This window comes from Sphingomonas sp. UYEF23 (assembly GCF_040546165.1).
Classification (GTDB): Bacteria; Pseudomonadota; Alphaproteobacteria; order Sphingomonadales; family Sphingomonadaceae; genus Sphingomonas; species Sphingomonas glacialis.
The window spans coordinates 509,377-564,984 of sequence record NZ_JBEPNG010000003.1 but is presented as its reverse complement, the minus strand read 5'-3'; the positions used below and the strand labels follow the sequence as shown (position 1 = coordinate 564,984).

Sequence of the window (55,608 nt, the reverse complement as noted above, 5' to 3'; positions counted from 1 at the left end):
CGGTATTGCAGGCTCTTTGCGTCGGGACATATGGGATCTCCGTTTTACCCGTTATGCCCACCCACACACGGAAATCCTGACAGGCCCATAGCACGCACATGAAAGCCCACCGCTCGGCAGGCGGCGGAAAAGGGGGGCGCTCGTCCAGGCGATCGGGATCAGCCGAGGTGGCCGAAACAGCATGCTCCACGCGCTCACCGACGGCCAAGGTCGCCCGCTCCGCTTCCTGCTGACCGGCGGCAACATCGCCGACTGCCGTGCCGCCGATGTCCTGCTCGATGATCTTGCGCCGCGTACCATCGTGCTGGCCGACAAGGCATATGACACCAACGCGATCCGCGACCTGATCGAATGTCAGGGCGCGGTGCCCAACATCCCATCAAAGGCCAACCGCCGCTGGAAAAGCTGCTTCTCGCGCACGCTCTACAAGGGTCAAAACGCCGTCGAGCGCATGTTCTGCCGCCTCAAGGATTATCGCCGCATCGCCACCCGCTACGACAAACTCGCCACCAACTTCCTCGGCGCGATATACCTCGTAGCCGCCATCACCTAGTGGTTATGAGTCCTGACCCTAAGTTTGGGCGGTTCCGTCGTTCCAGTTTGGATGACCGAAGGTGTAACGATTGTGGAGGCTTGTTGTCGTATATCTGAGAACTAAGTCGTGCGACCCCGGTTCGGTCGCGCGGCTGCGAGGCTTATGGTGCGCGTCGCAGGGGCAGTGTGCTCGCACAAATCTACCACATTGGCCCATCGGGCGTGACAATGCGGCCTTCGTGCCACACGGTGGCGCCGGATAAAGTATCCTCGGATGCGCCGTTGCAATGGGGCCAATATGTCTTTTCTTCAGTATGTATCGATTCTGCTGCCGGCGGCGCTTGCGCCCCTGTTGCTGGAGAGGGTCGGGGGCGAAGCCGTTTCGTGGCATCAAGATCGGGTTGCTCGGGTAGGATGGCACGGTGCGCGCGCTGCCCGAGTGCAGATAAAATCCTCTGGGCACCGTGGCCGCGCCACCCAGCAACGAGCCCGCTGTCAGGCCAGCATTGCGCGTACCGGGTGTGTGGCGAGTGACGCGGCGCCAAAGTCGGGATATGACGCGCTTACCTACGGCGTTCCGTGCGACGGTGTAAGCGATATCTACCCACGACTTGCGACGCTTGTCGGAACCACGATGACGCGCGCTAGGGGCGGCATGGTCGTATTGAACGCCCCGGGGAAGACCTGCGTCTTCAAGGGTTCCAAAACGATTGCAGGAAGTCCTGATATTTCGTTCTCGGTGACGAGCGGTACCAAGATCGAATATACCGGCTCCGGTGTCATATTGCCGCTTCGCAGGACCGATATCATCGCTTTGAGTCCGGCAATCACAAATGCGAAATACAGTAACGCAGCCAGCAATGATGTGACGACATTTTCGTACATGTTTGCTGACGCAAATCACGCGGACAAGATTAATCGCGAAAAAATGGCAACCTATTCGCTGTGTGATACCTCGGACACTTCGACGCCAACAGGCTGGACCCACGATTGTGTCGGAGCGCAACTTGATAGCGACAACCCGTATGGCGCTAGTATGACGCGACAATGGGGAATGACCGCCAATGCCATTCAGTCATTGCCAAAGGGCGACGGGCAGATGACCGGGGGAGAATTCGATATCACGCTCGTCGCCGGGAACATCGAGCAATCCAAGGTCGACCAGCCGAACTCAAAATACGGTCAGCAAGTTGTGTGCATCAGTAGGGGGCCAAATTGCACCACCGGAACGTATTATACAAAGGCCTCGAATAGTGTTGGCAAGTGGCATGATGCAATCACGATAAGTGCCAGCGCCATCGAGCGGAACGCTTTTTGCCTCCTAGAGGTGCATAGCGCAGAAAAATGCCAGGCCAGCATCGATAGCCATGGCGGCGTTCATGCGAAATTGGTACAACTCCAGGCGGTAGCCTACGACGCGCTGCCAAGCTGTGGTCCGAACGCTTCCGGGACGGTCGCCTATATCATAGACGCACCGGTCGCCCCTGACAAATGGCATCAGGCGATAACGGCAGGAGGGGGTACAAATAAAACTCTGGTGCAATGCATGGGGGCAGGTTGGCTAGCGATGTAACGCGTATTTCCCACCAAAAACACGCGTCAGCAACAGTGTGGCTCACGCCTCTTCGGCTTGGCTCGGGAGGGTTCGCTTCGCATGCGATGGGCGGCGCGCCGAGTCGGCACTTGCGTAGTTCGTATCGCCGGCGGAATTTTGCGCGCCGCGGGTGGGGGAGCAGAATCGCACTTTGCGTTCGGGATTATTGCGGCTAACCGGACGGGTATGACTGACAATAGCAATCCCGTTAAATTGGTTGTTCCGCGCCGTCATGGCGATCCGCGTGGGTGGTTCACCGAAGTGTATTCTGAGCCGACGTTCGCCGCTTTGGGAGTGGATTGCCGGTTCGTGCAAGATAACCACTCCCTTTCGCAGCCGCGTTTCACGCTGCGCGGATTGCACTTCCAGGTGCCCCCACGCGGCCAAGACAAATTGGTGCGATGCATTCGCGGTCGTATTTTTGACGTTGCTGTCGATGTTCGGAGAGGATCTCCAACGTATGGGAGTTGGGTCGGCGCGGAACTTTCGGCCGAAAATGGGCACCAGTTGTTTATACCAATTGGTTTTGCGCATGGTTTCGTCACGCTCGATGAAGCCTGCGAAGTCACTTATAAGTGCTCCGATACATATGCGCCGGAGCAAGACGGTGGAATTCGATGGGATGATCCGGCTATTGCCATCGATTGGCCGATACCCGCAAGGGTCACACCTGAATTGTCAGCAAAAGACGTGGTGCAGCCGCTGTTCTCGGAATTTGATAGTCCGTTTGTCTATGACGGTCGTCCGCTACAGCCGTTCGTTTAAGGATTCGGAAACATGCGCGTAATCGTGACTGGTGGAGCTGGCTTCATTGGATCCGCCCTTGTGCGGTACCTGGTGCTGGAAAAGAATTTCGACGTTCTTACGATCGATGCCCTGACATATGCGGGCAACGAGGCCTCTCTTCGCGAAGTCGCGGGGCGGCCCAATCACCGTTTTCTAAAGGGAGATATCCGTGACCGGGCCGCGATGGCCGAAGCGTTTGCTTCATTTCGTCCCGATCGGGTGATGCATCTGGCGGCAGAGAGTCATGTCGATCGTTCGATAACCGGCGCATTGGACTTCATCGAGACCAACATTGTCGGAAGCTTTGTCCTGCTCGAGGCTGCGCGAACATATTGGAATGAGCTTTCGGGCGAGGCCAAGCAGAACTTCCGATTTTTGCAGGTTTCGACCGATGAGGTTTACGGCTCCCTTGGCGCTGAAGGGTTGTTTACGGAAGAAACGCCCTATGATCCCAGCTCGCCTTATTCGGCGTCGAAAGCAGCGTCCGATCATTTGGCGAAAGCCTGGCACAGGACATACGGTCTGCCGGTGGTCGTATCGAACTGTTCGAATAATTACGGCCCCTATCACTTTCCCGAAAAGCTCATTCCTTTGACGATCCTCAATGCGATCGCCGGCCGCCCGCTGCCAGTCTATGGCAAGGGGAATAACGTTCGCGACTGGTTGTTTGTCGAAGACCATGCGCGAGCGCTCGATCTCATTGCCGACCGCGGACGGGTCGGCGAGACGTATAACGTAGGCGGCCGCAACGAACGGCAGAATATCGAAGTGGTGCGCCGCATTTGTACGGTGCTCGACACCCTCGTCCCGACAGATACGCCGCGCGAAACGCTGATCAGCTTCGTGACAGATCGGCCGGGGCATGACGCGAGGTACGCCATCGACGCGAACAAACTCGAGACCGAACTCGGCTGGCGCGCGCAAAACCCGTTTGACTCCGGCATCGAGAAGACCGTCCGCTGGTATCTTGACAATGAATGGTGGTGGCGGCCCCTGAGCAAGAGCTACGCAGGTGAGAGGCTTGGACTGGCGGCGACCGCCGTGTCGGTCGAGCCAGCGGTATGAGAATTGCGGTTACCGGGAAGGTGGGGCAGGTGGTTACCAGCCTGGCCGAACGCGGCGTCCAGGGCGGTCACGAGGTCGTCACGATTGGCCGCCCGGAAGTCGATCTCGCCGATCCTTCTTCGATATACGAACCGTTGCGCGCAGCGGCGCCCGATGTCGTGGTCTCCGCCGCCGCCTATACAGCGGTCGACCGGGCAGAAAGCGAGCGCGATCTCGCATACGCCATCAACGGTGTCGCGGCTGGCGCGATCGCCGACGCTGCATATCGGCTTGGTGTCCCGCTGATCCACATATCCACCGATTATGTTTTCGATGGACGGCTCGACAGGCCCTATACGGAACAAGATCAAACCCGACCGACCGGATTATATGGCGCGTCCAAGCTGGCGGGTGAAGAAGCGGTGTTGGCAGCGTATCCGCGCAACAGTGTAATTCTGCGAACAGCTTGGGTTTATAGCCCGTTTGGCAACAATTTCGTCAAGACAATGTTGAGGCTGGCAACTCAACATGCTGAAGTCTCAGTTGTCGATGATCAGCGCGGCAATCCGACAAGCGCTTTAAGTATTGCCGATGGAATCCTACAAATTGCGGATAACATCTTGTCGGAAGCTGACTACAATCCCGCGTTACGCGGGGTTTTCCATATGACGGCGGATGGTGAGGCGAGTTGGGCTGATTTTGCCCAGGCCATCTTCGAGGTTTCGGCGGCCGCGGGCGGGCCGTCCGCTGTTGTAAAGCGGATCCCTAGCGAAGCCTATCCCACCCCGGCAGCACGTCCTGCGAACTCACGTCTCTGTTGCGACGGACTCAGGGCGGCTCACGGCGTCATACTCCCTACGTGGCGAGGTGCACTGCAGACAGTCGTACTTAGGTTGCTTGCGAATAATTTATCAAGTCGTTCTGAAGGACTGAAAGTTTTATGAAGGGCATCATCTTAGCTGGCGGCAGCGGCACTCGTCTGTATCCAATGACCTTGTCAACATCGAAGCAGTTGATGTCGGTGTATGATAAGCCGATGATCTATTATCCGCTTAGCACATTAATGCTTGCGGGAATTCGCGAGATCCTGATCATCTCAACGCCACGCGACCTCCCAGCCTTTCAGGGATTGCTCGGCGATGGCGCGCAGTGGGGCATGAGTTTCGAATATGCCGAACAACCAAGTCCCGATGGGCTTGCACAGGCCTATATTATCGGCGCGGACTTCGTCGGGAATGAGCAGTCTGCCCTTATCTTGGGCGATAACATCTTTTACGGACATGGTCTTCCCGGATTGTTGGACAATGCAAGCGCGCGTAAAGTCGGCGCGAGTGTTTTTGCCTACCATGTACAAGATCCGGAACGGTACGGCGTCGTCAGCTTCGATAGCAATCGGCAGGCAATAACCATCGAAGAGAAGCCGGAGCATCCCAAATCGAATTGCGCGGTGACCGGGCTTTATTTTTATGATCCTCAGGTGGTCGAGATCGCGGCCAATCTGCAACCCTCTGTACGCGGAGAGTTGGAGATTACGGACGTAAACCGTGTCTATCTAGAGCGTGGTCAATTGTCGGTCGAAACCATGGGACGGGGTTTCGCTTGGTTGGATACCGGCACGCCCGATAGCCTTCTGGATGCGGCCGAATTCGTACGTGTTCTTGAGAAGCGCCAGGGCTTTAAGGTCGCAAGTCCTGAAGAAGTCGCCTTTCGGCAAGGCTTTATCGGCGCGTCAGAACTGGAGATAGCGGCTAATCGCCTCGGGAAGTCCGACTATGGTCAATACCTGCGGCGGATTCTTGCTGAAACGGAAGCGTGAAGGCGGATAGTGGTCACTTGAGTTTTGCTTTAGTCCGGTGAACGCCGGGAATCGGTATGCGGCGTGGCGGGTTGAGATGTGACCGCCAGCGCTGCATGCTCGAACGATCGTCATCTCGCGCCGCGCACCAGTCAGGGGTATGGGGCATGGCAGAATCTGTGCGCTGTGTTCGGCGTCGGGCGGACTTATTGTCCCTCAGGGGCGCGGAGAACAAACACTGTAATTGCTGACGTGCCCCCCGTCTTTTCCTCCAGTTGGAGCTAGAGTCCGACCCAGAAGAAGGGACGGACAGATGAAGCGGAAGCAGTTTTCGGAAGAGCAGATCATCGGCACCCTGAAGGAAGCCGAGGCTGGAGCGGTGGTGACAGACCTGTGCCGGCGGCACGGCATGTCGAGCGCGAGCTATTACGCCTGGAAGGCCAAGTTCGGCGGCCTGGAAGTGTCCGATGCGAAGCGGCTGCGGGCGCTCGAGGAGGAGAACGCGCGGCTCAAGCGGTTGCTGGCGGATACGATGCTGGACAACGCAGGTCTGAAGGACCTGCTGTCAAAAAAATGGTGACGCCTGCCGCAAAGCGGGAAGCGGTCGCGCATCTCCAGACGGCGCTGGGGATGAGCGAGCGGCGGGCGTGTGCTGTCGTCGGGGCGGATCGCAAGAGCATGCGGTATCGCTCGTGCCGAGGGGATGATGGCGACCTGCGGTCGCGATTGCGCGAGTTGGCGCAGCAGCGCCGGCGGTTCGGCTATCGACGGGACTGTCAGGATTTTCGTGTGTGGCCGGGCATAATGGGTAAAATGAGTCCCACTTTGCCTCGACGCAAAGAGCCTACGATCTCCAATGCGCTTCTCGATCAACTGCTGGCTGGCGGCGACGCCAGTGCGGCGTTTGATCAGGGCGGGCTGCTCGACGCCCTTAATGTGGCGCGACAATCTGGGTAAGAAGCGCGTCAATCAGGGTGAGAACTGATTGTCGCGGCGCGACAGGGATGGCGGGTTTTTTCCCGTGGCAAGATTTAAGTGTCGGCCTGATTGTCGCTCGGCGTTGATTGCTCGACCGTCTTGATTGTCGCGTAGGTCGGCGGTCGCCCTGCACCGGTGCGTCGCTGGACGGCGGTGCGACGCCTATAGCTCTCCACGTTCATCTCGAAGATGGTGGCGTGGTGGACGAGGCGATCGACTGCCGCGAGGGTCATGGCGGGATCGGGGAAGATCCGGTTCCATTCGTCGAACGGCTGGTTGTCGGTGATGAGCGTCGATCGTTGCTCGTAGCGCGCGCTGATGAGTTCGAAGAGGACCGATGTCTCGGCCTGGTCCTTGGTGACGTAGGCCATGTCGTCGAGGATCAGCAGATGGTATTTATCGAGCTTGGCGATAGCGGCTTCGAGTGTCAGCTCGCGGCGCGCGACCTGGAGCCGCTGGACGAGATCGGAGGTCCGGGCGAACAGCACGCGCCAGCCATTCTCGATGAGCGCCAGACCGATCGCGGCAGCGAGGTGACTCTTGCCTCCGCCCGGCGGGCCGAACAAGATGAGGTTGGCGCCCTGTTCGAGCCAGCCGTCCCCCGCGCAGATCTCCATGACCTGGGCACGTGAGATCATCGGCACGGCGTCGAACGCGAAGCTGTCGAGCGTCTTGCCCGGTGGGAGCTTGGCCTCGCCGAGATGCCGCTCGATACGGCGTCGATCGCGTTCGGCGATCTCGTGCTCGGCGAGTGCTGCCAGGAAGCGGGCTGCGGGCCAGCCTTCCTTGTCCGAGCGCGCGGCGACCTCGGGCCAGCTGTGTTTGATCGCGGGAAGGCGCAGGTCGTTGAGGATGAGGGTCAGACGCTGCGCGTTGATCGGCTGGGACATGCTGGTCATGCCGCCACGCCGTTCAGCAGGATATCGTACGTGCTGAGCGGTGCCAGCGTGACAACGACCGTGGGGAGTGTCGCGGGATCCGGCGCGAAGCGTCGGCGCAATGCCGCCATGACCGGCAGCCGACCGGCGTCAAGATCGGTCATTAGCACGTCGGCGAGCTCTGCCTCGCAGGCCCGCTCGTGCGCGAGCGCGAGCAGCTCGACCATCGTGCGACAGGCGATACGGTCGGGCAGTTGCTCGAGGAGACGATCGAACATCCGTCGATACGCCTCGCGCGGGAACAGCTGGTCGCGGTAGACGATGCCGATGAGCGCCATCGGCTTGCGCCGCAGCGAGTGGATCACGTGCCGATAATCGACCACATGGCCGTGCTTGCCGTTCCGGGCCGATCGTCCGCGCAGGAGCGTCATCAGCCTGGTTGCGCCAAGGAAGACGTCGAGCCGATCGTCATAGAGCCGAACACGCAGACGGTGGCCGATCAGCCGCGAGGGGACGGTGTAGAACACCTTGCGCAACGTAAAGCCGCTGCTCGACGTGACGGTGACGATCACCTCCTCATAATCGCTCGTCCGCCGGTCGGGTAGCGGCTGGAGATGGGCGCGCTCGGCATCGATGCGTGCTGCCACCCGCCGGTTATTGGCCGCGATCACTTCGTCGATGAAGCAACGATAGGCGGCCAGGTCATCGAACGCGGCGCTGCCGCGCATCAGCAGCGCGTCGCGGATCGTCTTCTTGAGGTGACCGTGCGCGCTCTCGATCGATCCGTTCTCGTGCGCAACGCTGCGGTTGTTGCGGCTCGGCGTCATGCCGTAATGCTCGCACAGCGCATCATAGCGACGGGTCAGACCGCCCCGAGCATCGGCATCGAGGTTGCGGAACGCAGCCGACAAGCTGTCGGTGCGATGATCCAGCGGGCTGCGAGCGCCCACAGCGCGTTCTGCAACCCCTGGGCGAGCGCGACATAGCTCTCGCCGCCCAGGATCACATGAGCATGCTCGAAACCCGACCAGACGAGGCGAAAGTGATAAAGCCGGTGGTCGAGGGGAACGCCGGCGACGGTGACTGCGAGATCGGCCATGTCGGTGAAGTCCGACAGACCCATCCGGCCTGGCTCGTGGGTCTGGCGGAAGATCACCTTCTGCTCCTCGCCGTGGAGAGCTCGCCAGTCGCGGATCCGCCGCTCAAGCGTCCGCCGGACCCCGGCGCCGAGATTAGGAAGGCGGCGCAGCATCTCCTGGAACACCGCGTCCGAACGCAGACCGGGCGCTTCCATCAGCAGCGGCACAACCTCGGCGTCGAAGATATCGGCCAGGGGGTCGGGACGACGCCGGCCCCGAACGCCTGTCTTCTGCGAGGGAAGCCGCAGATCGCTTGCAATGCGATATCCGGTCGCCGAGCTGAACCCGGCCTTGGCAGCCGCTGTCGCGACGCCGTCACTGTGTCGGAACTTCATATAGAGCCTCATCTGATGATCGTTGATGTGGCGACCGGGCATCTGCGGCTTCCCCTGCGAGAGAGGAAGCCGGGAATACCCGACCGACCGTGATCATCAGCGGCACGCCCCCTCCCGATCCTCATCCTGGTTGTCGCGCGTTCTCACCCTGATCGTCGCGCCGCAAACCGGGGCAAGCGCGAGTTTATACAGGTGCTGCGCCCGCTGGAGGCGCTGCCGCTCGACATCGTCACGGGCGCGGTGATCCATGCGATCCAGATCGGTGCGGTCGGGTTCGATGCGATCAAGCTGATCGCGCTGGCGCGCATCGAGCGGCGACCCGCCCGGCTCGACCTGGCGGCCTATCCGCACCTGCCGCGAACGGCGGTGAAGACGACCTCGGCCGCCGACTACGCGGTGCTGGCGGCATGAGCGGCGCACCCGATACGATGCCGGTCGGCACGATGAGCGGCACACCGCAGGTGCTGCTGGCCCATCATCTCAAGCAGCTGAAGCTGCCCACCGTGCTGCGCGAGTATGACAAGGTGGCCCGCGAGTGCGCGCGCGACGGCACGGACCATCCGCGCTACCTGCTGCGGCTCATCGAGCTTGAGCTGATCGATCGCGAACGGCGCACGATCGAGCGGCGTATCCGGGCGGCGCGGTTCCCGGCGGTGAAGAGCTTCGACACGTTCGAGTTTACCGCCATCCCGAGCCTCAACAAGATGCTCGTGCTGGAGCTTGCCCGCTGTGAGTATGTCCTGCGGCGCGAGAACATCATCGCGCTGGGCAACAGCGGCACGGGCAAGACGCATGTCGCGCTAGCCCTCGGTCTGGCCGCCTGCCAGAAGGGCTTTACCGTGATGTTCACGACCGCGGCCGGGCTGGTCAGCCAGCTGCTGGAAGCGCGTGACGAACGCCGCCTGCTGAAGATGCAGCGCGACCTTGTAGCGGTGAAGCTGCTGATCATCGACGAGCTTGGATATGTGCCGCTGTCGCCTACGGGCGCCGAGCTGCTGTTCGAGGTGTTCTCCCAAAGGTACGAGCGTGGCTCCACGATCGTCACCTCCAACCTGCCGTTCGAGGACTGGACCCAGGTGCTGGGCAGCGAGCGGCTCACCGGCGCGCTGCTCGACCGGCTCACCCACCACGTCAGCATCTTGACCATGAACGGCGACAGCTATCGGTTAAAGCAGTCCGCCGGGCGTCGGCGCTCCGCCGCCAGGGCGGAGCAAAACCAGACCACCGAGATCATCGACCCGAAACAGGCGAGGTCACCACCACCTGATCGACGACGACAACGATATGAAGAGGGCCCCGATCGGGGCCCTCTTCATATCGTCAGGCCCGCATCAACAATGGCCTGCTTTTACTCCGCCCCGATGGCTTGGAATCCGACCGGCGTTGACACTTGTGCAGGGGCCGTCCACGCCATGACGTCAGAATGCCTAGCCCGCCGTCTAAACCATCGAATTGAGGGGGCCCTTTTGAACGGCGATTGCCCCGCTAAGTGGGTCGTTTCTTGTTCGCCGATCCACAGGCCCGCTTTAAATTGGCCCCGTTGGCCGCGAATCCACCGGCGTTGACACCTCGCTTCGCATCCTTCTACGATACCATCCGACGGCGTTGCTATCGTGTCTCTGCTTGCACAGGTCCCGGTGCGAACAAGGACCATACCGCGTCCGCGGTGTCTCGCCATTGTGCCAGGGCGGATGGGGCAGCCGGGCTATAGCTGCACCCGAGCGCAGCGTCGATCGCATCAGCAATCTGTTCCGCATTCGCATTGCGATCAAAAAATCGCACGCCTCCATAGGCATGCTCTCGAAAGACGGGAATATCACGCGCCAGGACCGGGCAAGCGTGCGCGACGGCTTCGACCACTGGCAGTCCATAGCCTTCGCCATACGATGCCGCGACAAGCAGATCGGCCCGGCGGTACATCGCAGCAAGGTCCTCGTCGCTCAAACCAACCTTCCACTGGAGCCGTCGCCCGAACTCCGGATGCTTTCGCAAACGTCGCTGCAGGGTCGCGGTCTTCCATCCGGATGTCCCGACGATGGTCAGGGACACGTCGTATCCTCGGCTCCACAGCACGTCGACAGCGCTGAGGATGTCCCCATAGGCTTTTCGAGGTTCAATCGTTCCGACGGCGAGAAGGCAGGGTCGTTCACCTGCCAGCGGTACCGCCGGTGTCGGCGAAGCATGAGGGAGGCTGTCGAACCCAATCGGAATCACGGCCAGCTTAGGGCGGTCTTTAAGGCTCAACCGATCCAGGAACAGCCGCCCCAGATCGTCGGCAGTGCTTTGCGAGATGCAAGCATACCCGTCTGCCACCTTCGCCGTCGCAATAAGCCACCACTTAAAACGCAGGACCACTTTGGACGAGAAAAACTGCGGCAACTCGACCGGCAGCATATCGTAAACGATAAACCAGATACGCACCCCGGAGCGTCGGTCTCGAGCGAACTGACGAGTATACCGCCGAACAGCGTCGAACGACAGGTCGAGCCCCAGGAACACATCACCGCGCCCAGCTTCCATCTCTTCGCCAAATATGTAGTCGCGTTGGGGCCAGCTTGAATACCGAAACGTCCCGTTCTGCCAGCGCACGGCTTGTATTGAGTTGCCTCGCGGCCCAGCGCGCATTTCACGGATGATGGCCCGCACCACGCGCTGGATGCCAGTTTCGGGGTCGTGTCGTGCAATCCTCGTTACATCAACAAACACCCGCCCGGTGGTCGCCTGCACGGCCGACGGGTGCCCTGGGCGACGGGCGGAAGCGATCCGGAGTCGGACCAGCCACCACGGAGAGGCTGTCGCACACAGCAATCGAAGAACCCACCAAAACAAAGCTGTTCTCGCAAGTTGGCCGGCAGATGATCGAATCAAGTTACAGATTTTTGGTAATATTCAAACGCTTCGTCGATCTCATCAAAATTGTGGAGCTTTCCGCGAACCAAGACCGCGGCACGGTTGCAATGTTCGCGGATGTAGCCGGCATCGTGCGATACGATCACCAGAGCTCGATCGGCCCGCTTTTCAAAAAGTTCGATGCGACATTTCTCGTGGAAACGCGAGTCGCCGACCGATACCACCTCATCGATGAGGAAACAGTCGAACTCGATACTCATTGACACAGCAAATCCCAAGCGCGCCCGCATTCCGGCCGAATAGGTGCTGATCGGCTCGTACAGATAGTCTCCAAGGTCGGAAAACTGCTGAACGAATGCAATCCGCTCCTTAACATCAACACCGTAGATACGGCATATGAACCGGAGATTGTCGATGCCAGTCAGAGCAGACTGAAACCCACCCGTATATGCGAGTGGCCAGGACGCGCTCATCGTGCGCGTAATGTGGCCGCTGGTGGGCTGCTCGGCCCCGCTGATGATCCGGATCAGGGTCGATTTACCCGCGCCGTTCCGACCAAGAACACCGATCTTGTCGCCATAACCAATGGAAAGGCCAACGGACTCGAGAATTTGACGCGGTCCCCGACGGGTATGATAAAATTTGTCAACGTTATCGAGCGTAATCATTCTGGGATGACCTCGCGGCTGACCTTCCGCAATTGGGCCAGCGCAAGCAGCGTCAGGCACGCGCTCACGATGATCGGATAGGACATGTCATAATGTGCATGGAACTTCGAGCCGAAATACCCGTCTCTGATATATTCGGTGCAATGGACCATCGGGAGATACAGAACGACGTTCTGTGCCGCCTTGGGCAGGATATCGACCAGATAGGCCGCCCCGGACAACGGGAAAAAAAGATATGACGCTGGATGCCACAGCTTGTCGACGAGTTCAGACTGCTCCGCCCACGCGCTCAACAGCAACGCCAGCGACATGCCGAACCACGTCAGAACGGCCCATCCGCCAATGACCTGCAAAAGATCTTCGGGGGGCTGGATCAGACCAACCGTCACAAAGATCAGCGATAGAATCGCAAACGAGATCGTCGCCCCCGCCCCTTCCAGAATAAGGCGAGCGAGGAGTACATCAAGCACTCTCACCTGGCGATGATATAACAGCGAAAGATTCGGCTTAACCCCCCCGATACAGCGCGATGGCATGTTTCGCCACAGCAAGACCGCCGAATATCCAGTCAAAGCGAAGGCTGCAACCGGCAGATCAATGCCGTGGGAAACATTCGCAATCGACCAAAGTGCCGTCACCCCGAGCGTAAACAGCATCGGTTCCACGAACAGCCATAGGAAACCAATGTTATGTCGACCGTAACGGGTTAAAATTTCTCTCAGAAGCAGCGCGCCGAGCACACGACGCTGAACCGCCAAGGAAGAGCGAAATGAGGTAAAGGCGCCTGTCGCAGGCATGCCTTAATCCTTATGCTCTTTGACGCCCGCGAGCAGCATCGTGACAATTCCCCAAGCGACGGCACCCAGCAAAAGGGTCGACAGGATCCCGCGCCAGCGGCGTGGCTCTGTCGCTTCGTCCGGTCGGCTTGGCTGAACGATACGCTCGAGATAAGCCTGTTTGCGGCGGGCTTCGTTCGAGGCATCCTGCACTGACGACATTGCAGCCCCGAGCTGTTTGTCCGCAAACTGGCTCTCGAGCGCGAGCCGCTGATATTGCGCAGCTGTCGAAGACAAGGATTTCTGGCCGCCTGCAACCATCGAAAGCTGATCCTGCATCTCACGCTCGAGGCCCCGCACCTTTGTCTCCAGCACGCTAATCTGGGGATTCTGGGGTGCAATTGAGCGTAATTGCAATAGCTCGGAACGGCCCGCAATTACCTCATCTTGGAGCTTGGATATCATCCCAAGCTGTACGGTGGCCTGTTTTTCAGGATCTACCACGCCTTGGCGGTTACGGAACGACGACAGCGCCAGGGCGGCCTCGCGCGCTTTGGTCTTCGCTTCTTGCATTTCGACCGACGCAAACTGAATCAAATCCCGACGGCCGCGCTCGTTCAAATCGTTGACGGTTGCTTCGGCCATCTGAAGCAACTGAGAATTGACGCGATACGCCTCCTCCGGGGAATAGGCGCGAACCGACAGCGTCGTGATCGACGCGGTCGTCTCATGTTCGATCTGGATCTTGCTTTTATAATATTTGTAAAGTGCTTCGAAGCTTCCGTTGAAGCCGAAGCCATTGAACCGATCAGCGAACGAAATCTGCGGCGCGGTATAGGCGTTCGCATAGCTGCCTCGGCGGTTGAGCGCCTTCAGCGCGTCGCGCGACTGAATGAAGCTTTCAGCGGCATAGATCTCGTCGCCGCCATTGGTGAAGCCAGTCGACTTCAGCAACACGCCGAGTCCCGTCGTTGCGGGCTTGTCCGGGCTGCGAACAACGAACCGCGACTCAGAGATGTAGACGTCAGAAGCCAGGAACAGAAAGTAAACTATCGCGATAGCCGTGGGGATAATCACGGTAATCAACAATATCCGATCGATCTTAGCGACGCGCCCAAAAACCGTATTTTGCATATCGTTCCGCACTCTATTTCGATCGCGATCTGATCGAATTTGACAATGACACTGCGCATACTGCGCTCGTATGGCGAAAAAGCGGAACTATGCACGCGTTTGCGGCACTGCGGCTCCGCGCGTTTAACCGCTCTTCGCTGCGAGGGCCGTCGAGTGCGGGCAGCGCAGGGATCACGGAACGGCCGTCGCAAGGGTAGCGACCGGGAACACCGTCGATGAAATCACGCTAACAAACTTCTGAATATCCGCCAGCGGAGCGTTCGAGACGTAAAGGACGTCCTTGTCATGGATAGGAAAGCCCTGCGCCACAAAAAACGTCGCAGGATCCTTGAGATTGACCCGATAGATCACCGCAACCTTACCGTCGGGCGTCAGGCGCGCGGTCTGACGGGTAGTTTCATCGAGCGCCGCCGGATCTTCCAGACGGAAGATGAAGACACCCTTCACGTCCGCACGCTGATCCTGAATGCCGGCAACCCGTCCGAGCGCCTGCGCCAAGGTCAAACCGGTGCCCTCGTATGCAAGCTCCTCGTTTCGGCCGGTCGCCCCCAATGCGGTGAAGCTGAACGGCTGAAACAACGCAGTGACGATGTCATCCGGCTGCAGACGGATATTCTGCCGCGGATCGCGGATCACCGCGCCCAACGGCATAGAAGCGTTCCGCTGACCGCGCGTGATTTGGATCGTCATCTTCCCGATCGGCTGACGTACCCCGCCGACCGCAGCCAGCACGTCGAGCAAACGTTCGCCTTTGGCAGTGACCGGGACCCGAGCACTGGTGGTTACATCACCCACGACCGTCACGTTGGAACTCGCATTGCGCACCATACGGACGATAACCTGGGGCAGATGCGCCTTGCCGACAAGCCGACCGGTAATCTCGCGCTCGATCTGTGACGACGTGCGTCCTGCAGCCGTGACCGATCCGACAAAGGGGACATTGATGCGACCATCGGCGTTGACCATCTGCTCAGGCAGCGTGGTGCCGCGAGCGGTAGAAACGGATCCACCCATGCGCGGATCGGCCCCACCCGAGCCGAACAGCGCCGCGGGGGGGGCCTCCCAAATCGCGATATCAAGGACGTCGCCACGGCCTACGATCGAACCCGCGGCATAGCCGTCGCCGAGCGATTCGGAAAAAAGCCGCTGCTGTTGGCTCGCAATGACGCGCCGCGCTACTCCATCGGATACGTCGATGATTTTAATTGAGGCGTTGTTGTCCATCACTACGCCGCCTGCGCGGTTCACGCTACGCGACGATGGGCCCGCTGCGGACATGATCGCACAGCCTGACAACGGCACCATCACCGCACATGCAAGCAACACCGTGCCAAACGCACCGGAAAACCGGTCTAGTCGAAAAGTCGTCATCACGTTCCTTTAACCGACTCTACCACTGCACGCTTGGTATATATCGACAGTTTTACCGACACATCTCGCCCACGTATAATGCGCACCCAGCTTTGTGCCCGCGCATATAGCGTCGTTACGCCAGATGTCATCATCCAAACCCCGTTCGATCGCCCAGCTGAGCGCGTCTATGTCGTCTGGGTCAATCATCATCGCGGCCCCCTGCGTCACTTCGGGCAAGCAAGATCGATCCGAGACGATTGTCGGGACTCCGCAAGCCATCGCTTCGATCGGCGGCAAACCAAAGCCTTCATAGACGGATGGGTATAAAAAGAGGCGCGCGCCGGCATACAGTGCGGGAAGATCTTCTTCTGACACGAAACCGAGCATGAGGAGACGCCCGTGGCGCTGCTCCGCCTCGATCAGTGTATGCAGGCGCGCATTTGCCCAACCTTTCGCGCCAACCAGAACGAGCGGAATGTCACGGCCAGTACGATCGCAAAACACCGCATGCGCGGCAATTGCCGATTCGATTCGCTTTCGTGGTTCGAATGTCGCGACCGAAAGGACATAGTCGCCAACCGGTTTGCCGAACAGGCGTAGCAATGTCGCGCGGATCTCGTCGGACGAGCGCGCCGTGAAGCGGTCCGAGACGCCGAGGTGAACAGTCGACACCTTCTCGGCGGGATAGGAGAGATGATCTATGAGATCCCTCCGCGTCGCCTCGGAATCCGTGATCACATGCGTCGCGCGGGCAAGCGAACTCTCGAAGTGCTTCTCAAAATCCCTGATCCGCTCGATCGGATGAGTCCCAGGGTGGAGATAAATCGATAGATCGTGGACCGTGATGATCCCACTCTCGGCGAGTGGCGGTAAGAAATAGTTGGTGCCGTGGATCAAGCGCCCGTCGAACTGCTGTTTTGCGCGCCAGCGCCGGAGAATTCGCGGCAATCGCGACCGCCGACGGGCTTTGCCGCTTATCAAACCCGCAGGGTCAGAATGCCAATGGTCGCCAAGAAAATAGCTTAGCTCCGTAATCTCGGGGCGCGCGGCGAGCCCCTGACCCAATTCCCAGGTGTAACGGCCGATACCCGTGAGATTTGTGGACAGCGAATCGACTGTTATCCCGATTCGCATTCCTACGACTCGATCATCCACCGCAAGGTCTCTTCGAGCGGGGGCATCGCCAGTGGACCGATCACACGTTGGAGTTTTTCGCGTGAACCCTTGAGCAGCTTCACCTCATTCGCGCGCACGAACGCGGGATTCACTTGGACATCGATCTCACGCCCGGCGATCCGGCACGCCTGCGCAACGACCTCGCGCAGTGACACCGCGGTTCCCGAGCAGACGTTGAACGTCTCCCCGACTGCGGCCGGTGTTTCGATCAACCGGAGATACGCATCGACAACCGCACGAACGTCAGAAAAATCGCGCGCGACATCCAGGTTGCCAAGCTCCATCACGGGCGCCCTGCGCTTGATATAGCCGACGATCTTCGGGATCAGAAACGCATCGCTCTGCCCAACACCGGTGTAATTGAAAGGTCGCGCGACGATCACCGGCAGGCGTGGCGCATAGATTGCCGCCAGATGCTCGACCGCGACCTTGCTGATCGCATAATCGTTGGCGGGACGGACCGGCGCATCTTCGCTCAGCGTCCCCTCGCTCGCGTTGCCATAGACGTTAGCGCTGCTGGCGACGAGCACCGCGCGCGGCGGCGCAGCCGCCGTCGCGCTTGCCTCGAGCAGGGCGCGCGTACCAAGCACGTTGGTGCGGTACATCTCCTCGAGATCACCATGTGCGACGAAGGCGATGCCCGCGAGGTGCACCACATAATCAGGGCGGATGCCGGCGATGACCTGAGACATTCGTGCTCGGTCGAGCAGGTCGCACGTGTGGAGCACGTCGGCCGCATTTTGCGCAGCCTGATCCGCATCGCGCACCAAACCGTGAACCACATGACCCGCGTCGCGTAGGCGATCCGCCATGTAGACGCCGGTAAAGCCGTTGATTCCGGTAACGAGCGTAGTGATCACAGGCGCGCACTCGCGCGACCGTGACCTTTCGTTATCAACCGCCGCAGCCGCCCCATCGCGACGGCAGCACTCACCGTAATCCGCGTCATCAGAAGGACATGCCGTACTGGTTGCGCCGCAGATCGGCATCGACCATCAGACGGCAGAGCTCTTCGAGCGTGGTCTTGGGCTTCCAGCCGAGCACGCGCTCGGCCTTGCTCGCGTCACCGATCAGCAGATCGACCTCGGCCGGGCGATGGAAGCGCGGATTGACGCGAACGACTTCCTTGCCGGTGGCGACATCCACCGCGGTTTCATGATCATCGGCACCGCGGAATTCGAGATCGATATCTGCCGCCTTGAACGCCATCCGCACGAAATCGCGAACGGTCTCGGTGCGGTTGGTCGCGAGCACGAAGGTGTCGGGCTCGTCGGCCTGCAGCATCGCGTACATGCCTTCGACATATTCCTTGGCGAAGCCCCAGTCGCGCTTGGCGTCCATGTTGCCGAGCTCGAGCACTTCGGCCTTGCCGAGCTTGATCTTGGCGACGGTGTCGGTGATCTTGCGCGTGACGAATTCGCGACCGCGCAGCGGGCTCTCATGGTTGAACAGGATGCCGCTGCTGCCGAAGATGCCGTAGCTCTCGCGGTAGTTAATCGTGATCCAATGCGCGTAGAGCTTGGCGACGCCATACGGGCTGCGCGGCCAGAACGGCGTGTCTTCCTTTTGCGGCACAGCCTGAACCTTGCCGAACATTTCGGACGTGCTCGCCTGGTAGAAGCGGATCTTTGGGTTCACACAGCGGATCGCTTCGAGCATGTTGAGCGCGCCGATGCCGGTAATCTCCGCGGTCGTCGCGGGCTGGTCGAACGACACGCCGACGAAGCTCTGCGCTGCAAGGTTATAGACTTCGGTCGCCTCGGATGTCTGCAGCAAGCGGATCGAGGAGGAAAGATCGGTTAGGTCGTGCTCGACCAAATGAAGGTTCGGATCATTGAGAATCCCAAGCTCTTCGATACGCCAGAAGTTGACCGAACTGGTCCGACGATACGTGCCATAGACGCGATAATTCTTCGCCAGAAGCATTTGTGCAAGATACGCGCCATCTTGGCCCGAAATACCTGTTATGACAACGGTTTTCATAAATCGCCTCTCAATCTTTCATTGCGCCGACGAACGCTCAGACGCGATGCCCCCAAACAATTTTAAGGCGCGCACCCTAACCCGCCTTCGGCCACGCGCTCTAAAACTGCCGCTCGGGCATTAGCAGGCTTTTTTTCCCGGTACAGTCTTAAGTTCGGTTTTCAGAACGGCGATTGCTGCGTTGCAGCACCTAGGCAACGATCGCCAAACGGGTGCTATCGCGGATGATGCTGATTGCCGATCTCGGGAGGTTGCCAGACCGCCGTCGCTGGCACGGTCGGCTTGCGTACCTGTGGAATTGCAACCTTCAATGGGCTTGCCGCCTCGAGCCTGGCTACGACCCCTTCAATCACCTTGTCGAGCGCCTCGTCCGAGAAGAAACCGCCGGCCACCAGACAGCGGTCGATCAGCACGCGCCGGAATGCCGCGAAGGTTTCGGCATTGGGCTTGCCCGGGTCGCGCCAGAAATCGTCGAGCCGCCCCTGATAGGTGACGCCCTCGATGTCGTAAACCGCCTGACCCAGCGCGATCACCGGAATATCGAGCGCGATCGCCAGCGTGCCGCTGGTGCTGTTGATCGTCACCATTCCCTTCGAGCGCTGCGTTACGGGAACGATGTCGCCCATCTCGAGATAATCGATCCGGTCCGCTACGCCGTGCAACGCGGCCAGCATCATCGCCTCGTCGCTCCAGTCGCGCACGCCATTGTCGAGCGGATGCTCCTTCACCACTAGCCGCATATCCTTCGGCGCATGGCTGGCGAACGACGTGATCACCATCAGCAACGCATCGGCAACACCCGCGAAAGACGAATGGAAGCGGATCTGCGCATCCGAATCGAGCTGGAGCGGAAACACCATATAGGGTTCGGTCGTCACGGCGAGCCGGGCAAGGACCGCATCGGCGCGTTCGCGCGCTTCCTTGCGGCGCATCAATCGACGGGCCCAGCCGATGCCCTCGACCACCGGATGGAACGGGCGGTGGTTTTCCCAGAACGGATAATGCCAGCGCGTCAGCACGTCGGCGAGATTGTAGAGAATGCCCTCCACCGCGCGGCGGCGAAACGACGAGGGGAAGGGATGCTGTGGCGGCACCGGCGGCAGCGTTGCGGCCTCGGCGCGATACCAGGCGGCATCGCGCGGCAGCGTCGAATGGCCATTCACCCCGCCGAGTTCGAGCGTCACCCAATCGGGCCGGATATAGCCTTCTTCGAAGACATGGACCGGGATGTGGAGATCGCGGCACAGCGCGATCGCGGCGATGTGCAGCGGGCGGCAGTCGCCGAACAGCACGACGTCGGTAATGCCGCGATCGGCGATGATACGCTCGAGCGCACCCGGCCATTCCGCCGGGGTGCCGCGATAGTCGATCCCGTTCGGCAAGCGCCAGAACAACCGGTCGCCGCCGTTAAAATTGACCTTGTAAACGCCGTACCCGTCGCGCCGCAGCGCTTGCCCGACCTTGCGAAAGAGCGGCCCCATCAGCCCCTGCAGCAACAGGATGTTGCGCCGCTCGAGCGCGGCCGGCACGCCCGGCGCCGCGACCTGCGGCATCAGGACCGGCGCGCCGGTAGAGTGTTCGGGCATCTGGTCTTCCTTGTCTTCACCCGGCAATGGCTGTGCCCCATACGCCATCGTTCCCAAACGCGCTCATACAGAGCGTTGCGGAACTTTCCAAGGAGGCCAGCGCACGCGCGCGATCGTGACAGCCTTGTCCACGGACGCTATAGCTCAGCCGCTTCTCCTTGCAGCAAGTGCGCAGGCAAGGTTCGGTCGAGGCAGACGACGCGCCCGTTCGAAGCGCGCATTTGTGGCGGATGATGTGATCGTCTTTATTGCTATGATGATCGCGTCGATCCTGCTTGACGCTAGTGTGAGGCCGCGCGCGATACGCTTTCGCGCGGCGCGCGGATTGGCGCTGCATGCCCTGGCGATGACCGCGCTATTCGGTTTCGGCCTCGCCCTCTCGGGCAATGCGCCGGTCGCGGCGCTGCTGGCGATCGCGCTGCTGGCGTTGTTCGTCGTCGCCTCCAACGCGAAATTCACGATGCTCGGCGAGCCGCTGGTGTTCTCCGACCTCGCCTTGCTCGTCGCCGTCGTGCGTCACCCGCGATTCTATTTCACCGCGATTCCGCAGCGTCAGCGCTGGCTCGGGGCGATCGCGCTGCTCCTCGCCGTTCTGACGCTGATGGCGCTGTTCGAGCCTGCGCCGCTCGCGCACTCGGCGGGCTTGGCGGTGATGATTGGCGCGGGTGGCGCGATGTGTGTGCTGCTGCGCGGACGCTGGTTCGCGGCGGAGGCGCTGCGGCCGGCGCTCGAGGCGGATCTCACGCGCTTTGGGCTGATCGCGACCGCGGCGCTGTATTGGCTACGCTGGCGCGAAACCGCCGACCCGCCGCTGCAACCGCCCTTGCCCGCGCCGCATGCCGCGGCCGGGATCGCCGCGCCGCAAGTGATCGTCATCGTGCAGTGCGAATCGTTTGCCGATCCGGTCGCCTTGACGGGCGACGCGTCACGCGCACTGCCCGGGCTCGACCATGCCCGCGCCGCCGCATGGCAATATGGCGAGCTCGAGGTTAGCGGCTTTGGCGCCTACACGATGCGCACCGAATATGGCGTCCTGTTCGGCCGCAGCGAAGCAGCGCTCGGTTTCCGGCGTTACGATCCGTTTCTCAGCGCGCACGGCGAGGCGAGCTTTGCGCTGTCGGCGCGGCTCGGCGCGATTGGCTATCGCACGACCTTCGTCCATCCGCACGATCTGCGCTTCTATGGCCGCAACCGACTGATGCCGGCGGTCGGGTTCGACAGGTTGATAGGCGCGGAGGGCTTTGCGCCTACGCTGGAAGGCGGCGGGCGGTATGTCGATGACCGGACATTGGGCGACGCGCTCGCCGCGCTGGTCGATGGATCGCCCGAAACGGCGCTGATCTATGCGGTCACGATGGAAAACCACGGCCCGTGGGACAAGGATCGCGAGCCCGGCGCGGCGATCGGGCTCGACGCCTATCTGCGGCATCTGCGCAGCAGCGATGCGATGCTGACCGCGCTGTGCACTCGCCTCGCCGCCGATGAACGCCCGGCGCTGCTCGTGTTTTTCGGCGATCATCGGCCGAGCATTCCCGGCATTCTCGAACCCGGCGGTGCGCGGCACACGCCCTATGTCATGCTGCGCTTCGACGGGACGGGGAACACGATCGCGGGCAACGGCCGGGTCGACCTGACGCCCGCCGACCTGCATCACGCGGTGCTCGACTGCCTCTGGCCGCCCGCGGCGGTGTAATCGTCGCGCTCTCCGTGACGATTCCTGCGATCGGTCACGCGATAGCACGAGACGCGACGCCGTACGCCGCCGGCGGCTGACCGCCAGCGGCCGCACCGCTCATTTCAGGCAGGCGACGATACCCTCGATCACCGCGACGGTTTCCTTGGGATCGCGCACGCGGACAGTGTCGAGCCCGAGTTCCTTCGCCGGATAATCGTTGCCGCCCGGGAAGATCGCGTCGCCGATGAACATCATCTCGTCGAGCGCGATGCCGCTCGCGTCGCGCAGCTTCTTGAGGCCGTACGCCTTGTCGACGCCTTCGCGGGTGATGTCGATCGAGGTCGCGCCGCCCATGTTGATCGACAGCCCCGGCAGACGCTTGCGCAGATCGGCCTGGATGATCTTGCGCTTGGCGAAATCGGGGTCCCAATGCTCCTTGGCGTCGAGCGGCGCCTGCTGGCCGAGGGCCGAGAAGGTGATCTGGCTGCCGCGATCCTCGATTCGCTCGCCCCAGGTCTGCTCAGGGACAAAGCCCGTCTCGACCAGCGCAGCGTCGAATTCGGTCAGGATCTTGGCCTTGGTCGCATCATCGAACAGTTCGGCGAAGACCGCCGACCAGGCGCCGTCCTTGAAAGTATAGAGCTTGGTGCCGGTGGTCGGCATCAGCCACAATTTGCTGCGATCGGCACCTACGGGCAGGCGCGATGCGACCTGCTTTTCGAATTGCGGCCAGTCGCCGCCCGAGATCACCGCGACATGCGCGACGCCGAGCAGATCGGTCAGCGCTTGCTGCATCGGCTCTTGCAGCGGCTGCTTGCTCTCGGCCAGCGTTCCGTCGAGGTCGAAGGCAACCAGTTTTTTCATACGCCGGGTCTCTGAAAACTAGGGCCTGAAGGGCCGATGGACACAATGCCCGAGGCCTTTGCGCAGCGTGCGCATCCTTGGCAAGCCAATTATTGCCCGAGCCGACGAGGCCGCAACGGCGTCAGCCCCCCATAAAATGATCTGCGCTCCGGTTTGCACTGTCTCAAGGTGCTGGCCGTCGGGAGGCAGAGGCTACCCCACGCGCGATTGGCGCGCAATTCGCCCCCGGGTTTGCGGGGACACCCGCTTGATATCGGGCGCATGGGGACTGGTGCCGCCTGCCTCGCAAAACAACCTCGCCGCTCGCCAGTCGCCCCTCGGTCCGCGAGAGCACGATTATGGGGTTCAGTTCCATGGATTATAAGGTGTATGAGGTTACGTTGAATAAGCGCTGAGGAAGGTCATCGTAATTGGTTTCGAAGCCGGAACAAGGTCCCGCGGATCGCGTACGACCTAATAAGCGTCGCCGCAGCGATTCAGCCAATATTAGCCCTACGGATGGCCGGGAGATTGTTCGAGCTAAATTGAATGACCTGACCAATTTAAGGGACATTAATTCGCGTACACTACCGGTTTTTCTGCATTCCAGCTTTCGAACGTCGAGTACATGGCTTTGGACGAGCCTCAGAAGACTCCCGAACGTGCTTGCGTATTACGAAATATTTAACGAAATTATTTCGGATATTAGCGAAAAATCGATAATTAGCACGACATACTCGACGTGGGATTCGCGTCATCCAGCGCAGGCTCCATATTTTCTTGAATATCTCCCCCTTTTAAAGAAAGGCGGTGGCGTGATCGGCTTCGACGTCAGCATGGCGCTCGAACGCTTCATCCCTCAAGGTGGGATGGACGGGGACCTGTCACTCGAAGAGCAATCATATCTCAATATCCTCGTGGAGCACGCGTATCGAAGTCGGAAGGTCCCACTCCTGAGTTGCACGCGCAGCATCGGGCGGATGGCGGCAATCAAGCGCTTCATGCCGGTGCAGAATGTCTTGCTTCATCGCAACATATTCGAACAGTGGTCGTCTTATTCAGGACAATTTTTGCGGGGCAATCGCTTCTTCTTTGACACGATCGATCACACTGCTGCGTCATTTCACAATGACAGGTTTCTGAACGGGCTCAACGAAGCCCTATCGGATCGCGTCTCGTCACCCAAGGACGAGCAGACGTTTCTTCTGTTTATCCTGATGCATATCTATCTTTATGCTCAGTCAATCGAGTCCGCCGATTTGGTGATCGATACCAGCGCGCTGACGACCGATCCCGCGTTGCGACGCTCGGTCGAAGCCCAATTGTCCAGCCTCGTCTGCGCCCCCGTCGATCTGTCTGATGCAAAATCCAACTTCGACACATCGATCGTGCTGGTGCGCGATCGCAAGCAATTCATCGATACCATCGAGCAATTCGTCAAGATTATCGCATCGACTTGCGCGAGCGAGGAAGCGGCGGCTTTCGCGTTCAAACTGAAAGACGAGACGCTTGCACAGTGGGACCTACATGACAGGCTGACGCGCAGCGCAACGATTTGGTATGACGGCCTGACGACAGAGCTTCAGCACAAGAACGACGAGCATGTGCGCGCCCAGGCCGCGACCGAGTCCCAGGTCGCCGCGGCTGGCGGCGAGCGCGACGATGCCGTTGCCACACTAGAAAATATCGAGGCGGTTCGCATCACGGCCGACACGGCATTGGCGACGGTGACGGCTGAACGCGATGCAATCGCAGCCACCCACGCCGAGGCCGCGGCAGCGCGAATCGTGGCGCAAGACGCCGCGGCTGCGTTCGAGGCGGAACGCGATCGGATGGCCGCGGCGCTCGACGCGACGACCGTCGCCCGGGATGCCGCGGACGCAGCGATGGACGCGCTCGGCGCGGAGCGCGATCGCCTTGCGACGTCCCTTGCGTCCATGGCCGCCGCCAAGGCCGCGGCCGACGAAACCACAATCACCATCACCGAGGACCGCGATCGGATCGCCGCAAGGCTCGCGGAAGCCGACGCCGCGAGGATTGCGACCGAAGAGGCTATCGCGACAGCGACTGCCGAGCACGAACGGCTCGCTGCGTCGCTTGTGGAAGCGGCGCAGGCGCGCGCCGATGCCGAGGCCACGCTGAGCGTTGCGGCAGAACGTGACAGCCTTGCCGCTGCGCTAACCGAGGCCTTGGCCTCGCGGTCGCTTGTCGAAAAGGCGAATGAGGCGCTCAGCGCGGACTGCTACTGCATCGCCGCGACCCTCGCCGGGACCACAGCAGCCAAGGACGCTGCCGATCATCGCACCACCGAACTCGAAGCCGAGCGTGATCGCATCACCGCAACGCTCGGCGACACGGCTGCCGCCAAGGACGCCGCCGACCGCCACGTCGCTGAACTCGAAGCCGAGCGCGATCGCATAGCCGGAGCGCTTGCCGAGACTGCCGCCGCCAAGGACGCCGCCGACCACCATGTCGCCGAACTCGAAGCCGAGCGCGGTCGAATCACTGCGACCCTCGCCGAAACCGCAGCCGCCAAGGACGCCGCCGACCGTACCGTGACCGAACTCCAAGCCGAGCGCGATCGTATCGCCGCAACCCTCGCCGAAACCGCGGCCGCCAAGGATGCTGCCAACACTACCGTCGCCGAACTCGACGCAGAGCGCGGCGAGCTCCGCGCGGCCTTGACCGCGGCGGAGGCGGCCAAGGCCGAAGCGGACACCGCCATTACCGCGCTCGAAGCCGAGTGCCATCAAATCTCCGCAGCTTTGTCTGATATTAGCGCCGCGAAGGCGGGCGCGGACGAAAGCGTGGTGACGCTGCAAAACGAACGCGACCGAATCGCGGCCGAACTGACCGAGACCGCGGACGCGCGCGACGCTGCAATCAGCCGCCTCTCGGAAGTGGCGGAGGAGCGGGACAAACTTGCCGCCACGCTCGCCGAACTCGAAGCGGCGCGCTTGGCAGCCGAGAGCGCCCGCGCGGCCCGCGCCTCACCGTTGCGCCGACTTTGGTCGAATTGACGTTGGGCACAGGGTCGTCGCAGGGCCTTGCGATTAGCCCTGCTGCGCTCTGGTTAGCGTCGGCGCGCGACAAACGCGGCTGCTGTGTTGCCCAAAATCAACGCCGGGCCACTCGCTTTTCGAAAGTGTCAGCACGGTATCTGGAATTGCGCTATTGCGAATTGATCACGTCTTTCGCTGCGTGTAACAGTTTCGCTGCACTGCAACTAAGCCCGTTGATCAGTCTGCCGTAGGATGACCATGCCGATCACTGGAACGCGACATAAAGGCGATAGCGGTGAGGATCAGCGTATCCGGCTGTTTCGCAACGACTTTCTCGAGCGCACCACGACGGTATCGCCGATTGCCTTTGGGGTCACCTGGCTCGGCATGCTGGCGCTTGCTGTCTACGCGAGCTGGGGCTTGATGAGCTTCATCGAGTCGGTGGGCCTCGCGCTGCTCGGCCTCTTCCTCTGGTCGCTGTTCGAATATGCGATGCATCGCTTCGTGTTTCACATGAAGCTCACCTCGAATCTCGGCCGCGCCTTCCTCTTCCTGTCGCACGGCAACCACCACACCCAGCCCAACGATTCGTTGCGCAATCTCATGCCGCCGCTCATCAGCATTGCGATCAACGGGACGGTATGGCTGCTCTTGTATCTCGTCGCGGGTCCGATCAGCTCGGTCATCTTCATCGGCTTCGGCATCGGCTATGTGATCTATGACAGCGTGCATTACGCGGTGCATCAATTCCCGCTACGCCACGGCTTGCTCGGCCGTTTGAAGCGGCATCACATTCGCCATCATTATGCGCGCGAGGAAGGCAATTTCTCGATCACCGCGATCTTCTGGGATCGGGTTTTCGGGACCGAAGTCGCGACCAAACGGCGCTAAGCGGCTTAGGCGACCACGCGCCTGCACCAAGCCGGGATGCTGCTCGCCGCAAGCCCGCGGATATTGGTTCGTGACTACTGTCACGTCGACCTCGGCAGACACCGAATTGCGACGGCCGACTCCGACATCCTATCGGCAAGCGCATCGCGGGTGACTGGAATTCGCACGCAGGCGCCTGCAAAACATAGCGGACTCTGCACGATCGCGCTGGATCGGCGCGCGTATGGCTGAAACGTCTCGAAAACGCGACGTTACGATTTTTGACCGGGCGCGGCACGTCGACACGCGTTTGCGGCTGGATTGCGGCGAGCGGGGCATCTGGTGCGACAAGCAGCGCTGAATTCCGGAACATGTGGCGATGGCGCCCAATTTCCTCAGCGATTTCGTGGTACGACTCCTCCACTGTTTCCGAGGGACATGTCGCAAATCGTGCAACACTCAGTACCTACCCTGTCGCGTCGCAGCCTTGGCAAGGCCGGGCTCGCGCTCGTTAGTGCAGCCGCGCTGCCGCGGGTCGCCGCAGCGCAAGTGCCCGCTACCGTCCAACCACTCGCCTCGACGCGCGTCGTTCGCCCCGAACTGCTTCGCCGCGCGATGAGCGCGTTCCATCGCCATGGCGCGCAGATCGCACGCCGCGATCGCATCGCGATCGCCGATTTCTCCCAGCCGTCGTCGCAACCGCGCTTCTACCTCATCGACATGGCGAGCGGGATGACGACGACGCTGCTCGTCGCACATGGCAGCGGGAGCGATCCGGCGCATACCGGATTCCTCCAGCGCTTCTCGAACGCCGAGGGCTCGAACGCGTCGAGCGAAGGCGCCTTCGTTGCCTCGGATTATTATGTCGGCAAGCACGGCCTGTCGCAGCGGCTGATCGGGCTCGATCCGACCAATTCGAATGCGCTGTCGCGCGCGCTCGTCGTCCATGCCGCGTGGTACGCCAATCCCGACATGCTGCGCACGCACGGCCAGCTCGGCCGCAGCCAGGGGTGCTTTGCGGTCAGCGAGGGCGATCTCCAGCAAGTCTTCGCGCGACTCGGCGAAGGCCGGATGATCTATTCCGCCAAAGTGTGACGGCCGGCCCGGCGCTAGAAGGCGCCGCGCCGATGACGCGCCGGCGGCGTGAAGCCGAGCTCGACGAGATTCGCGACGCGCACGTCGCGCGCCTGGACTGATTTTTCCCCAAGCACGACCGCGATGACGCGCACGCCACCGCGCTTGGCCGAGGTCGCGATGTTATACCCCGCGTCGAGCGTATAGCCGGTCTTGATCCCGTCGACCCCGCCGACCTTGCCGAGCAGATGGTCATGATTCGCATAGCGCCGCGATCGCCACGTGATCGAGCGCGTCGCGAACACCGGATATTCGCGCGCGTGATCGCGCAGCAACGCCCGCGCGAGCGTCGCCATGTCGCGTGCCGTCGTCTGGTTGCCCGTGTCGGTCAGCCCGGTCGCGTTGGCAAAGCTGGTCCGCGTCATGCCCAGCTCGCGCGCCTTGGCATTCATCAGGCCAGCGAAATCGCGTTCGCTACCGGCGAGCCGCTCGGCGATCGCGACGCTCACATCATTGGCGGAATGGACCGCCATCGCCTGGATCGCGGTGCGCAGCGGCAATGATGTGCCGGCGCTCAGGCCGAGTCGCGACGCCGGCTGGCGCGCGGCCCGATGCGATACCGGAATCGATTCGCTGATCCGCACCCGCCCCGAATCGAGCGCATCGAACAGCAAGTAGAGCGTCATCATCTTGGTCAACGACGCCGGACGACGCGGCGCGTCGGGCAGATTGGCGAAGATCACCCGGCCGCTCGACGCGGTGACGAGCACCTCCGCAACAGGTCGTCGCGACACACCGCGCGCGTGCGACGGCTGCGCCACCAGGCCCGAAACGAGCGCCAGACTCCCCAGCATGACGCGCATCGACCAGGCGGGTACGCTTACTCTTACAGTTTCCAAAGCCATTCGCAGGTCTTGGAGCGGTGTCACTTAACAAGAGATTGCACACGCGCGCGTTTTGAGACGCACTGCGCACGATGCCGAAAAACCCCGGCGCCCATGACGGGAGCCGGGGTCTTCGCAGGCCGTCCACATAGATCGCCAAGCGAACGACCCGGTCGGCCCCGACACCCTTTATGGGGGGTCGGGCACCAGGGCCGAGGCCGCTTAGCCGAGCAGCTTGAGCACGCCCTGCTGGCTCTGGTTCGCCTGCGCGAGCAGCGCGGTCGATGCCTGGCTGAGGATCTGCGCCTTGGCGAGGCTGGTCGTTTCGGTCGAGAAATCGACGTCTTCGATCCGGCTCTTCGCGTCGGTCAGGTTGGCGACGTTCGAGGTCAGCGTGTTGACCGCCGAGGAGAGTCGGCTCTGGCCAGCACCGATCGAAGCGCGCGTGGTGTTGATCGACTTCAGCGCCGCATCGATGTTGTCGAGCGTGGTGCCCGCATTGGTGACGCTGGTGACGTCGAGTGCCGTCGCGTCGACCTTGGTGCCATCGATCGCCGCGATGTTGAGGTTCACCGTGTTGGCGGTCGCGTCGGATCCGGAGCCTGTCTGGATCTTGATCTTGATGTCGTCGGTCGCAGGGACGGGCGTTGCGGTGGTGACCTTGAACAGGCTGACGCCGTTGAACTTGGCGCCGAGCGTCGTCGAGAGCTGCGAGGTCAATTCGGTAACTTCAGTCTGCATGTTTGCGCGATCGTCTGCGCCATAGGTGCCCGACGCCGACTGGACGGCGAGTTCGCGGACGCGCTGCAGGATGTTGGTCGCTTCGCCGAGCGCGCTGTCGGCGGTCTGCGACAGCGCGATGCCGTCGTTCGCATTGCGGATCGCCTGGTTCTGGCCCTTGATCTGCGAGGTCAGCGACGAGGCGATCGCGAGACCGGCGGCATCGTCCTTGGCCGAGTTGATGCGCTTGCCGGTCGACAGGCGCTCGATGCTGGTGGCGAGCGCCATGCTCGCCGAGTTCGATGCGTTGGTCGCCTTGAGTGCGGCGACGTTGGTTCCGATAACGGTCATGGTGAAAATCTCCATTGGGTCCGGCAATCCCGCCGTCCCCCATCGGAGAGCCGAGCCGCCAACAGTGCTAACGACCGCATCCGCCGCGGATTAAGCACTTTTGCAAACCCGCTGCGCTTTTGCCGATTTTGCCTAAATTTACCGGCAAAAATCGCGGCAAACGGTCAGACTTTGCCGCCCCGGCAACATCCTTAACCATTCATTTACCAGAAATGCAGCATTGCAAGGCTCGTTCAAGGGGGCCCGTCATGCGATCCATCGTTCCGTCAGCCGCGATTCTTCGCCAGCACTATGCGCTGGTGTCCGCACTCCGCGCGCAAGGCTTCGCGATCGGCGCGTTCGAAGACGGCAAGGCGCCGCGCGACGCGCTGTTCCTCATTGCAGAGGGCGAGACCCCGCCCGCCGCCGCACGCACCGTCGTGCTCGCCAGCGAGGGGCGCTACGTCATTCCGTCGCACGACGGTGGTCCGGCACGGGTCGCCTTCGAAAGCGCCGATGCCGCAGTCGGTGTGGGCTTCGTCCGCGCCTTGCTCGCCGAACCCGAAATGCCGACCGCCGCCGACCCCGAGAGCCTCGCGCTCCACGCGCTCGCCGATCGCGTCGCCGCCGCCGACATCACCGTGCTGATCAACGGCCCGACCGGCACCGGCAAGGAAGTGCTCGCGCGCTCGATCCATCTCAAGTCGGCGCGCGCCGCCGGCCCGTTCATCGCGATCAACTGTGCCGCGCTGCCCGAGACGATGCTCGAGGCGCTGCTGTTCGGCCATCAGAAGGGCGCCTTCACCGGTGCCTCGTCGGGCGGCGAAGGCTTCTTCCGTGCAGCACATGGCGGCACGCTGCTGCTCGACGAAGTCGCCGAACTGCCGCTCCAGCTCCAGGCCAAGCTGCTCCGCGCGCTCCAGGAGCGCGAGATCGTTCCGATCGGCGCGACCACGCCGCAGTCGATCGACGTGCGGGTCATCGCCTGCGCCAACCGCGACCTGCAGGACGAGGTCGCCGCGGGCCGCTTCCGCGCCGATCTGTATTACCGCCTCTCGGTCTTCCCGCTGACGACCAAGCTGCTCGCCGAGCGGCCGCAGGATATCCCTGCGCTCGCCGCGACGCTGATCTTGCGCCATGCCGGCAATCGCCAGACCGTTCCCTGGCCCGATATGTCGGCGATCGATCTGCTGCTGCGCCACGACTGGCCGGGCAATGTCCGCGAGCTCGAGAACGTCGTCCAGCGCGCGCTGCTCTTTGCCGGCGGTGACACGATCTCGGCCGAGCACATCGTCTTCGACCGCCCGAGCGCACGCGCCGCCGGCGCAGCGAACGACGAGCCCGCGCAACCCGCGACGCCCCCTGTGACTTTGGGCAACATCGTCCAGATGCACGAATTCCAGGCGATCCGCGAAACGCTCGCCGCGTGCAACGGCAGCCGGATCGAAACCGCGCGGCGGCTCGGCATTTCGGAGCGCACCTTGCGCTACCGTCTCGCCAAGGCTCGTGAACAGGGTGACGACATCGTTTCTGCCGTCGGCCGGGTGGCCCAGTACGCCATGGGTGTCGCATGAGCATCGACGCGATCGGTGGCGGCGCGATGGGCGTCGACCGAGTGATGGCGCTGCGGGCGCAGATCCTCGAACGCAACCAGGCGCTCGCGCGCGCCGGGACGTCGGGCCCCGCTGCTCCGGCGACCGAAGCCAAGCCGACCAGCTTTGCCTCGACGATGGAAGACGCGCTGAAAAGCGTGAACCAGGGTCAAGTCGAGGCGAGCAAGCTCTCCGAAAGCTATGAGCGCGGCGAGACGATCGACATCGCCAAGGTGATGCTGGCGCGCCAGCAGGCTTCGGTCGGCTTCGAGGCGACGCTGCAAGTCCGCAACAAACTCCTGTCCGCTTACAAGGACATTATGAGCATGCCGGTATAATCGATGAGCAACGCTCTCACCCCCGCTCCGCAAGGGTCGTCTGGCTCCGGGCTCGCCGCGATGGTGCCCGAACGCTTCGCCAACCCGCTCAGCCAGCTCCAGGGGCTGTTCGCGCAGCCCGCGGTGCGCCGCAGCCTGCCGATGGCGCTGCTGATCGGCCTGATCGGTGCCGCCGCGCTCGCCTGGATGATGCTCGCCAGCCCCAACCAGAAGGTGCTGTTCGCCGGCCTCGCCGATGCCGACAAGGCCTCGGTCACCGCCGCGCTGCAGGCGGCCAACATCACGTCCAAGATCGACGCGGCGACCGGATCGCTGACCGTCAATGAAGACGATTATTCACGCGCGCGCATCCTGCTCGCCGGCCAGGGGCTGCCCAAGGCGGCACCCGGCGGCTACGCGATCCTCGACAACCTCCCGATGGGCGTATCGCGCGCGGTCGAGGGCGAACGCCTGCGCCAGGCGCGCGAGACCGAACTCGCGCGATCGATCCAGGAGATCGACTCGGTCGCCGAAGCGCGCGTCCATCTCGCGACGCCCGAGCAATCGGTGTTCGTGCGCGATTCCGCCGCACCGTCGGCCTCGGTCATCGTCAAATTGCAGCCGGGCCGCTCGCTCGGCGACGCGCAGGTGTCGTCGATCATCAACCTCGTCGCCTCGTCGGTCCCGGGGATGAAGCCCGAGGGCGTGACGATCGTCGACCAGATGGGTGGCTTGCTGACCAAGGGCGCGAACCAGAGCGCGCTGGGGGCGGCAAGCGACGAACGCGTCGCCTTCCAGCGCCGGATCGAGGAGAAATATCGCGCGCAGGTCGTGCAGATGCTCACGCCGCTGATCGGCGCGGGCAATTTCACCACCGAAGTCCAGGCCGATGTCGATCTCAACGAGACGCAGGCGACCAAGGAAAGCTATGACAAGCAAGGCGTGCTGCGCGTCGAGCAGGGCCAGTGGACCGGCAACGGCAAGGACGGGCAAGCCCCCGGCGGGATCCCCGGCGCACTGTCGAACACCCCGCCGCCGGCCTCGACGCTGAGCGCGCCACAGCCGACCCCAGCGCCGACCCCTGCCCCGGGCGCGACTCCCGTCGCATCGACGCCGGGTGCCACCGGCCCGGTCGTCGCGGCGGCGGCCGGTGCGGTCAGCGATGCGCTGAAGGCGAGCGACCAATATTCGCGCGCTTACGATCTCGGCAAGGAAGTCTCGGTCAGCCGCACGGCGCCCGGCACGATCACGCGCCTGTCGGTTGCGGTGCTATTGCGTGACCCGGAAACGGGCAAGCCGCGCAGCCAGCTCGAGATTCAGCAGATCACCCAGCTCGTCCAGACCGCGGTCGGCTACAGCCAGCCGCGCGGTGATCAGGTCACGGTGATCAGCCGCAAGTTCGCCGGCGCCACCGCGCTCGACGACAAGCAGCCATGGTACGAGGCCGGCTGGCTCCCGGTGGTGGCGCGCAACGTGACCGCACTCGTCATTGCGCTGCTCGTGCTGTTCCTCGGTGTCCGTCCGCTCGCGACGGCGCTGCTCAAGAAGCGCGACGACAGCGCCGCGCAGCCGCGCGCCGCGCTCGGCCGCGAGATCGGCGCGCCCGACGGTTATGACGGCGGCCAGATCCCGCCGCCGCGGACCGACCAGCCGGTCAGCATCGATGCGCTCGAGAATGCGCGCAACTATGACGACCGGATCGGCATGGTGCGCGGCTTCACCCGCGACAATCCGGCGCGCGCCGCGCTCGCCGTACGGGACATGATCAAGTCATGAACGCTCCCACCCGCATTTATACCGGCGTCGAACGCGCCGCCGTGCTGATGATGCTCGTCGGCGAGGAGGAAGCCGCCGCGATCCTGCAGAAGCTCGATCCCGAGGAAGTCCGCCAGCTCGGCAAGGCGATGTTCGCGGTCGCCGATGTCAGCGAGATCGAGGTCGAGGGCGTGCTCGACGATTTCGTCGGCAAGGCGCGCGAACGCACCGCGATCGGCTTCGACCCGCGCCCGCGGATCGAGGCGGTGATGACGCGTGCGCTCGGCCAGGAGAAGGCCGACAGCGTGCTCGCCCGCATCGTGCCCGCCCAGGAATCGTGCCAGCTCGACTTGCTCGACTGGCTCGACGCGGGCGAGATCGCCGCGATGATCGAGAAGGAGCATCCGCAGATCGCCGCGGTCCTGATCGCCAATCTCGATCCGACGGTCGGCGCGCAAGTGCTCGAGCTGATGCCCGATGCGGTCCAGCCCGATATCCTCCACCGGCTCGCGCGGCTTGGGCCGATCACGCCCGAAGCGGTCGAGACGCTCAAGACGATGCTTGCGAACCGCACTGGTACATCACAAGCCTCGGCCGGCGTCACGCTCGGCGGGACCAAGGATGCCGCCAAGATCCTGTCGAGCGGGCGCAAGGCGACCGAACTGCGCGTCATGCCCAAATTGTTCAAGATCGACCGCGACGTGGCGAAGGCGATCGAGGAAGCGATGTTCGTGTTCGACAATCTGCTCGAGCTCGACGACAAGAACCTCGGCACGCTGATCCGCAACATCGACAGCGACATCCTCACGCGTGCCTTGAAGGGCGTCGACGAGAGCATCCGCGCGCGCTTCCTCGGCTGCATGTCGAGCCGCGCCGCCGATGGCATTCGCGACGAGATGGAAGCGCGCGGGCCGATGAAGCTCTCCGAAGTGCTCGAGGCGCAGAAGGTGATCATCCAGATCGCGCGCAATCTCGCCAAGGACGGCACGATCCAAATGGGTGCAGGCGAAGACGATTATGTCTGAGTTCACCGCAGGTTTTTCCGCGCGCGGCCAGGGCGTGGCCGAGGCACTCAAGGCAGCGTTCGCGCCGCGCGTCGCGGGCTTTGCGCCCGCCGATCTGCGCGACCGCGTCGCGCGCGGCCCCGTCTCGTTCGCGCCGCAAGCGGCAGGCGAGGCCGGCCCGCGCCACTTCACCCCCGCCGATCCCGACACCAACCCGACCGAGGGGTGGGACCCGTTCGAGGCGGCCGCCGCCGCGACGCCGTTTGTCGATCCGATCGAGGCGGCGCATTCCGCTGGCTATTCGGAGGGCGTCGCCGCCGCGCAGGCGGAGATGGCGGTAACGGGCGAACGTGACCGGACGCTGCTCGCCTCGCTCGCACAAGCGCTCAAGTCGGATGATCGCATCGATCGCGACGCAGTGGCGCAGCGGCTGCGCCAGACGGTCTTGTTTCTCGTCACCCGCCTGGTCGGCGAAATCGGCGTCGAGCCCGACTTGCTCGCGCGCCGCATCGAGGCCGCGGTCGATCTGCTGAGCGATGCCGCCGAATCGGCGATCCTCCATGTCCATCCCGACGATGTCGCGTTGCTCGAGGGCAAATTGCCGCGCCAGATCTTCGCGGTCGGCGATGCGAGCCTGGCGCGCGGATCGTTCCAGCTCGAAAGCGCGTCGACGATCGTCGAGGACGGACCCGAGCTATGGCTCGAACAATTGGCGCACGCGATCGATCGCGTCGCGGTGCCGGCGGCGTGATACCCCCTCTCCCTGCTTCGCATTCGTCACCCCAGCCCTGTGGCGGGGTCCACCGTGCTGCACAGCCATCGGTCGCAGCACGCGCGTCCCGGTGGGCCCCGGCACAAGGCCGGGGTGACGAAGGAGCAAGGCTCCCATGCTGAACCGCTTCACTGACTCGTATCTCGAATCGCTCGGCATCGCCGACTTCGCGCCTGCGCCCAAGGTCGCGGGCCGGCTCGCTTCGTTCGACGGGCTGCTGATGGAAGCGGTCGGGCTCACCGTCCCGGTCGGCACGGTCTGCCAAGTCGGCGATCGCCACTCGGGGGTCGAGGCCGAGGTGATCGGCTTCCGCAACGGCCGCACGCTGCTGATGAACCTCGGCGGCCCCGCCGCTTTGCTCCCGCAAGCCCCGGTCCGCCCGGCCGGCGCCCCCGGCGAGGCCGAAGTCGGCGCAGCCCTGCTCGGCCGCGTCGTCGATGGTGCGGGAAAGCCGATCGACGGGCTCGGCCCGATCCGCGGCGCAGGCCGCTGGCCGCTTGCGGGCAAATTGCAGTCGCCGCTCGATCGCGGCCGCGTACTCGCGCCGCTCGACGTCGGCGTGCGCGCGATCAACGGCTTGCTTACCGTCGGCCAAGGCCAGCGGATCGGCATCATGGCGGGTTCTGGCGTCGGCAAATCGGTGCTGCTCGGCATGATCGTGCGCGCGGCGGAAGCCGACGTGATCGTCATCGGCCTGATCGGCGAGCGCAGCCGCGAAGTCGCCGACTTTCTCGAAACCAAGGTCGCAGGCGACGCCCGCAAGCGCGCCGTCGTCGTGGCTGTGCCCGCCAACCATTCCCCCGTGCTGCGCATCCGCGGCGCGCTGCGCGTCCATGCGATCGCGGAAGCCTTCCGCGCAGAGGGCAAGAAGGTCCTGCTGATCATGGATTCACTCACCCGCGTCGCGCACGCCGGGCGCGAGATCGGCCTGGCGCTCGGCGAACCCGCGAGTGCCCGCGGCTATCCGCCGTCGGCCATCGCGATGCTCCCCAATCTGATCGAACGCGCCGGGACCGACGTCCATTCGGGCGGATCGATCACCGCGATCTACACCGTGCTCGCCGATGGCGACGACGGCAACGACCCCGTCGTCGACTCGGCGCGCTCGATCCTCGACGGGCATATCGTGCTGTCGCGCCAGCTCGCCGAGCGCGGCGTCTATCCCGCGATCGACATCGGCCCGTCGGTCAGCCGCGTGATGACCGATATCGTCGACAAGCCGCACCTGAAAGCCGCGCGCACGCTGCGCCGCCATCTCGCGACGTATGAGGAAAATCGCGATCTCGTGCTGATGGGCGCGTATCGCGCGGGCGCCGATCCGGCGATCGACACCGCGATCGCGTGCCACCCAGCGGTGATGGAATATATCAAGCAGGACCCCGACGAGCAGGTTTCGTTGCCCGATGCGGCGGCGGAACTGATCGGCGTGTTCGGCGCCGACTGAGATGGCCAAGCCGACCAAGCTCGAGCGCATCCTGCGCGTTCGGACGCTCCAGCTGGGCCTCGTCCAGGCCGAGGAAGCGCGCGCGCATGATCGCACCGCGAGCGAAACGGCGCTCAAGGGCCGCATTGCGCAGCTTGTTGCCGGTGTCGCCCCCACACCCGAGCCCGTTGCGGGCTTCTCGCTCGTCGCCGCAGCGCATTTTCGCGAGCGCCTTCATCAATCGGCGCACGCCGCCGAGGGCCGCCTGCGCGCAGCGCAAGCCACCGCCGAGCGCGCAGTCGAGGCAACGCGCGAGGCGCGTCGCGACCAGAGCGCGGTCGAAAAGCTGATCGCGCGCGCCGATGCGCTCGAAGTGCTCCGCGAAATCCGCGCACTCGAAGCCGCGCCGGCCGGCCGCAAGAACCGGCACGATCCTTGCTGATCACCGGGTAACGGCCGTTTGCGGCCTGCCCGGAGTTCCGATGATCGATCCTCTGCCCGCTTTGCCCTCCCCCGTTGCCATCGGCCCGACCGCCAGTGCGGCCAAGGCGGCAGCGCGCGCGCATCCAGCGCGATTCGGGCAAACGCTCGCGTCCTTCCTCGATTCGCGAGCCGCTACGCACGATCGCGGTGCCGGCACACCGCGTGAGGACGACCGGCACGACACTGCCGCCGACGGCAACGCCTTGCCGAGCAAGACCGCTTCAGCCGACGCGACGCCTCCGATCTGGATGGCGCCGCCGGTGCCGCCGTCCCCGCTTTCCGCGCCCGTCGTGATAGCCGAGTTCGCGCCACCTGCTGACGGCCAGCTCGTCGGCGGCATAAGCTCGGCGGCGCCGACGCCCACCCCAGTCCAGCCATCTGCAGCCGCGGGACCAGCTGCGCCGACAATCGCCGACAGCACCGGCGCGATCGTCGCGCTGACGCCGCCAGCCTCCACGCCGCACGCCACTGCTGCGTGGTCGAGCCCGCGGACCGACAGCCAGCCTCGCCCCCTGCCGGCGCTGGCGGATATGCCCGAGCTATCCGGCACGCTCGCGGCAACCGGCGCACCCACCAACCAAGACGCGCGGCTCGTTCTGCCACCGCTCGATCCGGCGATCACCGCCGCGCTCGACACTGCGCTGACGCGCGCGGCGGTGGCGCGACAGGACGCGGCGTCGCCCGCTCCCGCCACCGCCGACGCCCCCCAACCGCTCGCACTCGCTTCGTCGGGGCCGGCCGACGCGGCGGTCATCGCGAGCGCCGTGCCACAACCCGCCGGGCGCGTGTTCGCCGCCGCGCTCGCCACCGCCTGGCGCGATCGCGCCCAGCGCAGTGGCGATCCCGAGGCATCCCCCGGTACGATGACGCCAGGCGTCGGCACGCCGACGCACGCGGGCGACGCGGCGAGCGTACCGGCTGCGGGAAATGCCAGCCAGTCCGGGCTCGATCTCACCCGCGACACCGGGCTGCAGCGCATGATCGAGCATATCGAGACGCTGCGCGACGATGCCGACGCGCGCGACACGCGGATACGGCTCGTGCCCGACGCCCTGGGCAGCGTCGATGTCGCGGTGCGGCAGGTCGGCGACCGCGTCCATGTCCACTTCACTGCCGCGCAGGAGGCGACGCGTGCGCTGATCGCCGATGCGCAGCCGCGACTGAGCGAACTCGCCGCCGCGCGCGGCGTGCGGATCGGCGACACCAGCGTGTCGGCCGATTCGGGCAGCGGCAGCGGCACCGGCGCCGCGCCACAGCCGCGCCCCGCCCCATCCATCACGCCAGCGCCGCGCGCGCTGGCTGAAGAGACCCAAACCCCATCCGACGCTCGCGTCGCATAAGCTTTGAAGGAGTCAGATCATGAGTGAGACCGTCGCAGAAACCCCCAAGAAGAAGAAGGGCGGGATGATGAAGATCATCCTGCTCGTGGTCGGCGCGCTCGTGCTCGTCGGCGGCGGCGTCGGCGGCGCGCTGTACGCGATGAACGCCGGACTGATCGGTGGTGGCAAGGGCGCGGCCGAACCGAGCGGCCCGCGGCTCGTCCCTAAAACCGAGCAGAAGCGTGCCGGATCGGGCGAAGGCGGCGAGGCCAAGGAAGGCGGCCACAAGCCCCCCACGGGCGCCGGCGGCGACAAATATGCCTCCAATTATTACGCGATGGACAAGGAGTTCACCTCGAACCTCCAGGACAGCGTGCACTTCGTCCAGGTCGGCATCGCGGTGTCGACTCCGTACGACGATACCGTCGTCGAAAACATCAAGACCAATGAAATCGCCGTTCGCTCGGCGATCCTGATGGCGCTTGGCGACACCACCGAGGAGCAGGTTTTTTCGAGCACTGGCAAGCAGTTGCTCCAGCGTCGCATCGCCAAGGCGATCAACGACACGCTCAAGCAAAAGGAAGGTTTCGGAGGCGTTGGTAACGTTTACTTTACCAATTTTGTTGTTCAGTGAGGCATGGTTAACGAAGGCCTTCAGCACGCATCAAGCGACCGGCGCGAACGTCCGCGCCGTGAGGCCGCGCATGCGACGCTCGGGGCCGCCAATCTCAACCCGTTCGGCGATCTGCATACGGTGCAACATCTCTCGGCGCGGCTCGCGCGCGGGGTGCGCGCGGTGTTCGAGCCGCTGCTGCGCCGCGAATGTCGCACCTGGGCCGAGCCGCTCGTCGTCCAGCGGCTCGCCGATTACCGCGCGGAACGCCCCGACGGGCTGACCGCATGGCTCCCGCTGACGATGGCGTCGGCGGGCGCGCTGCCCTCGGGCCAGGCGCTCGCGGTGCTCGACGGGCGCTTCGTGCTCGAACTGCTCGATCTGTTCTTCGGCGGCACCGGCGCGGTGTCGAGCGACATCGGCAGCGAGTTCACGCCGGCCGCCGAGGCGATGATGACCCGGCTCGGCGCGATGCTCGCGCTGCCGATGCAGGCGGCGTGGGAACCGCTCGCGCGGATCGAGTTCACCCCCGGCCGCGTCGAGGCGAACCCGTCGCTGATCCCGGAACTCGATGTCGAGGATGCCGTGGTGATCACGCGCTTCGGGATCGCGGTCGGGTCGGCCAAGCCGGTGTTTCTCGACCTGCTCTATCCGGTCGCGGCGTTGAAGCCGCACGGCCCGTCGCTCACCGGCAAGGTCCACAAGACCGCCGAGCCCGATCCCGCGTGGCGCAACAGTCTCACCCGCGCGGTGATGGACGTGCGCTTCGAGGTCCGCTCGGTGCTCGCCGAGCCGATGGTCTCGCTGCAACTGCTGATGGACCTCAAGGCCGGCGACGTGATCCCGATCACCGTCGGCCAGGACGTGCCGGTGATGATCGGCGGCGACCGGCTCGGGGCGGGGACGGTCGGCACGTCGAACGGCAAGGCCGCGATCCGGCTGACGACAATTTCGAACGATTTAGAACGTGATCTCAGGGGTGGACTGCAATGAGCGAGATGAGCGGCGGTTTCCCCGTCGATACCAGCCTGGCGGCCAATTTCCGGCTGCTGCAGGATGTCGACGTCAAATTGACCGTCGAGATCGGCTCGACCTCGCTGACGCTGCGCGAATTGCTCGCTTTGGGCGAGACGAGCGTGATCGAGCTCGACCGTCAGGCCAATGAACTGCTCGACGTGCTCGTCAACGGTACGCTGATCGGGCGCGGCGAAGTGGTGATGGTCGGCGACCATTTCGGTGTTCGCATGACCGAGCTGGTCAGCCCAGAAAAGCGCGGGTGACGCCATGATGTGGTCGTACATTCTCAAGCTCGTCGTGCTGCTGCCGCTCGTCTGCGGGCTGATGATCGGGTGCCTCTATGCGTGGCGCAAACTCGAATCGCGCATGCCCGGCCAGCCGTCCAACCGGATGCTGAAAGTCGTCGAGACGATGATGATCTCGCCGAGCGTGCGCGTCGCGGTGCTCGATTTCGAGGGGCGCAAGCTGCTCGTCTCGGTCAGCCGCACCGGCGTTGCGCTGCTCGATCGCGGCGACGGCAAATGAGCGTGCGCGTCGTCCGCAAGGGCTCGGGCCCGGCGCTGATCCGCACGCCTGCGCCGCGCGTCGCGCCGTGGGGCAAGATCGCGCTCGTCGTGCTCGGCATCCTGTTCGCGCTGATCGTCGCGCATCCTGCCTTCGCGCAGGCCGCACCGCTCGCCACGCCGCCCGCGCCCGGCGCAGGTGATGCGGCGGACCGCGCGCTGAAGGATCTCGGCGGCGGCAATGCGCCGCTCGCGCTGTCGCTGCAGCTGCTCATCGTCATGGGGCTGCTGACGATCCTGCCCGGCATCTTGTTGATGATGACGAGCTTCACGCGGATCATCATCGTGCTGTCGATCGTCCGCCAGGCGATGGGGCTACAGCAGACCCCGCCCAACCAAGTGCTGATCGGGCTCGCGCTGTTCCTGTCGTTCTTCGTGATGGCGCCGACGATCAACCAGATCAACGCGAGCGCGATCCAGCCCTATGCCGCCAACAAGATCGGCGCGACCGACATGATCAAGGCGGCGGGCGTGCCGCTCCACGCCTTCATGACCAAGCAGACGCGCAAGAAGGACATCACGATGTTCGCCGGCATCGCCAAGAGCGGGCCGTATCAGAATGCCGAGCAGATCCCCTTCTCGGTGCTGCTCCCCGCCTTCGTCACGAGCGAGCTCAAGACCGCGTTCCAGATCGGATTTCTCGTCTTCCTGCCGTTCATCGTGATCGATCTCGTCGTCGCGACGGTGCTGATGTCGCTCGGCATGATGATGCTGTCGCCGACGATCATCTCGATGCCGTTCAAGCTGCTCCTGTTCGTGCTGGTCGATGGCTGGGCGCTGACGATGGGGTCGCTTGCCAACAGTTTTGTGAACTAGCGCGATGGACGCGGACTATTTCCTGACGATCGCCAACCAGACGATGTGGGTGCTCGCGCTCGCCTCGGCGCCGATCCTCATTCCCGCTTTGTTCGCTGGGCTGATCACCGGCATGATCCAGGCGGCGACGTCGATCAACGAGCAGACCTTGTCGTTCGTGCCCAAGCTGCTGGTGGTGGCGGTTTCGCTGCTGGTGTTCGGGAGCTTGATCATCGGGCTGCTGTGCGATTTCACGCTCGGGATCTTCGAGCGGATCCCGGACCTGGTGCGATGATCGAGGGCTTGCGCCCTTCTGCTCCCCTCCCGCTTGCGGGAGGGGCTGGGGGAGGGCCTGTCACAAGCGCTTCGCACGCTTCCAGGTCATTCCCTCCCCCAACTCAGTTCGAGGTGAACGATGCCCCGCATCGTTCAGGTCATGCCGGGGGCATGACCGACCTCGAACTCGCAAGCGGGAGGGGGATTTGAGTCCCTTAGGCTTCGGCCTGTCGATCGAACCGCAGCTCTGGGCGTTGATCTTCGTGATGGTCCGCGTCGGTGCTGCCTTCGTCGCCGCGCCCGTGTTCAGCGCCGTCGCGATCCCGCTCGTCGTGCGCGTCACGCTGTCGGGCGCGATCGGCGTGCTCGTGCTGAGCGTTCACCCGATCGCCCCGCCCGAACACGTCTTCGCGCTGGCCACGATCCTCTCGGTCGCCGCCGAAGCACTGGTCGGGCTAGCGCTCGGCTTCGTGCTGCAGATTGCGTTTGCCGCGCCGATGATCGCGAGCGAGCTGATCGGCACGTCGATGGGAATCGGCTTCGCCTCCGCCATCGACCCGCAGAACGGCAAGTCGACCCCGGCGCTCGGCCAGTTCTTCTCGATGATGCTCACGCTGCTGTTCCTCAGCGTCAACGGCCACCTGATTCTCGTCGAGATGATCGTGAAAAGCTATGTCGCGCTCCCGCCGGGCGGTGCCTGGCTGAAACCGCAGCAGCTCGAGAACATCGCCTTTTTCGGCGGCTACACCTTCCTCGCCGGGCTCCTGCTCGCACTCCCGGTCGGCTTCCTGCTGCTCTGCCTCAACCTCGTCGTCGGAATGATCTCGCGTTCAGCCCCCTCGCTCAACCTGTTCGCGGTCGGGCTGCCGGCGAGCCTTGCAGTCGGCGTCGTCGCGCTCGCGCTCGGCTTTCCGGCGATGGGCGATTACCTGCTCGTCATCATCGATGAAGGCCTGGCTGCGACACAATCGCTGGTGCTCGGCTGATGGCAGACGAATTCGGCGAAAAGACAGAAGCACCAACCGCCAAGCGCAAACGCGACGCGGCCGAAAAGGGCGATGTCCTCAAATCCCGCGAACTCGCGACGGCGCTGATGATGCTCGCCGGCTGCGGCTGGCTCGCCTTCATGGGCCCGTCGCTGGTCGGCGCGTGCAAGGACGTGATGACCGCGAGCTTCGCGTTCGATCACCGCGATATCGAGGATTTCTCGCCCTTCCGCCCGCTCGTCCAAAGCGGCTGGAAGCTCGCGCCGTCGCTGATCTCGCTGCTCGCGATGACGATCGTCGCGGCGATCGTCAGCCAGGCGGGGCTCGGGCATCTCAGCTTCAACGGATCGCTGCTCGCCCCCAAGGCGTCGCGGATCAACCCTGGCGCGGGATTGAAACGGATTGTCGGGCCGCAGGGCTGGATCGAGCTCGGCAAGTCGCTGCTCAAGGTCGTGCTGCTCGGCGCGATCGGCTGGCACATGCTCGACCAAGTCGCGCATGCGACGATCGGGCTCGCCTCGACCAATATCGGCACCGCGGTCGGCGTGCTCGGCAGCACCTTTACCGGCGTGCTGTTCGCGATGGCGGGCGGGCTCGTCGTGATCGCCGGGATCGACGTGCCGCTGCAGATCTTCCAGCTGCTGCGCAAGTTGCGGATGTCGAAACAGGATCTGCGCGACGAGCATAAGGAGAGCGAAGGCTCGCCCGAGGCCAAGGGCGCGATGCGCCAGCGCCAGCGCGAGATGTCGAAACGCTCGATGCGCAGCGCGGTGAGCGAAGCGCACGTCATCCTCACCAATCCGACGCATTTCGCGGTCGCGCTGCGCTACAATCGCGAGACCGACCAAGTCCCCGTCGTCGTCGCCAAGGGCCGCGGCGTGATCGCGCTCGCGATCCGCGAGCTCGGTGCCGAGGCGCGCGTGCCCGTGCTCGAATATCCCTCGCTCGCTCGCGCGGTCTATTACACCAGCCGCGAGGGCCAGGAGGTCCGCGACGATCTCTACGTCGCGCTCGCGACGATTCTCGCCTTCGTCTTCGGGCTCAACAGCCAGGCGGGCGCCGCCGCAGTGCCGCCGTCGGTCCAGGTCCCGCCAAGCGCGCGCTTCGACGAGAATGGCGTGAAACAAAGCTAAATTTTCGAGGCGTTTCGTCGTTCTTCCAACTGAGCGCTTTTCCGGGACGATGATATGGTGACGACCACCGCGACCACTCCGACGACCTCGACCGCCACGGTGTCGGGCTCGTCGATCCTGACCTCGCTCGGTGCCGGGTCGGGGGTCGATACGGCGAGTCTGATCAAGTCGCTGGTGAGCGCACAATTCGCCGCGAAGAACGCCTCGCTCAGCGCGCAGGACACCGCGCTCACCGCACAGATTTCCTCGGTCGCCAAGGTACAGAGCGCGATCACCAGCTTCGCCTCGGCGCTGACCTCGCTCGTCACTGGCGGATCGCTCGCATCGCAGCCGACCAGCTCGGACGCGTCGGTGCTGACGGCAACCGCGCTGCCCGGCGCAAAGCTGGCCGGTCTGTCGACGCAGGTGACCGTCAACGCGCTCGCCACCGCCCAGACCGCGATCGCGGGTTTTCCAAGCGGCGCGCCGACCTTCGACGCGGGCACGCTGACGCTCACCTTCGGCACGGCGGCCGACAGCGCGGTCTCCTCGCTCACCACACCGTCCGCTCCGATTCAGATTGCGATCGCTCAGGGCGCCAAGCTCACCGACGTCGCTGCGGCGATCAATACGAGCGGCAAGGGTCTCACCGCGAGCGTGGTGACCGACGTCAACGGCGCGGCGTATCTGTCGATGAAGGGGCCGACCGGAACCGCACAGGCCTTCACGTTGAGCGGCACTGGCAACCTGTCGCAGTTGAACGTCGGCGGTGGCAGCGGCACGGCCGCCGCGAGCATCAACAGCAATGCCGGCAATGCCAATCTGACCGTCGACGGCGTGAGCGTCGACCGCACGAGCAACACGATCAGCGACCTTGTCGCCGGGGTGAAATTGACGCTCACCGGCGTCTCCCCCAGGACCAGCACGACGACGTCCAGCGGCACCACTTCGGTCGCCAAGCCCGTCTCGCTCGGCAGCACGACGCCGCGCGACGGGATCGCGCAAGCGGTCACCGATTTCGTCACGACCTACAACCAAGTGCTCGCCGAGCTGAAGACCGAAACCGACCCGGCGACGGGCCCGTTGCGCAGCGATTATAACGCGACCAACTTGCTGCGCTCGCTGCGGGGCCTCACCGTGACGCCGCTGTCGAGCGGGGGCGCGGCGGGCGATCCGGTCAATCTCGCCTCGATTGGTGTCGCGACCAACAAGGACGGCACGCTCAGCGTCGATTCGACCAAGCTCAACACCGCCTTGCTCAAGACTCCTGCCGCGGTCGAGGCGCTGTTCGCCAACGGCACCGGCGCGACCGGTGGCGGCCTCGCCGCCGCGCTCAACGCGATCACCAGCGCGGCGACCAACAACAAGGTCATCGTCAACGGCCAGGCCCAAAGCACCGGCCTCGTCGGCAGCACTGCGCTCTACACCGCCAAGCTCGCCAAGGTGAACGACGCAGAAGCACAGGTGACGACCGATACCGCCGCGTATCAGGACCGCCTGACCAAGCAATATGCCGCTTCCGACGCGATGGTCGCAGCCTATAAGGCGAGTGCGAAGGCGCTGCAGTCCCAGATCGACCAGTGGAACAAGACCGGCGGATGAGCGTCGCTTATGCCACGGCCTTCGGCCGCAATCCCGAAGCGACGTATCGCCAGATCGAGCTCGCCGGGCAAACCGCCGAGGCCGATGGGCCGGCATTGGTCCAATTGCTCTATGATGAAGCGATCCGGGCCTTGCGCGGCGCCGCCTGGGCGGCCGAGCACGGCAATTACGCGATGAAGAGCGACAAGGTGACGCGCGCCACTGCAATCCTCTTCGCGCTCGAGGCCGGGCTCGATTTTACCGCGGGCGGCACCGTCGCCCCGGCGCTCGCCAAATTGTACGGCGGGGCGCGGCACACCGTCGTCACCGCCGCGATCGGCCAGGATCCGCGGCCGTTCCGCGATGTTGCCGACACGCTCGACGAAATCGGCCAGGCGTGGCGCGCGGTGCGCGCGGCCTGATCCGTCAGCCGAACCAGCGTTTTACCGAGAAATAGCCGATGATGCCGACGGTGATCGCGATGCAGATCCCGCCGATCACATCGAACGCCCAAGGCTCCTTGGCGAAGGGCAGTCCCTCGACATTCATCCCGTACAGGCCGGTGAGGAAGGTCAGCGGGAGGAAGATCAACGCGACGATCGAGATCAACAGCGAGCGCGAATCGATTTGTTCGGCGCGCAAATCGGTCAGCGCCTCGTGCATCAGCGCCGAGCGCTCGCGGATCGATTCGAGTTCCTCGGCCATGCGCGCGGCGCGATCGGCGGCGGAGGCGAGATGCAGCCGGTCGTCATCCTGCAGCCAGTCGCACGGCAGCGATGCCAGCTTCTCGAGCGCGGCGCGCTGCGGCGTGAGGAAGCGGCGATAGCCGATCGCGGCGACGCGCACCTTGGTGACGTTGCGGCGCAGGACGAACACCTTGTCGGCGTCGAGATCGGCCTCGCAATCATCGAGGCTGTCGCCGAGATCGGCGACTTCGGGGTCGAGCTCCTCGGTAATCGCAACAGCAAATTCGGCGATGAGGTCGCCCGGGTCGCGGATCGTGCCGCCTTCGATCTGCTTGGTCACGTCGTCGACGGCAGTCAAAGAGCGCCGCGTCACCGAGATCACCCGCCCCGCCGTCGCCCAGATGCGCAGCGAGGCAAGCGGGTCCGATGTCGTCATCGCCTCGTTCGAGCGGCCGCGCAAATTGAGGATCGCGCCATCGCCGAGTGCCTCGCAGCGCGGCCGCGATTCGCTCGTGGTCAACGCTTCGACGACATAGTCGGGAAGCTTGGCGACGTCGCCCAGCCATGCCTTAGCTTGCTCGTTATTGCTGGTGAGATGCACCCAGACCAGATCGCTCGGCGTCTCGAGCGCGTTCTGGATATCGATGCGTTCGGCCTTGCCGTCGGCCACCCGGTACGCAAACCCGCTCATTCCATCTCCACCCACAGCGTCAGTCCTGGTTCGCGCGTAACGGGCGGCGCGTCCGAAACGATCCGCACGGCGTCGGCGCGCGATCGATCGAGGATCGCCGCGGGCGCGTGGGGCGGCGCGTAAATCCGGTCGGCGAGCGCGAGCGCGCGCGCTTCGCCGAGTGTCAGATCGTCGGGGTCGGCCGAGCGCACCCGCAGCGTGACGAGCCGATCGGTCGGCGCGGCGGGCGCCGTCAGCCACGTCTCGACGGCATCGGGCCCCGCCGCGAGCGGATCGAGCGCACCGCCTTGCGCAAACGCCGCGCCGAGCGCGCGCCGTCGTGTGTCGAGCGCGGGCAACGCCAGCCGGATTGCGGCGCGCAAGGCATAGAGCCGGTCGGCGAGCGGCCCGAGCGTCGCCGGGAGCAGCCCCTCGAGGCGTTGCCGCAGCGCCGCTGCGAGGCCAGCCGATGCACCGCCGGTGCCGATCGCGATCAGCACCGGGCTGCGATCGATGATCGCGGGCAGCGTGAAATCGCATTTATCGGGCCGGTCGACCGCGTTGACGAGCACACCGCGCGCTTGAAGCCGCGCGATCGCCGCCTGCGCTTGCGCTTCGTCCTCGATCGCGACGATCGCCAGGGCGGCGCTCGCTTCCTCGCCGACGATCACCGCACCCGCGCGTTCGAGCAGCCGCCGTTTCGCATCGGCGGGCTCGCCCTCGCCGAGCAGCATCACCGGACGGCCCCCCAGCCGCACGAACAGCGGCAGGCTGTGCAGGCTCACGCCTTCAACCAGTCCGGAATCCGCTCGGCGGCGAGGATCGTCTCGGGCAGGATTCGGTCGGCGACGACCGCGAAGCGATCGCCATCGACGAGCACTTCGGGCACCAGCGCGCGGCTGTTATACGTCGACGCCATCGTCGCGCCGTACGCGCCGGCGGTGCGGAAGATCGCGAGATCGCCGCTCTTCACCGTGTCGATGTCGCGCGCCATCGCGAAGGTGTCGCCGCTTTCGCACACCGGGCCGGCGATATTGGCGGTCATCCGCGCGCCGCTCGGCGACACCGCCTCGAAATCATGCCACGCATCGTACATCGCCGGGCGCGCGAGATCGTTCATCGCGGCGTCGACGATGACATACGGGTTGATCGCGCCGGGCTTGACCCAGATCACCTTGGTCAGCAGCACGCCGGCGTTCCCTGCGATCACGCGGCCGGGCTCGAACATCAGCCGCACGCCCCACCCCTTGGTGACGCGCGCGACCATCGCGCCATATTCGGCCGGGCTCGGGAACACCTCGCCCGCGCGGTATGGCACGCCGAGCCCACCGCCGAGATCGACTCGCTCGATCGGATGGCCCGCCGCGCGCAGCTCGGCGACGAGCGCGCCGATCCGCGCATAGGCCGCCTCGAGCGGGGCGAGCTCGCTCAGCTGGCTGCCGATATGGATCGCCACGCCGCGCAGCGCGAGCCCCGGCAATCCGGCGAGCCGCGCGAAGATCGCCGGCGCCTGGTCGATCGGCACGCCGAACTTGTTCTCGCGCTTGCCCGTCGAGATCTTCGCATGCGTCCCGGCATCGACGTCGGGATTGACGCGCAGCGTCGCATCGGCGCGCATCCCGCGCGCGGCGGCGAGCCCGGCGAGGACGACGCCTTCCTCTTCAAGCTCGAGATTGAACTGGCCGAGCCCGACATCGAGCGCGGTCGACAATTCGCCGACGGTCTTGCCGACGCCCGAAAACACCACGTCCTTCGCCGGGATTCCCGCCGCCAGCGCGCGCGCCAGCTCGCCGCCCGACACGACATCGGCGCCATAGCCTTCGCGCGCGAGCACGCGGAGCACGGCAAGGTTGGGGTTGGCCTTGATCGCGTAGGCGAGGTGGACATCCCCCGCCGGCGCCAGCCCTTCGCGAAACACGCGCGCATGGCGTTCGAACGTCGCGGTCGAATAGACATAGACGGGCGTGCCGACCGCATCGGCGATCGCCGCGAGCGGCACGCCCTCGCAGTGCAGCGCGCCATCGACGAGCGAAAAATGATCCATCGAATGAAGCCTGTCAGTTGGGAGGCGGAAGGCTGAACTCGTCGCTCCGGCGTTCCGCGGAATTGGTGAGCACCTCGTCGCTGCGCATCGGCCGTTCCTGATTGGTCGGTTTGAGCAGCTCGGCGGGGGTCGGCGTCTCTTTCGCGCCATATGGCGCGACGGGGAGCGATCTCCCCTCGGCCGGTTTCAACCCGGACGCAGCGCCACACCCGGCGAGCAACAGCGCCGCGCAGAACCCCAGAGCCAGACCGTGTTTCATGCCGTTTCCCCCGTGCGTGCCGCCGCGATCGCCGCGCGGACGCGGACCGGCGCGGTGCCGCCGAAACTCACGCGGCTGGCGACCGAGGCATCGACCGACAGCACGTCGTAGACGCGCTCGTCGATTCGGCCGTCGATCGCCTGCAATGCGGTCAGCGGCAGCGCATCGAGCTTGAGCCCGAGCGCCTCGGCGCGTGCCACCGCCTGGCCGGTGATGTGATGCGCCTCGCGGAACGGCACGCCCGCTTCGCGCACCAGCCAGTCGGCGAGATCGGTCGCGGTGGCGAAACCGGCCTCCGCCACTTCGCGCATCCGTGGCGTGCGGAAGGTCGCGCTTTCGACCATCCCGGTCATAGCCGCGATCGACAGGCCGAGCAGGTCGTGCGCCTCGAACACCGGCGGCTTGTCGTCCTGCATGTCCTTCGAATAGGCGAGTGGCAGCCCCTTCATCGTCACCATCAGCGACGTCATGCAGCCAAGGATGCGGCCCGCATGGCCGCGCACCAGCTCGGCGGCATCGGGATTGCGCTTCTGCGGCATGATCGAGCTGCCCGTCGACCATTGATCCGACAGCGCGACGAAGCCGAACGGCTGCGACGCCCACAGCACGAACTCCTCGGCGAGCCGCGAAAGGTGGAGCGAGCATTGCGTCGCGCAGGTCAGATATTCGATCGCGAAATCGCGATCGGACACGCCGTCGAGCGAGTTGCGCGTCGGGCCATCGAAGCCGAGCGCCGCCGCAGTCATCTCGCGGTCGATCGGAAAGCCCGTGCCCGCGAGCGCCGCCGAGCCGAGCGGTGACAGGTTCATCCGCTTGCGCGCATCGGCGAAGCGGCTGCGGTCGCGTGCGATCATCTCGTGATACGCCATCAAATGATGGCCGAGCGTTACCGGCTGCGCGCTTTGCAGATGCGTGAAGCCGGGCATCACGCTGTCGGCATGCTCTTCGGCGCGCGTCAGCAGTGCGTCCTGGAACGCGGCGAGCGCTACCTCGACCTCATCGATCGCGTCACGCACCCACAGCTTGAAATCGGTCGCGACCTGATCGTTGCGCGAGCGTGCGGTGTGGAGCCGCCCGGCGACCGGCCCGATCGCCGCGGCGAGCCGCGACTCGCTCTGCATGTGAATATCTTCGAGCGCCATGTCCTCGGCGACGCCGTGCGCCTCGTAATGCGCCGCAACCCCGTCGAGACCCGCGGAAATCGTGGATGCATCGGCAGGCGAAACGATACCCGTGGCACCCAGCATAGCGACATGCGCCTTCGACCCGGCGATGTCCTGCCGCCAGAGCCGCTTGTCGAACGGGATCGAGGCATTTATCGACCGCATGACCGCGGCCGGACCCTCGGCGAAGCGCCCACCCCACATCGCATTGGACGTGCCCATGTTGTTTCGCTCGGTGATCGCTTCGGTCCTGCTGCTCGTGCTAGCCGGGTGCGATAAGCAAGTCTCGTCCAACGGGCAAGCAGAGGTCGCCGCGAACAGCACCGCAACCGCCGCCGCTACGGCCCCCGCCGAGACCAGCAAGATCGACCGCAGCCACAAGGGCGAGGCCGCGCCGACGCTCAGCTTCGAGGATCCGGCGGGCAAGCCGACCACGCTTGCGACGTTCAAGGACAAGCCCGTGCTCGTCAACCTGTGGGCGACGTGGTGCGGCCCGTGCGTCAAGGAAATGCCGACGCTCGACCAGGCCGCCGCGACCATCACGGTCGCTACGATCAGCCAGGACAAGGACCGCCCGACCGTCGCCGCCTTCTTCGCCAAGGAAAAGTTCACCCGGCTCCAGCCGTATCTCGACAAGGAGCTCGGCTTCAGCCTGGCCTATAACGCCAGCCTGCCGATGAGCATCCTGTTCGATTCGACCGGCAAGGAAGTGTGGCGCAGCACCGGCGGGATGGACTGGACCAGCGCTGTCGCCAAGGCGGCGCTCGCCGAGGCGAAATAAGCGGCGCTACGACCCACTGCGCCTCGACGTGATCACCCCACGCCGTTCGGGCTGAGCTCGCAATAGGCAGGGCGCCCCCTGGCGAGAGGAGACATTCGACAGGCCCAGGGCGAACGGGGTGATGTTCGAGCGCGCCTGAAACCCTGTCGTCGCGCCTCAGATGCAGCGCGAATCGCGCTCGGGGGCAGTGGCGCCGCGCGTCTTCCACTGGCCATCAGGACCCTTGTACTTCTCGCCCGGCGCAGTCTGGCCGATCAGATTGCAGCCGCTGGTGAAGGCGAACTGCTCGACCGTCGCGCCCGAGCTCGCGCTCTGCTGCGTGTACGCCGCCTTGCGCTGGATATTGATGCTGTTGACCATCGCGCGCACTTCGGCGCTGACGCTGCCGACCACGCCGAGATAGCCGTCGGGCTGCTCGCCGACCTCACCCGCGGCGCGCGCCGCCTGATAGGCGGGGCTGCGCTGCGCCAGCGCCGCGGTCGCGGTGCCAATCAGGGCGATAGCGGCAAGGCTGGTGAAAATGCGTGTCATCAGAAAATCCCCGGTTGTGCCTGGATCAAACTCTTGGCCTGACCGTCGAGACGGTAGACGACTTCCTGCGTGACGCTGATGTTGAGGTTGATCACGATCGGCTTGTCGGGCGCGCTCACGGTTACGCACGCGCTCTGCGCCAAAGCGGCCACCACTATAGCGGCCATCGTCATCGTCCTCGTCATCATGCGCGTGGTCGGTCGATCCTTGGTCTTCGTCAATGCTGTTTCGTTCATGGCACGATCCTGCTGTCGGAAGGCTGAATGGGGGTAGGCGGCTTGGCCCGCTTGGTCTGCTCCTCGAGCAGCGTCGGCAGGTTGCGTTCGATCAGCCGGCGCGGGTCGTAGAAGCTCTGCGCCGAATCGATCAGCTGGCGGAAGGGCGCGCTGATCCGCACGTTGAAGATCAGCGGCAGCTTCTGCAGCCGGTCGAACAGGAAATTGCGCTTGGCGCCCGCCCCCTGCCCGATCCCGGCGAAGCGCACCTCGGTGATCATCTCGCCGGCGAGCGGCCCGTTCATCACGATCTCGAGGCTGCGATAGCGCAGCGATTTGAGCGCCTGGAACGCGAAATTGCCCCAGAAGCCGACATCCTTCTGCGTCACCTCACCGACATAGGCGACCGTCCCGCCACCGGGCCGCACGGTGAGCCTGCCCTGCGCGATCCGCCCACCGGTCGAATCGAACACCATCGGCAGCGCGCCGTCGAAGATGCCGGTGGCGTTGAGGTTCTTGAAGTCGAACTGCTGGAGGAACTGGTCGGCGCGCATTCCGTCGACGCGGAAGGTCATCCGCCGCTCCTGCGCCTTGTCGAAATCGAGCAAGGTCGGCTCGAGCGTCAGCGTGCCCCCCGCAAACGGCCAGCGCCCCTGCTCGACCGCGATCCGAGTACCGCGCAGCAATCGATAGCGCACCACGCCGTCATTGACCGCGATCCCCGGGTTGAGCGTCTTGATCGTCGCGACTTGGCCCGGCGCGCTTTCGAGCGCGAGCAGATCGGTGAACCGGACTTCGCCCTTGATCCCCGTCGCCGGGCCGAACGCCGCGGCAAGGTCGGTGCCGGGGGTGCGGAACACGCCGTCACTCGTCACGCCCTGCGGCGTCCAGCGGATATGCCCCTCGCCATTCACCGACCCGACGACGTTGGCGATCACGCCATAGGTCAGCCGCGTCAGCGCATCGGGCTGGAATTGCGGACCGAAGACGATGCCGGGGACGGCGAGATCGGCATGCCCTGCCCCGGCGCCCAGATCGTGCGCGATCGTGACATCGGCGACCGCGATGCTCTTGCTCGGCTCGAACAGCGTGCCGCGTGCCGCGATGCGGTTGTCGGCGAGCGTCAGCGCGACGCTGCGCGCGGCGAGCGGATGGAAGCGCGCGTCGGCCGCGCTGTCGGCGACCATCAGGCCCCCATCGAGCGCCAGCACGTTCGCGGCAAAGCGCCAGCGCCCGGCCGCCGACGAAAGCAGCAACGGCACCGCACCGATCTGTCCGCTCGCCCCATCGAACGTCCCCGCGAGGCCCGCAGTCGCGAGACTTCCGCCGAGCGTCGCGACGTCGAGCCGCGTCACCCGCTCGGGCGCGCCCAACCGGACGCCGAGCCCCGTCGCCGCAAAGCGCCGTGCGCCGAGCAGCCATTCGCCGTGCTGCAGCGTCACGCCGATCGGCGCGGAACCGAGCCGCCCGGCGAGGCGGATCGGACCGATCGACCCGCCGCCGCGCACCGCGCCCTGCTCGAGCCGCAGCAGCGCGCCGTCGCGCGGGCACAGCGTCACGCTCGAGCGCGGCAGATCGAGCCCGCCGACCGCCAGCCGCTCGAACGCCAGCGGCGCGCAGGCCGGATTGAGCGTCAGCCCGGCGCGCCCGTCCCAGCGCGCGTCGAGCGGGAGGCTGAGCGCGGTGACCTGGCCAGTGCCGAGCGGCCCACTGAGCGCGGCACGAGTCGTGATATGCGTCGCGCCGCCGGTGGTCGCGCTAAAGTCGATCGGGGTCAGTGCGAGCCGCGCAGCGCCGGCGGCATATGGCGCGACGATCGCTCGCCCAACCAGCGGCGCGCCAAACCCCGCCTGGCGCACGCGGACGCTGGCGTCGGGCAAGCCACCGCCGCCGAGCGTCACGGTGCTGTCGATCCGAACCCCGCCGGGCCAGCGATAGAGCAGGCCGTTCGCGCCAGCGAGCGTTGCCCGCGCACCCGACGCCGCCGCAAAGGCGAGCCGCGAGACGATCACTTGCCCGCGCCCGGCATTGAGGATCGTCGATACGCGCGCATCGACATCGCCCGATCGGCCCGCGGCCTGCAGCGCAGCCACCGCTTGCGCGACGATCGGCCCGATCGGAGTTCCGGCGCCTGCGCCACGAACCGGGTCGAGCCGCGCGCGCCAAGCTGCTGGCAGCCGCGCGCGCGTCGCCTGCGCGCGCCCATCCAACGCGAAACCGCCGTCGGCGTAGCGATAGCGCCCGGCGAGCGCGGTCCGGAGCGCCGCGACGCCCGCCGCCGCGGCGGGCCCCGAGCGCAGATCGAGATCGCCCGAAACATCGCGCGCCGAGCCGACGAAATCGACCGACCCCGCCAGCGCGCGCAGCTCAGCGCCGCCACCATCGAGCGTGGCGATCGCCAGCCGCGCCGATCCGCGCCCGCTGTCGAGCTTGCCGGCAAGCGTCGCCGTCAGATCGGCGCGCGCCGTGGTGATTCGCGCGCCGCCGCAGTCACCGCGTGCGAGCGTGACGGGGCCGGTCAAGCTCGGCTGCGCCGCGCGCACTTGGATTTGCAGCACCGCATCGAGCGTAGCGAGACGGCAGTCGCCGAGCTCGAACGCCGCCGCTTTCGCACCGAGCGTTCCGGCAAAACCGTCGTCGAGACGCCCCGCCCCGACCACGTGCAGCGCGACCGGGCCGTACGGGGTCGCAAGCGCGATGCGGCCGTCGGCGATGTCGGCCTTGATCGCGGGGAGCGCGAACGGCTTGCCCGACGGCGCGGGCAGCAGGCGATCGATCGTCCCGAACGACACCTTCCCGTCGGCAAGCGTTGCGCGCATCGTCACGCGCCCGACGCGGATCGCAGTGACGCTCGCGCCCGAAACCCACAGGCTGGTATCGACCTCGACCCAATCGGCCAGCAGATCGGGACGGCGTGGATCGCCGATGCGGACATTGGTCAGCCGCTGCGTGCGAAACCCGATCTGCGCGATCTCATAGCGCGCCGGAATGCCGCGCGCGGCGAGCGCATCGTCGATGAAATGCTCCGCCACGGGTTTGCGCGCGAGCCACGTTGCGCCGAGCATCGCGAGAAACACAAGGACCGCACCGCTTATCCAGCGCCAGCGGCCGCGGCGGGGAAGGGAAGCGTCCGCAACCGCCGCTGCGCCTGGTACACTGTCGGTCACCCGCTATCCCTATTGCGCGACGCTACCGCTCGCAAGCGATCGCGCTGGCGCTCGGTACGTTGAGGTGTGCGATTGCGCCACCGAGCGCGTCGAAGCTTTGGTCGAATTCGGTGCCGTCCGACGACCCGAAAAATAACAAACCGCAATATCGACAGATAATACGATTCCCCCTTACTCGGATACTAACCTAAGACGTTCAGATACTTTATCGATTACTTTTTGGAACAATAGTGGCGCGATCGTCACCGATCGGGAATATGCAGGTTTGAAAATCGGTTTTTGCGAGAATCAGTTCGAAAAACCATCATGATCGCGAGGTGGGCAGTGGCAATTGTTTCCTTCGAGCCGAATTTCATCTTCATCAAAACTCGGAAAACCGCCGGAACTTCGCTCGAGGTGCATCTCGCGGAAGCGTGCGGTCCGACTGCGATCGTCACGCCAATCTATCCCGCCAACCCACTTCACGCGCCACGCAAC

At 64.4% G+C, this 55,608-nt stretch carries 50 protein-coding genes and 5 pseudogenes (1 of these 55 only partly in view); 33 read left to right on the top strand and 22 right to left on the bottom strand.

Going from position 1 to position 55,608, the window contains the following annotated elements:
- Positions 1–89: 89 nt before the first annotated feature.
- The 7 genes and pseudogenes from ABIB28_RS08865 to ABIB28_RS08835 form a co-directional block, all read left to right on the top strand.
- Positions 90–553: pseudogene (locus ABIB28_RS08865) on the top strand (IS5 family transposase); the annotation flags it as partial.
- 636 nt (positions 554–1,189) lie between these two features.
- The gene (locus tag ABIB28_RS08860) at positions 1,190–2,107 is read left to right on the top strand and encodes a hypothetical protein (protein ID WP_354287855.1); all 918 of its coding nucleotides are present in this window, start codon (positions 1,190–1,192) and stop codon (positions 2,105–2,107) included.
- A 207-nt stretch (positions 2,108–2,314) separates the two neighbouring features.
- On the top strand, positions 2,315–2,893 hold the full coding sequence (gene rfbC / locus ABIB28_RS08855; protein ID WP_354287854.1) for a dTDP-4-dehydrorhamnose 3,5-epimerase: 579 nt from the start codon (positions 2,315–2,317) through the stop codon (positions 2,891–2,893).
- Positions 2,894–2,905: 12 nt separating this feature from the next.
- Positions 2,906–3,979 (top strand): dTDP-glucose 4,6-dehydratase, encoded by a 1,074-nt coding sequence (gene rfbB, locus ABIB28_RS08850; RefSeq protein ID WP_354287853.1) that lies wholly within the window; start codon positions 2,906–2,908, stop codon positions 3,977–3,979.
- A complete protein-coding gene (gene rfbD, locus ABIB28_RS08845) occupies positions 3,976–4,902 on the top strand; it encodes a dTDP-4-dehydrorhamnose reductase (RefSeq protein WP_354287852.1) in 927 nt (308 codons plus the stop codon). The genes rfbB and rfbD overlap by 4 nt, the downstream gene beginning before the upstream one ends.
- Positions 4,899–5,774, top strand: a complete 876-nt coding sequence (gene rfbA / locus ABIB28_RS08840; RefSeq protein WP_354287851.1) for a glucose-1-phosphate thymidylyltransferase RfbA — start codon at positions 4,899–4,901, stop codon at positions 5,772–5,774. The genes rfbD and rfbA overlap by 4 nt, the downstream gene beginning before the upstream one ends.
- 292 nt (positions 5,775–6,066) lie before the next feature.
- Positions 6,067–6,524, top strand: a pseudogene (locus tag ABIB28_RS08835) (transposase); the annotation flags it as partial.
- A gap of 260 nt (positions 6,525–6,784) precedes the next feature.
- On the opposite strand, the gene istB (ABIB28_RS08830) reads toward ABIB28_RS08835, so the two are convergent.
- Positions 6,785–7,630 (bottom strand): IS21-like element helper ATPase IstB, encoded by an 846-nt coding sequence (istB, locus tag ABIB28_RS08830; protein WP_354287850.1) that lies wholly within the window; start codon positions 7,628–7,630, stop codon positions 6,785–6,787.
- Positions 7,627–9,125, bottom strand: a pseudogene (gene istA, locus ABIB28_RS08825) (IS21 family transposase). Before istA ends, istB (ABIB28_RS08830) begins: the two are co-directional and overlap by 4 nt.
- A gap of 108 nt (positions 9,126–9,233) precedes the next feature.
- Here istA and ABIB28_RS08820 point away from each other — a divergent pair.
- Together ABIB28_RS08820 and istB (ABIB28_RS08815) are read left to right on the top strand one after the other, a co-directional pair.
- Positions 9,234–9,494 (top strand): annotated as a pseudogene (locus ABIB28_RS08820) (IS21 family transposase); the annotation flags it as partial.
- A pseudogene (gene istB, locus ABIB28_RS08815) lies at positions 9,491–10,350 on the top strand (IS21-like element helper ATPase IstB). The pseudogenes ABIB28_RS08820 and istB (ABIB28_RS08815), both read left to right, overlap by 4 nt.
- Before the next feature lie 341 nt (positions 10,351–10,691).
- On the opposite strand, the gene ABIB28_RS08810 reads toward istB (ABIB28_RS08815), so the two are convergent.
- The 9 genes from ABIB28_RS08810 to ABIB28_RS08770 form a co-directional block, all read right to left on the bottom strand.
- The gene (locus tag ABIB28_RS08810; protein ID WP_354287849.1) at positions 10,692–11,810 is read right to left on the bottom strand and encodes a glycosyltransferase family 4 protein; all 1,119 of its coding nucleotides are present in this window, start codon (positions 11,808–11,810) and stop codon (positions 10,692–10,694) included.
- 137 nt (positions 11,811–11,947) lie between these two features.
- Positions 11,948–12,601 carry an ABC transporter ATP-binding protein gene (locus ABIB28_RS08805; protein WP_354287848.1) on the bottom strand — a complete coding sequence of 218 codons (654 nt, stop codon included), beginning with the start codon at positions 12,599–12,601 and terminating at the stop codon, positions 11,948–11,950.
- On the bottom strand, positions 12,598–13,398 hold the full coding sequence (locus ABIB28_RS08800; RefSeq protein ID WP_354287847.1) for an ABC transporter permease: 801 nt from the start codon (positions 13,396–13,398) through the stop codon (positions 12,598–12,600). Before ABIB28_RS08800 ends, ABIB28_RS08805 begins: the two co-directional genes overlap by 4 nt.
- 3 nt (positions 13,399–13,401) lie before the next feature.
- Positions 13,402–14,511 carry a KpsE/RkpR family capsule polysaccharide export protein gene (locus ABIB28_RS08795; RefSeq protein ID WP_354287846.1) on the bottom strand — a complete coding sequence of 370 codons (1,110 nt, stop codon included), beginning with the start codon at positions 14,509–14,511 and terminating at the stop codon, positions 13,402–13,404.
- 171 nt (positions 14,512–14,682) lie between these two features.
- A complete protein-coding gene (locus ABIB28_RS08790; RefSeq protein ID WP_354287845.1) occupies positions 14,683–15,882 on the bottom strand; it encodes a polysaccharide biosynthesis/export family protein in 1,200 nt (399 codons plus the stop codon).
- A gap of 9 nt (positions 15,883–15,891) precedes the next feature.
- Positions 15,892–17,019 (bottom strand): glycosyltransferase family 4 protein, encoded by a 1,128-nt coding sequence (locus ABIB28_RS08785; protein ID WP_354287844.1) that lies wholly within the window; start codon positions 17,017–17,019, stop codon positions 15,892–15,894.
- The gene (locus tag ABIB28_RS08780; RefSeq protein ID WP_354287842.1) at positions 17,001–18,029 is read right to left on the bottom strand and encodes a GDP-mannose 4,6-dehydratase; all 1,029 of its coding nucleotides are present in this window, start codon (positions 18,027–18,029) and stop codon (positions 17,001–17,003) included. Before ABIB28_RS08780 ends, ABIB28_RS08785 begins: the two co-directional genes overlap by 19 nt.
- On the bottom strand, positions 17,989–19,023 hold the full coding sequence (gene gmd, locus ABIB28_RS08775; RefSeq protein WP_354287840.1) for a GDP-mannose 4,6-dehydratase: 1,035 nt from the start codon (positions 19,021–19,023) through the stop codon (positions 17,989–17,991). Before gmd ends, ABIB28_RS08780 begins: the two co-directional genes overlap by 41 nt.
- Positions 19,024–19,238: 215 nt before the next feature.
- Positions 19,239–20,609, bottom strand: coding sequence for a capsule polysaccharide biogenesis protein (locus ABIB28_RS08770; protein WP_502958224.1), 1,371 nt, complete (start codon positions 20,607–20,609; stop codon positions 19,239–19,241).
- A 346-nt stretch (positions 20,610–20,955) separates the two neighbouring features.
- On the opposite strand from ABIB28_RS08770, the gene ABIB28_RS08765 reads away from it, so the two are divergent.
- Positions 20,956–22,302, top strand: a complete 1,347-nt coding sequence (locus ABIB28_RS08765; protein WP_354287838.1) for an LTA synthase family protein — start codon at positions 20,956–20,958, stop codon at positions 22,300–22,302.
- A 99-nt stretch (positions 22,303–22,401) separates the two neighbouring features.
- Here the strand turns inward: ABIB28_RS08765 and ABIB28_RS08760 are convergent, their stop codons facing one another.
- Positions 22,402–23,148 carry an HAD-IIB family hydrolase gene (locus ABIB28_RS08760; protein WP_354287836.1) on the bottom strand — a complete coding sequence of 249 codons (747 nt, stop codon included), beginning with the start codon at positions 23,146–23,148 and terminating at the stop codon, positions 22,402–22,404.
- A gap of 794 nt (positions 23,149–23,942) precedes the next feature.
- Here ABIB28_RS08760 and ABIB28_RS08755 point away from each other — a divergent pair.
- From ABIB28_RS08755 to ABIB28_RS08745, 3 genes are all read left to right on the top strand, one after another.
- A complete protein-coding gene (locus ABIB28_RS08755; RefSeq protein WP_354287834.1) occupies positions 23,943–26,147 on the top strand; it encodes a coiled-coil domain-containing protein in 2,205 nt (734 codons plus the stop codon).
- Between the two features lie 234 nt (positions 26,148–26,381).
- Positions 26,382–27,020 (top strand): sterol desaturase family protein, encoded by a 639-nt coding sequence (locus ABIB28_RS08750; protein ID WP_354287832.1) that lies wholly within the window; start codon positions 26,382–26,384, stop codon positions 27,018–27,020.
- Between the two features lie 417 nt (positions 27,021–27,437).
- Positions 27,438–28,094, top strand: coding sequence for a murein L,D-transpeptidase catalytic domain family protein (locus tag ABIB28_RS08745; RefSeq protein ID WP_354287830.1), 657 nt, complete (start codon positions 27,438–27,440; stop codon positions 28,092–28,094).
- Between the two features lie 14 nt (positions 28,095–28,108).
- On the opposite strand, the gene ABIB28_RS08740 is transcribed toward ABIB28_RS08745, so the two are convergent.
- Positions 28,109–28,936 (bottom strand): D-alanyl-D-alanine carboxypeptidase family protein, encoded by an 828-nt coding sequence (locus ABIB28_RS08740; RefSeq protein ID WP_354287828.1) that lies wholly within the window; start codon positions 28,934–28,936, stop codon positions 28,109–28,111.
- 243 nt (positions 28,937–29,179) lie between these two features.
- A complete protein-coding gene (locus tag ABIB28_RS08735) occupies positions 29,180–30,028 on the bottom strand; it encodes a flagellin N-terminal helical domain-containing protein (protein WP_133190984.1) in 849 nt (282 codons plus the stop codon).
- A 248-nt stretch (positions 30,029–30,276) separates the two neighbouring features.
- Between ABIB28_RS08735 and ABIB28_RS08730 the strand changes: the two genes are divergently transcribed.
- The 18 genes from ABIB28_RS08730 to ABIB28_RS08645 all read left to right on the top strand — a co-directional run bounded on the left by ABIB28_RS08730 (position 30,277) and on the right by ABIB28_RS08645 (position 46,037).
- A complete protein-coding gene (locus tag ABIB28_RS08730; RefSeq protein ID WP_354287826.1) occupies positions 30,277–31,581 on the top strand; it encodes a sigma-54 interaction domain-containing protein in 1,305 nt (434 codons plus the stop codon).
- Entirely contained in the window at positions 31,578–31,937 is a 360-nt protein-coding gene (gene fliE, locus ABIB28_RS08725) for a flagellar hook-basal body complex protein FliE (RefSeq protein ID WP_189676607.1), read from the top strand. Before ABIB28_RS08730 ends, fliE begins: the two co-directional genes overlap by 4 nt.
- 3 nt (positions 31,938–31,940) lie before the next feature.
- Positions 31,941–33,692: a flagellar basal-body MS-ring/collar protein FliF gene (gene fliF / locus ABIB28_RS08720; protein WP_354287823.1), complete on the top strand. Its 1,752-nt coding sequence runs from the start codon at positions 31,941–31,943 to the stop codon at positions 33,690–33,692.
- Positions 33,689–34,696: a flagellar motor switch protein FliG gene (gene fliG / locus ABIB28_RS08715; protein WP_189676605.1), complete on the top strand. Its 1,008-nt coding sequence runs from the start codon at positions 33,689–33,691 to the stop codon at positions 34,694–34,696. Before fliF ends, fliG begins: the two co-directional genes overlap by 4 nt.
- On the top strand, positions 34,689–35,426 hold the full coding sequence (locus ABIB28_RS08710) for a FliH/SctL family protein (RefSeq protein WP_354287821.1): 738 nt from the start codon (positions 34,689–34,691) through the stop codon (positions 35,424–35,426). Before fliG ends, ABIB28_RS08710 begins: the two co-directional genes overlap by 8 nt.
- Positions 35,427–35,562: 136 nt before the next feature.
- On the top strand, positions 35,563–36,891 hold the full coding sequence (locus ABIB28_RS08705) for a FliI/YscN family ATPase (protein WP_133190994.1): 1,329 nt from the start codon (positions 35,563–35,565) through the stop codon (positions 36,889–36,891).
- A gap of 1 nt (position 36,892) precedes the next feature.
- Positions 36,893–37,312 carry a hypothetical protein gene (locus ABIB28_RS08700; protein ID WP_189676603.1) on the top strand — a complete coding sequence of 140 codons (420 nt, stop codon included), beginning with the start codon at positions 36,893–36,895 and terminating at the stop codon, positions 37,310–37,312.
- 40 nt (positions 37,313–37,352) lie between these two features.
- The gene (locus ABIB28_RS08695; protein ID WP_354287818.1) at positions 37,353–38,693 is read left to right on the top strand and encodes a flagellar hook-length control protein FliK; all 1,341 of its coding nucleotides are present in this window, start codon (positions 37,353–37,355) and stop codon (positions 38,691–38,693) included.
- 19 nt (positions 38,694–38,712) lie between these two features.
- Positions 38,713–39,306, top strand: a complete 594-nt coding sequence (locus tag ABIB28_RS08690; protein ID WP_354287816.1) for a flagellar basal body-associated FliL family protein — start codon at positions 38,713–38,715, stop codon at positions 39,304–39,306.
- 3 nt (positions 39,307–39,309) lie between these two features.
- Entirely contained in the window at positions 39,310–40,278 is a 969-nt protein-coding gene (locus ABIB28_RS08685) for a flagellar motor switch protein FliM (RefSeq protein WP_354287814.1), read from the top strand.
- Positions 40,275–40,565 carry a flagellar motor switch protein FliN gene (fliN, locus tag ABIB28_RS08680; RefSeq protein WP_133191004.1) on the top strand — a complete coding sequence of 97 codons (291 nt, stop codon included), beginning with the start codon at positions 40,275–40,277 and terminating at the stop codon, positions 40,563–40,565. The genes ABIB28_RS08685 and fliN overlap by 4 nt, the downstream gene beginning before the upstream one ends.
- 4 nt (positions 40,566–40,569) lie before the next feature.
- A complete protein-coding gene (locus ABIB28_RS08675) occupies positions 40,570–40,827 on the top strand; it encodes a flagellar biosynthetic protein FliO (RefSeq protein WP_010184512.1) in 258 nt (85 codons plus the stop codon).
- A complete protein-coding gene (gene fliP / locus ABIB28_RS08670) occupies positions 40,824–41,681 on the top strand; it encodes a flagellar type III secretion system pore protein FliP (protein WP_133191008.1) in 858 nt (285 codons plus the stop codon). The genes ABIB28_RS08675 and fliP overlap by 4 nt, the downstream gene beginning before the upstream one ends.
- Positions 41,682–41,685: 4 nt before the next feature.
- Positions 41,686–41,955 (top strand): flagellar biosynthetic protein FliQ, encoded by a 270-nt coding sequence (locus ABIB28_RS08665; RefSeq protein WP_354287811.1) that lies wholly within the window; start codon positions 41,686–41,688, stop codon positions 41,953–41,955.
- A gap of 187 nt (positions 41,956–42,142) precedes the next feature.
- Positions 42,143–42,922 (top strand): flagellar biosynthetic protein FliR, encoded by a 780-nt coding sequence (fliR, locus tag ABIB28_RS08660; RefSeq protein WP_354287809.1) that lies wholly within the window; start codon positions 42,143–42,145, stop codon positions 42,920–42,922.
- A complete protein-coding gene (locus ABIB28_RS08655) occupies positions 42,922–44,055 on the top strand; it encodes an EscU/YscU/HrcU family type III secretion system export apparatus switch protein (protein WP_133191014.1) in 1,134 nt (377 codons plus the stop codon). Before fliR ends, ABIB28_RS08655 begins: the two co-directional genes overlap by 1 nt.
- Before the next feature lie 54 nt (positions 44,056–44,109).
- Positions 44,110–45,636 (top strand): flagellar filament capping protein FliD, encoded by a 1,527-nt coding sequence (gene fliD, locus ABIB28_RS08650; RefSeq protein WP_354287806.1) that lies wholly within the window; start codon positions 44,110–44,112, stop codon positions 45,634–45,636.
- A complete protein-coding gene (locus ABIB28_RS08645) occupies positions 45,633–46,037 on the top strand; it encodes a flagellar export chaperone FliS (protein WP_133191018.1) in 405 nt (134 codons plus the stop codon). The genes fliD and ABIB28_RS08645 overlap by 4 nt, the downstream gene beginning before the upstream one ends.
- Positions 46,038–46,041: 4 nt before the next feature.
- Here the strand turns inward: ABIB28_RS08645 and ABIB28_RS08640 are convergent, their stop codons facing one another.
- From ABIB28_RS08640 to argH, 5 genes are read right to left on the bottom strand one after another with little or no spacing between them, the layout of a single operon-like run.
- On the bottom strand, positions 46,042–46,992 hold the full coding sequence (locus ABIB28_RS08640; protein WP_354287804.1) for a zinc transporter ZntB: 951 nt from the start codon (positions 46,990–46,992) through the stop codon (positions 46,042–46,044).
- On the bottom strand, positions 46,989–47,756 hold the full coding sequence (locus ABIB28_RS08635) for a precorrin-2 dehydrogenase/sirohydrochlorin ferrochelatase family protein (protein WP_354287802.1): 768 nt from the start codon (positions 47,754–47,756) through the stop codon (positions 46,989–46,991). The genes ABIB28_RS08640 and ABIB28_RS08635 overlap by 4 nt, the downstream gene beginning before the upstream one ends.
- Entirely contained in the window at positions 47,753–49,015 is a 1,263-nt protein-coding gene (gene lysA, locus ABIB28_RS08630) for a diaminopimelate decarboxylase (RefSeq protein WP_354287800.1), read from the bottom strand. Before lysA ends, ABIB28_RS08635 begins: the two co-directional genes overlap by 4 nt.
- Before the next feature lie 13 nt (positions 49,016–49,028).
- Positions 49,029–49,274 (bottom strand): hypothetical protein, encoded by a 246-nt coding sequence (locus ABIB28_RS08625; protein ID WP_133191024.1) that lies wholly within the window; start codon positions 49,272–49,274, stop codon positions 49,029–49,031.
- The gene (argH, locus tag ABIB28_RS08620; RefSeq protein WP_354287869.1) at positions 49,271–50,641 is read right to left on the bottom strand and encodes an argininosuccinate lyase; all 1,371 of its coding nucleotides are present in this window, start codon (positions 50,639–50,641) and stop codon (positions 49,271–49,273) included. Before argH ends, ABIB28_RS08625 begins: the two co-directional genes overlap by 4 nt.
- A 16-nt stretch (positions 50,642–50,657) precedes the next feature.
- Here argH and ABIB28_RS08615 point away from each other — a divergent pair, with 16 nt between their 5' ends.
- A complete protein-coding gene (locus tag ABIB28_RS08615) occupies positions 50,658–51,218 on the top strand; it encodes a TlpA family protein disulfide reductase (protein ID WP_354287798.1) in 561 nt (186 codons plus the stop codon).
- 156 nt (positions 51,219–51,374) lie between these two features.
- Here ABIB28_RS08615 and ABIB28_RS08610 read toward each other — a convergent pair whose 3' ends face one another.
- From ABIB28_RS08610 to ABIB28_RS08600, 3 genes are read right to left on the bottom strand one after another with little or no spacing between them, the layout of a single operon-like run.
- Entirely contained in the window at positions 51,375–51,749 is a 375-nt protein-coding gene (locus ABIB28_RS08610) for a YdbL family probable chaperone protein (RefSeq protein WP_354287796.1), read from the bottom strand.
- Entirely contained in the window at positions 51,749–51,985 is a 237-nt protein-coding gene (locus ABIB28_RS08605) for a YnbE family lipoprotein (RefSeq protein ID WP_322161398.1), read from the bottom strand. The genes ABIB28_RS08610 and ABIB28_RS08605 overlap by 1 nt, the downstream gene beginning before the upstream one ends.
- A complete protein-coding gene (locus ABIB28_RS08600; protein WP_502958228.1) occupies positions 51,982–55,041 on the bottom strand; it encodes an intermembrane phospholipid transport YdbH family protein in 3,060 nt (1,019 codons plus the stop codon). The genes ABIB28_RS08605 and ABIB28_RS08600 overlap by 4 nt, the downstream gene beginning before the upstream one ends.
- 369 nt (positions 55,042–55,410) lie before the next feature.
- Here ABIB28_RS08600 and ABIB28_RS08595 point away from each other — a divergent pair, with 369 nt between their 5' ends.
- Positions 55,411–55,608, top strand: partial view of a hypothetical protein gene (locus tag ABIB28_RS08595; protein ID WP_354287792.1) — the 5' end (the start) only. 462 nt of this gene lie beyond the right edge of the window; the window shows 198 of its 660 coding nt (coding positions 1–198); it begins with the start codon at positions 55,411–55,413; its stop codon lies beyond the right edge, outside the window.

What these genes read in the sequence shown, in the direction of transcription:
- ABIB28_RS08710 (WP_354287821.1), top strand. Translation starts at nt 34,689, where the DNA reads ATGTCTGAGTTCACCGCAGGTTTTTCCGCGCGCGGCCAGGGCGTGGCC.
- ABIB28_RS08760 (WP_354287836.1), bottom strand. Translation starts at nt 23,148, where the DNA reads ATGAAAAAACTGGTTGCCTTCGACCTCGACGGAACGCTGGCCGAGAGC.
- rfbB (WP_354287853.1), top strand. Translation starts at nt 2,906, where the DNA reads ATGCGCGTAATCGTGACTGGTGGAGCTGGCTTCATTGGATCCGCCCTT.
- ABIB28_RS08740 (WP_354287828.1), bottom strand. Translation starts at nt 28,936, where the DNA reads ATGCGCGTCATGCTGGGGAGTCTGGCGCTCGTTTCGGGCCTGGTGGCG.
- ABIB28_RS08860 (WP_354287855.1), top strand. Translation starts at nt 1,190, where the DNA reads ATGGTCGTATTGAACGCCCCGGGGAAGACCTGCGTCTTCAAGGGTTCC.
- ABIB28_RS08800 (WP_354287847.1), bottom strand. Translation starts at nt 13,398, where the DNA reads ATGCCTGCGACAGGCGCCTTTACCTCATTTCGCTCTTCCTTGGCGGTT.
- ABIB28_RS08615 (WP_354287798.1), top strand. Translation starts at nt 50,658, where the DNA reads ATGTTGTTTCGCTCGGTGATCGCTTCGGTCCTGCTGCTCGTGCTAGCC.
- ABIB28_RS08685 (WP_354287814.1), top strand. Translation starts at nt 39,310, where the DNA reads ATGGTTAACGAAGGCCTTCAGCACGCATCAAGCGACCGGCGCGAACGT.
- rfbD (WP_354287852.1), top strand. Translation starts at nt 3,976, where the DNA reads ATGAGAATTGCGGTTACCGGGAAGGTGGGGCAGGTGGTTACCAGCCTG.
- lysA (WP_354287800.1), bottom strand. Translation starts at nt 49,015, where the DNA reads ATGGATCATTTTTCGCTCGTCGATGGCGCGCTGCACTGCGAGGGCGTG.
- ABIB28_RS08675 (WP_010184512.1), top strand. Translation starts at nt 40,570, where the DNA reads ATGATGTGGTCGTACATTCTCAAGCTCGTCGTGCTGCTGCCGCTCGTC.
- ABIB28_RS08665 (WP_354287811.1), top strand. Translation starts at nt 41,686, where the DNA reads ATGGACGCGGACTATTTCCTGACGATCGCCAACCAGACGATGTGGGTG.
- ABIB28_RS08705 (WP_133190994.1), top strand. Translation starts at nt 35,563, where the DNA reads ATGCTGAACCGCTTCACTGACTCGTATCTCGAATCGCTCGGCATCGCC.
- rfbA (WP_354287851.1), top strand. Translation starts at nt 4,899, where the DNA reads ATGAAGGGCATCATCTTAGCTGGCGGCAGCGGCACTCGTCTGTATCCA.
- ABIB28_RS08805 (WP_354287848.1), bottom strand. Translation starts at nt 12,601, where the DNA reads ATGATTACGCTCGATAACGTTGACAAATTTTATCATACCCGTCGGGGA.
- fliN (WP_133191004.1), top strand. Translation starts at nt 40,275, where the DNA reads ATGAGCGAGATGAGCGGCGGTTTCCCCGTCGATACCAGCCTGGCGGCC.
- ABIB28_RS08695 (WP_354287818.1), top strand. Translation starts at nt 37,353, where the DNA reads ATGATCGATCCTCTGCCCGCTTTGCCCTCCCCCGTTGCCATCGGCCCG.
- fliG (WP_189676605.1), top strand. Translation starts at nt 33,689, where the DNA reads ATGAACGCTCCCACCCGCATTTATACCGGCGTCGAACGCGCCGCCGTG.
- istB (WP_354287850.1), bottom strand. Translation starts at nt 7,630, where the DNA reads ATGACCAGCATGTCCCAGCCGATCAACGCGCAGCGTCTGACCCTCATC.
- fliE (WP_189676607.1), top strand. Translation starts at nt 31,578, where the DNA reads ATGAGCATCGACGCGATCGGTGGCGGCGCGATGGGCGTCGACCGAGTG.
- rfbC (WP_354287854.1), top strand. Translation starts at nt 2,315, where the DNA reads ATGACTGACAATAGCAATCCCGTTAAATTGGTTGTTCCGCGCCGTCAT.
- ABIB28_RS08795 (WP_354287846.1), bottom strand. Translation starts at nt 14,511, where the DNA reads ATGCAAAATACGGTTTTTGGGCGCGTCGCTAAGATCGATCGGATATTG.
- gmd (WP_354287840.1), bottom strand. Translation starts at nt 19,023, where the DNA reads ATGAAAACCGTTGTCATAACAGGTATTTCGGGCCAAGATGGCGCGTAT.
- ABIB28_RS08765 (WP_354287838.1), top strand. Translation starts at nt 20,956, where the DNA reads ATGACCGCGCTATTCGGTTTCGGCCTCGCCCTCTCGGGCAATGCGCCG.
- ABIB28_RS08640 (WP_354287804.1), bottom strand. Translation starts at nt 46,992, where the DNA reads ATGAGCGGGTTTGCGTACCGGGTGGCCGACGGCAAGGCCGAACGCATC.
- fliF (WP_354287823.1), top strand. Translation starts at nt 31,941, where the DNA reads ATGAGCAACGCTCTCACCCCCGCTCCGCAAGGGTCGTCTGGCTCCGGG.
- ABIB28_RS08735 (WP_133190984.1), bottom strand. Translation starts at nt 30,028, where the DNA reads ATGACCGTTATCGGAACCAACGTCGCCGCACTCAAGGCGACCAACGCA.
- ABIB28_RS08790 (WP_354287845.1), bottom strand. Translation starts at nt 15,882, where the DNA reads ATGACGACTTTTCGACTAGACCGGTTTTCCGGTGCGTTTGGCACGGTG.
- argH (WP_354287869.1), bottom strand. Translation starts at nt 50,641, where the DNA reads ATGTGGGGTGGGCGCTTCGCCGAGGGTCCGGCCGCGGTCATGCGGTCG.
- ABIB28_RS08690 (WP_354287816.1), top strand. Translation starts at nt 38,713, where the DNA reads ATGAGTGAGACCGTCGCAGAAACCCCCAAGAAGAAGAAGGGCGGGATG.
- ABIB28_RS08655 (WP_133191014.1), top strand. Translation starts at nt 42,922, where the DNA reads ATGGCAGACGAATTCGGCGAAAAGACAGAAGCACCAACCGCCAAGCGC.
- ABIB28_RS08745 (WP_354287830.1), top strand. Translation starts at nt 27,438, where the DNA reads ATGTCGCAAATCGTGCAACACTCAGTACCTACCCTGTCGCGTCGCAGC.
- ABIB28_RS08770 (WP_502958224.1), bottom strand. Translation starts at nt 20,609, where the DNA reads ATGCCCGAACACTCTACCGGCGCGCCGGTCCTGATGCCGCAGGTCGCG.
- ABIB28_RS08625 (WP_133191024.1), bottom strand. Translation starts at nt 49,274, where the DNA reads ATGAAACACGGTCTGGCTCTGGGGTTCTGCGCGGCGCTGTTGCTCGCC.
- ABIB28_RS08645 (WP_133191018.1), top strand. Translation starts at nt 45,633, where the DNA reads ATGAGCGTCGCTTATGCCACGGCCTTCGGCCGCAATCCCGAAGCGACG.
- ABIB28_RS08730 (WP_354287826.1), top strand. Translation starts at nt 30,277, where the DNA reads ATGCGATCCATCGTTCCGTCAGCCGCGATTCTTCGCCAGCACTATGCG.
- ABIB28_RS08610 (WP_354287796.1), bottom strand. Translation starts at nt 51,749, where the DNA reads ATGACACGCATTTTCACCAGCCTTGCCGCTATCGCCCTGATTGGCACC.
- ABIB28_RS08750 (WP_354287832.1), top strand. Translation starts at nt 26,382, where the DNA reads ATGACCATGCCGATCACTGGAACGCGACATAAAGGCGATAGCGGTGAG.
- fliP (WP_133191008.1), top strand. Translation starts at nt 40,824, where the DNA reads ATGAGCGTGCGCGTCGTCCGCAAGGGCTCGGGCCCGGCGCTGATCCGC.
- ABIB28_RS08605 (WP_322161398.1), bottom strand. Translation starts at nt 51,985, where the DNA reads ATGAACGAAACAGCATTGACGAAGACCAAGGATCGACCGACCACGCGC.
- fliD (WP_354287806.1), top strand. Translation starts at nt 44,110, where the DNA reads ATGGTGACGACCACCGCGACCACTCCGACGACCTCGACCGCCACGGTG.
- ABIB28_RS08780 (WP_354287842.1), bottom strand. Translation starts at nt 18,029, where the DNA reads ATGCCGATCTGCGGCGCAACCAGTACGGCATGTCCTTCTGATGACGCG.
- ABIB28_RS08700 (WP_189676603.1), top strand. Translation starts at nt 36,893, where the DNA reads ATGGCCAAGCCGACCAAGCTCGAGCGCATCCTGCGCGTTCGGACGCTC.